Here is a 47,704-nt window from a genome sequence, read left to right as displayed (position 1 = left end):
TCCGCCGGTCACGCAGCCGGCGCCAGGAGGCCCTTGGCAGCCTTGTGCTGGTCCAAGTCTAAACGCCTAAAAGAACCGTGCGCGAGGAGCAGTTCGGCTCTTCCATTCACATCAGTAGCGAGCCGGATTGCCCGTCGCGCCACCCTCGATCAACCCTGAAGGCTCGCAGCACCCGCTGCGGGCCCGAAGGGGCTGGCTCTTTGACACGAACGGATCACCCCCACACCACTGTCATGGCCGGGCCTGTCCCGGCCATCCCGATCAGTGAGGCTCGGCGTTTCAAGCAATCGGGATCACCGGCACGAGGCCGGTGATGACGTCAAGGGCGTCATCCCGGGGCCGCGTCAGCGGAACCCGGGACCCATATCCACTGACGCAGCCGAACGAGGTACGACGCGGCTCGCTTCTTCCTGAACTCTCCGCTGTTCTGGGTTCCCGCCTGCGCGGGAATGACGGCGTTGCGGTGCCGGTGCCCATCCTGAACCGGATCCCGGATCGGCTCAGCCTGCGCGGAGATGACCGTGGACGGGCTGGACGAATGGCGGTCCGGCCCCTGGAGAGTCTTTCGCGGAGCGCTATGGTTCAAGCACCCTCAAACACGATTCGACCATGCCCCCACGCAGCACATCCTCCGAGACACCTGTCGACCACCTGACGCCCGATGAAGCGCGGATCGAGCATGAGAGACTCGGCGCCGAGATCAAGGAACACGACAGGCGCTATTACGAGGACGATGCGCCGAGTGTCTCGGATGCCGAGTACGACGCCCTGCGCAAGCGCTACGAGGCGCTGGAGGATCAGTTCCCCGAGCTAAAGACGCCCGAGAGCCTGACCCAGAAGGTCGGCTCCAAGGTGTCGGAGAAATTCGGCAAGATCCGGCATCGGGTGCCGATGCTCTCGCTCGCCAACGGCTTCGCCGACGAGGAGGTGGAGGAATTCGTCGAGCGCATCCGCCGCTTCCTGCAATGGAAGGCCGATGCGCCGCTCGCCTTCACGGCGGAGCCGAAGATCGACGGCCTCTCCTTGAGCCTGCGCTACGAGGGCGGCAGGCTCGTATCCGCCGCCACACGCGGCGACGGCGCTGTGGGCGAGGACGTGACCAACAATGCCCGCACGGTCGGCGACATTCCGCACCGGCTCAAAGGCGCGGGCGTTCCCGAGATCTTCGAGGTTCGCGGCGAGGTCTATCTCTCGCACGAGGATTTCGCCGCCATCAACGCGCGCCAGGAGGCCGCCGGAAAGGCGCTCTTCGCCAATCCGCGCAACGCGGCCGCGGGCAGCCTGCGCCAGCTCGATGCGGCGATCACCGCATCGCGCCCCTTGCGCTTTTTCGCCTATGCCTGGGGCGAGGTGAGCGAGATGCCGGCCGATACGCAACACGGCATGATGGAGTGCTTCAGGAACTTCGGTCTCAAGGTCAATCCGCTCACGCGGCGCTGCACGAGCGTCGAGGAGATGCTGGAGCACTACCACGCCATCGAGACCGACCGCGCCAATCTCGGCTACGACATCGACGGCGTCGTCTACAAGGTCGACGACCTGAACCTGCAGCAGCGCCTCGGCTTCGTGTCGCGCTCGCCGCGTTGGGCTCTGGCGCACAAGTTCCCGGCCCAGAAGGCCGTGACGGTGCTGGAAGACATCGAGATCAATGTGGGCCGCACCGGCTCGCTCAATCCCATCGCGCGGCTGAAGCCCGTCACCGTCGGCGGCGTGGTCGTGTCGAACGCGACCCTGCACAACGAGGATTACATCAAGGGCATCGGCGGCAACGGCGAGAAGATCCGAAACGGCGTCGACATCCGCATCGGCGATACGGTCGTCATCAACCGGGCCGGCGACGTGATCCCGAAGGTGCTCGACGTGGTGCTGGAGAAGCGCCCGGCCGACGCGAAGCCGTATGAGTTTCCGACCACATGCCCGGCCTGCGGCAGCCATGCCGTGCGCGAGGTCAATCCGCGCACCGGCAAGGAGGATGCGGTGCGCCGCTGCACCGGCGGCCTCATCTGCCCGGCGCAGGCCCGCGAGCGCCTGAAGCATTTCGTGTCGCGCAACGCCTTCGATATCGAGGGCATGGGCGAGCAGCGCATTGACGAGTTCTATGAGGAGGGACTCGTCCAGCGGCCGCAGGACATCTTCACCCTGCAGGCCCGCAACGCGCGCAGCTTGAAGCGTCTGGAGAACCGGGAGGGATGGGGCGAGACGAGCGCGAAAAATCTCTTCGCCGCCATCGAGGAGCGGCGTTCGATTGCATTGAACCGTTTCATCTTCGCCCTCGGCATCCCGCATATCGGCGAGACGTCGGCGCGGCTGCTGGCGCGCCATTTCGGCACCTTCGAGCATTTGCGCGAGACCGCGAAGGCTGCGGCCGATCCGGCCTCGGACGCCCATGCTGAACTGACCGCCATCGGCGGCATCGGTCCGGTGGTGGCGGAAGCGGTCGTCGAGTTCTTCAAGGAGGGGCACAACGAGGAAATGCTCGATGCGCTCCTCGCCCAGGTCACCGTCGAGCCGATGGAAGCGCCCGCCGCCGCGAACTCGCCCGTCGCGGGCAAGACCGTGGTCTTCACCGGCTCGCTGGAGCAAATGACCCGCGAAGAGGCCAAGGCCATGGCCGAGCGGCTCGGCGCCAAGGTGGCGGGATCGGTGTCGAAGAAGACCGATATCGTGGTGGCCGGTCCCGGAGCGGGCTCGAAGCTCGCCAAGGCGGCCGAACTCGGTCTTCAGGTCATGGACGAGGACGGCTGGTTCGCCTTGGTCGGGCGACGTTGAGACTACTGTCCAAGGAGATTCCCGTCCAAGACTTGGACGCAAGGGTGTGGCATGGTGGCCCCATGACGGTGATCACCCCCGAGGTCTCGCTCGATCCGGAACTGGTCGGAGCGGGCGACGTGACGCATTTCTGGCGAGTGCCGCGCTACCGCGGCCTCGACTGCCTGCGCGCGACCTTCCGGCGTCACGCTTACGCCCGGCACAGCCACGATACCTATGCCATCGCGGCGGTTCTGGCGGGCTGCGAGACTTTCTTTCATCGCGGCGAGCAGCATTATGCGCCGGCGGGCTCCGTCGCCGTCGTCTGCCCGGACGAGATCCATGACGGCGAGCCCTATGGCGGCGGGTTCGAATACCGGACGTTCTATCCTTCGCCTGAGTTGATGCTGGAAATCGCCGAGGACATGGCAGGGCGTCCGCTCTCCCGCCCGCCCTGGTTCCCGCGTTCCGTGATCAACGATCCCGAACTGTTTCAGGCCCAGGTCAGGCTCCATGCCTGCCTGTCCCGGGACGGACGATGGACTTCCGAGATGGAGCAGGATACCCGGCTGATCGATTTCCTGAGCCGGCTGATCGCCCGCTGGGCCGATCTCGATGCCCTGCCGACCCTGCGCTACGGCTCGAAGGGCATCCTGCGGGTGCGGGATTATCTCGACGCCCATATGAGCGAGGAGGCGGACCTTGCCCATCTCGCCACCATGGCGGGGCTCTCCCGCAGCCATTTCATCCGCGCCTTCGCCAAGGAAACGGGACTGACGCCCCATGCCTATCTGCTCGACCGGCGCTTCCGCGCGGCCACGAAGCTGCTGAGCCAGGGGCAGGCCCCGGGCGACGTGGCGGCGGCCTGCGGGTTCTTCGACCAGAGCCATCTCAACCGCGTCTTCAAGGCCCGCATGGGCGTGACGCCGGGGGCTTATCGGGCAGCCTGAGACAGCACTTTCATCCAAGACGGCTTCGGACCGAACGCCCATAAGGTGCGCGGAAGCGAGCATGCCATGGATCAATCGAACCCCTTCACCATCAACTATCGCCGCGAAATCCGGGCGGGCCTGCGCGACATCGCGCCCATCGTGGTGGCAGCCATCCCCATCAGCCTGCTCTTCGGGGCAGTCGCCGCCGCCAAGGGGCTGTCGCCGCTGGAGGTCACGGTCATGTCGGCCCTGGTGTTCGCCGGCGGGGCGCAGTTTGCCGCCATCGAGACCTGGATCCATCCCGCTCCGATCCTGACGCTGGCCTTCGCGACGCTGCTGATCAATGCACGCCATGTGCTGATGGGAGCATCCCTGTCGCCGAAGGTCCACATGTCGCGGATCCAGAAGTTCCTGTCCTTTTTCTTCCTGACCGATGAGGCCTGGGCCCTGTCCGAGCGGCGGGCCCTGGACCGGCCGGTGACGGGCGCCTATTGGGCCGCCATGGGGATCGTCCTGTGGGCGAACTGGACAATCTTTTCGAGTGTCGGAGCGGTCCTCGGCTCGTTCCTCGGCGACCCGGCGCGCATCGGTGCCGACTTCGCCTTCACGGCCTTGTTCATCGGCCTCGTAGCAGGCTTCGGGCGCAGCCGGGTGACCCTGGTCACGGTTGCCGTCAGCGCCGCCGTGGCGGCCCTTGTCCATCACTTCATCGGCGCGCCCTGGCATGTGGCCTCGGGCGCCCTGGCGGGCATCGCCGCCGCCTATCTGGCGGCTCCCGGGGAGGCGCGCTGATGAATCTGGATGCGACGACCCTGCTTGCCATCCTGGCCATGGCGGTCGTGACCTATGTCACCCGCATCGCGGGCCTGTTCGTGGCCGACCGCCTCGTGCTCACGGGCCGCGCCAAGGCCGCCTTCGACGCCATTCCGCCGGCAGTGCTGGTTGCCGTCATCGCGCCGACGGCGCTCACCACGGGCTGGGCGGAAGCGCTCGCGGCCGCCATCACGGCAGTGGCGGCCTTCAGGCTGCCGCTGCTCGGGACGGTCGCGGTCGGCGTGGTATCGGTCGTGGTGCTGCGGAGCGTGTTTTAGCCGATTGCCTGCGTGGCGTTCTCCAGCCACGTCCGCGTCTCGGCGTCGAGCTTCGGGCCGATCTTTTCACGCACCTCGGCGTGATAGGCGTTGAGCCATGCGATCTCGTCGGCCGTCATGATCGCGGGTTCGACGAGGCGCAGGTCGATAGGCGTGAAGGTCAGCGTCTCGAAGCCCAGCATCTCGCGGTCGCCGCCGGTGATCTTGCGCGGCTCCACGAGGATCAGGTTCTCGATGCGGATGCCGTAATCGCCCGGCTTGTAGAAGCCCGGCTCGTTGGACAGCATCATGCCCGCTTCCAGAGGCGTATGCCCGGTCTTGGCGATGCGCTGCGGGCCTTCATGCACCGAGAGATAGCTGCCGATGCCATGGCCCGTGCCGTGATCGAAATCGAGGCCGGCATCCCACAGGGGCTTGCGCGCGAAGGCATCGATCTGCGCGCCCGTCGTGCCTTTCGGGAACACGGCCTGCGCGATGGCGATATGGCCCTTGAGGACGCGGGTGAAGCGGTCCTTCATCTCGGCCGTCGGCTCGCCCACGATGATGGTGCGGGTGATATCGGTCGTGCCGTCCTCGTACTGCGCACCGGAATCGATCAGGAAGATCCGGTTGGGCTCAAGGGTGCGATTGTTCGAGGTCGTGACGCGGTAATGGGGCAGGGCGGCATTGGGGCCGGCCCCGGAGATGCTCGGGAAGGAGATGTTCTGCAAGGCGCCCGTCTCGACCCGGAAGGCCTCCAGAGCCTCGACCACATCGATCTCCGTCAGCTTGCCCGACGGGGCCTCGCGGTCGAGCCAGGCGAGGAAGCGGGCGACGGCGACGCCGTCGCGCAGATGCGCCGCGTGGGAGCCTGCGATCTCGGCCTCGTTCTTGACGGCCTTCATCAGGGCGATCGGATCGGATCCGACATCCACCGTGCCACCCGCCGCCTCGATCCGCCGGATCAGGGCGACCGCGCCGGTCGCGGCATCGATGCGGATCTTGCCACCGGTCTGGCCCAGGGTGTCGAGGGCTCCCTGGAAGGTTGCTATGGGAGCGAAGTCGGCGAGGTCGCCCACCGCCGCACCGGCCTCGTTCGTCACCTTCGCCGGATCGAAGAACAGACTGGCGCGGCCTTCCTTCGGAAGGATGGCATAGCCGAGGGGCAGGGGCGTGTGTCCCACGTCGCCGCCGCGCAGGTTGAAGGCCCAGGCGAGATTGTGCGGATCGGAGATGACCAGAGCGTCGAGCTTCGCCTCCACCATCTTCTTCCGGATGCGCTCCAGCTTGGTGGTCGCAGCCTCGCCGGCATATTCGAGCGGATGCGGCTTGACGGGAGCCTGCGGCGGCGCCGGCCGGTCGATCCAGATCACGTCGACCAGATTGATGTCGACGGGGCAGAGCCTTCCGCCGGCACGGCCCACGGCCTGCTCGAGCTTCTTCAGGCCGTCGCTCGTATGGAGCCATGGGTCATAGGCCATGATGCCGCCCGGCGGCAGGTGATCGGCAATCCAATCCTCGGGAGTGGAATTAGCCAGTTGGACCGGAGTGATGACTGAAGTGTCCACCTGCTCGGCGGCTTGGACCGTATAGCGCCCGTCGACCACCAGAGCCGCCTCGGACTGGAGGATCACGGCTGTGCCGGCCGAGCCGGTGAAGCCGGTGAGCCATGACAGACGCTCCGCGCTCTTCGGCACGTACTCGCCCTGATGCTCGTCGGCGCGAGGAACGATGAAGCCGTCGAAGCCGCGTCGGGCCATCTCGGTTCGCAGCTTGGCGATGTGCTTCGGTCCTTGAGCAGGGGAGGTCGTATCGTCGAAGAACTGGAACTGAGCCATGGGAAACGGTCACCGAAAATCGAGCATGAAAACGGCGCCACGCTAGAGCATCGGACTAGATGGGGAAACCACTTTTCGGCACGAAAAGTCTCGAATGGCAGCTGCCGATATATCGGGCGAATGCTGCTGCACGCCGCAGCAACTTGCAAAAGCAATATGCGCCAGGCGCCTGGAAATTAACGGTTTGTGACAACGACCTGCAATGAGTGCATGACGTGCATGTGATTCTGTGACTTCAACTAAAGTCGGATCGAGCATATCTTCCTGTCAACGATAACGGAGGAACGCTGAAGGGTCTCAGCACCAATCTGTTGGAGATGAGCCCATGATCACAGCCGTTTTATCTTCCGCCCTCATTGGCCGCGAAAAAACTTCATCCAGGCTCTCGCAGCTGGCAACCCGTTTCACGAGCGCGCTCGTCGAGAGCCGCGCCAGAAACGCCGCTCGGGAACTGCGCCGCCACGAGGCTTTCGTCATCGACCTGAGCCGCAGGCAGGACCATTCGGCAGAGTTCCTCGATCAAGCCGACCTGCTGCCCGCCAGGATCTGACCAACACCTTTTCAAAGCGAGACGATACCATGAGCATCATCACTGCCATGAAAACAATCCGGGACATCTGGGCCGAAAGCATCGAGCTGCGTCGCGAACTCGCCAAGCGCTATCCGGGCCTTCTGGCCGAGTAAGATCGACTACCGGCGGGGCTGCGGACGTGCGCTGCCCCGTTTTAGGACCAGCGCGGCCCATCCATCGAGATCGTAGCGGCGCTGCAGGTACCAGCCCTGATGGGCATAAGTCGACAATACGCCAGGGACGTCCCGGGCCAGCAGCCCTGACAGGATGATCGTTCCGTCAAGGCTTGCGACGCGCGCCAGCGAAGGCGCCAGCATCCGGAGAGGCTTCGCCAGAATGTTGGCGAACACCAGGTCGAAATGACCTGTACGGTCCGCTTCCGCATGGCGGATACCGGGCCCAACATAGAGCTTCATGAAGGCCCCGATCCCGTTCAGCCGCGCATTCTCACGCGCCACACGCACGGCTTCAGGGTCGATATCGCCCGCCACAATGGGACGTTTCAGGATCTTTGCGGCCGCGAAGGCCAGAATGCCCGTGCCGGTGCCGACATCGAGCACATGGCGAGGGGTGCGCGTCTTCAATTCATCCACGAATGCGAGCAGGCAGCCCTTCGTCGTGCCGTGATGGCCCGTGCCGAAGGCCAAGCCCGCCTCAATCTCGATGGCGACGTCGCTCGGGCGGCGCTCGTGACGATCGTGCGAGCCATGGACGAAGATCCGGCCTGCGCGAACGGGCTTGAGACCTTCCAGCGAAGCTTTCACCCAATCCTTCTGCTCGAGCGGCAGGAAGACTCCCTTGTCCGCTTCCGCGCCGACGATGGGGCGCAGCAGGTTGCGGATCGCAGCCTCGTCGGGCTGGTGCGCGAAATACGCCTCCAGCATCCAGGGCCCGCCATCCTCCGTCTCGAAGGAGGCGACCGCCGTCTCGGCCGGATCGAAGATCTCGCCGATCATGTCGGTCATGGCGCGCGCGGAGCGCTCGTCCGTGGTGATGCGGAACACGTGAGTGGGACGGTTGGGGTGCAGACCTTCAAGCATGCCGTCGCCTTAGCACCCCTTGTGCCGCAGGTCACCTGTCCGTGAGATCGAGCTTCGCCCGGAACCGTCAGGGATGCGTCCCGTTGTGCCCTCACCTGATGTCGGCCGCGGTCCTGACCGGCGGCTGCGATTGCTCTTCCAGGAGATTCCCATGTCCGGACGTCTTTTCGACAAGGTTGCCATCGTGACGGGTGCCGGCACCGGTATCGGCGAAGCCATTGCGCTCAAGTTTGCCCAGGAGGGCGCGCGCCTTCTCCTCGTCGGCCTGCCGGATGATCCCGTTGAGGACGTGGCCCGCACGATCAACGGGGCCGGCGGTTTCGCGGAATTCTATCTCGGGGATATCGCCGAGGAGCGCCATGCCCAGGCGGCCATCGAGGCCTGCGTGAGCGCCTATGGGCGCATCGACGTCCTCGTCAACAACGCGGGCGTCTTTCTCGCCGTCGCGGAGACGCAGGATTATCCCATCGACAAGTTCGACGAGACATTCCGCTCGAACGTGCGCTCGGTCTTCCTGATGACGAAATTCGCCTTGCCACACCTCCAGGAGACGCACGGCAACATCATCGCGACGGGGTCCGAGGCCGGCGCGCTTGGGCATCCGAAGAATACGCCCTATGGCGGCACGAAGGCCTTCATTCATTCCTTCATCCGCGGCGTCGCGGCCGAGCAGGTGCCTTACGGCGTGCGGGCCAATTGCGTGTGCCCGGGGCCCATCGACACCGCCTGGACGCATAAATCCATGGGGCCGATGGATGCGGAGCTCGCCACGATGATCACGCAGGCCACGCCCATGGGCCGGCGCGGCACGCCCGAGGAGGTCGCAAACGTATTCTGCTTCCTGGCCTCGGACGAGGCAAGCTTCGTCACGGGTGCGCTTTACATGGTCGATGGCGGCATCACGATCTCGAAGGGGCCGGTAGGCACGAAAGCCGCATCGAATTTCAGGAAGCAGCCGCAGGGCAAGCTGCCGACGCGCCATTCCCATGACGGCCTGAAGAACAAGGACTACGAGACCCTGACCTGATCGCCCGCTCCGGGAAGCGATGATGACGATGCATGTCGAGGAGGACCTGCGCGACACCCGCATCATGCAGGTCGTCCAGAAGGGAAAACCCGTTTCACTGGATACGACAGGCTCTCCGGCTTGGTGACAACGTCAGCGGGATATCATTGTCAGCCGTCCTGCAGAACCTTCCCCGTGGGAGCGAGTACGTGCAGTTTCTCGGTTTCCTTGGCCTTGTAAGCGCGTTGGGTATCCGTGATGTAATCGCGCACGATGGGCGCGGCGTCGCGCTTGCGGGCCAGCTGCATATGGAAGACCAACTGGCTTCCGGTGGTGAACATGGTCTCGGCACTAACGAGGTAGAACTCGAACATCCGGCAGAAGCGTTCATCGTACATCGCGGCGATCTTCTCCCGGTTGGCCTCGAACCGTCGATGCCAATGATTGAGCGTTTTGGCGTAGTGCAGACGCAGGAACTCCAGATCCGTCACCCACAACTGGTTCTGTTCAACCACGGGGAACACCTCCGACAGGGCAGGGGAATAGGCGCCAGGGAAGATGTACTTGCGCAGCCATGGGCTTGCGGTGCCGGGCGGGCTCATCTTGCCGATGGAGTGCAGCACCATCAACCCGTCATCGTCGAGAAGCGCGTTGATCTTCTTGAAGAACTCGGCGTAATGATGCACGCCCACATGTTCGAACATACCGACTGAAACGATGCGATCGAATTTCTTCTCCACCTTGCGGTAATCGAGCAGCTCGAAGCGGACTCGGTGCGACAGGCCGGCGCGCCGTGCCTTCTCGTTGGAGAGTTCGTACTGCTCCTTCGACAGCGTGACGCCGGTCACGTCCACGTCCTCCATCGCGGCGAGATAGAGGGCGAGATCGCCCCAGCCGCTGCCGATGTCGAGAATCTTCAAGCCCGGCTTGAGCTGCAGCTTCGATGCGATGAGACGAAGCTTGTTCTGCTGCGCCTCCTCCAGCGTATCGTCGTCATTAATGAAGTAGGCGCAGGAATACTGCATGCCCTTGTCGAGAAAGAGTCTGTAGAAATCGTTCCCGAGATCGTAATGATGCGCCACGTTCTGCTGGGCCTTGCCGACCGGGTTCGCCTGCTGGAACCGCTTCACGGTCCGCGAGACGCGCTTCAGCACGTTCTGGAGCGGGTAGTTCGCCAGGGTCGAACGGTTCATCGAAAAGAGATTGAGGAAGTCCCGCAAGGTCGAGCCGTCCTCGAAGCTCATGCGCCCGTCCATATAGGCTTCGCCCGCATGCAGTTCCGGGTTGAGGAACAGCTTGTGATAAAGCGAGCGGTCCGTCAGACGCATGGTGACGCTCGGCCCCGGCTTCACGCCGCCGAAGACATGCACGCCGCCCTCCGCATCGACCACCTTCAGGGTGCCGGTGCGAATGAAGGATTTCAGCATATGGGACAACGGAAACATCGGCACCTCTGGTGATCGTTCATCGGAGCGGATGGTTCCACAGTTGCGCCCGGGTGGCTAGAGGCCAAAAGGCCAAATCAGAATGAGTCCAAAGTGCAGGAATGACGGCCAAATTCGGGAACAACCGGGAATCGCTCTTGTTGGAAGCCTGACGCCCGCGGGGTGGAGCGTCGCCACTCGATCCATCGAACAGGAGCAGCCGATGTTCTTCCGTCAGAAGCAGATGGCTTATCATGCCAAGCCTGACAGACCAGACCCGCTTTTTGCCAAGATGCTTCAGGAGCCCCTCGGCGGCCAATGGGGCGAGATGAGCGTGATGATGACCTACCTGTTTCAGGGTTGGAACTGCCGCGGTCCCCAGAAGTACAAAGACATGATCATGGATATCGGCACGGAGGAAATCGGCCATGTCGAAATGCTCGCCACCATGATCGCACGCCTGCTCGAAACCTCGCCGATCGAGCAGCAGGAGGAGATGGCCAAGAACTCCGTGGTCGGCGCCGTCATGGGCGGAGCCCGCGTCGAGGATGCCATCGTGGCTGGCATGAACCCTCAGCAGTACATTGTTGCCGGCCTCGGCTCCCGCCCGTCGGACAGCGTCGGCAATCCCTGGAACGCGGCTTATACGATTGCAAGCGGCAACCTGCTCGCCGATTTCCGCTTCAACGTTACGGCCGAAAGCCAGGGTCGTCTGCAGGTCGCCCGTCTCTACAACATGACCAACGACACGGGCGTGCGCGACATGCTCTCGTTCATGCTCGCCCGTGACACCATGCACCAGAACCAGTGGCTCGCGGCGATCAAGGAACTGGAAGAGGACGGCCTTGAAACGACTCCCGTACCGTCGAACTTTCCGCAGGATCTGGAGAAGACCGAGGTCGCCTATCAGTTCCTCAATCACTCCGAGGGTGTCGAGAGCCAGCAGGGCCGTTGGGCGCAGGGTCCCGCACCTGACGGGAAGAGCACCTTCACCTATGTCGACCGCCCGCCGGCCTACACGGAAGACGAAGGGCAGCTCAACCCGATCGATCCACGCGCCTACGGCACGCCGCCCGCACCGGTGCCGCCGGCTGCTGCAGAGTAATCGTTGAAAGCACCAACGCGCTCTCACGTCATGGCCGGGCTCGTCCCGGCCATCTCGATACGGTGAAGCGCTGTGCTCTTCGGATCGAGATCACCGGCACAAGGCCGGTGATGACGGAAGCGGAAGTGTCTTACCCCAAGGCCTCGACAAAACTGTCCAGCACCATTTTCCGCCCGGCCTTGTCGAACTCGACCGTGAGCTTGTTGCCGTCGACGGCTTCGATAGTGCCCGGCCCGAATTTGGTGTGCAGGACCCGTCCGCCCACGGCAAAGCCCGAGCCCCCGGTGGATTTGGCCACCAGTTCGCCCTCGATCAGCATCGGCCCACGTCTGTCGCCCGAGCGGCGGGCGGAATAGCCGCCATCGTCGGTCGAGGCGCGGTGCGCCTGCGCGCGCTGCCAGCCGGGCGTCTGATAGGAGGAGCCGCTGAAGGGCTGCATGCGGTCGAAGCGGGAGCCGCCACCGTAGCCGCCATAGGAGAAGTTCGCGGGAGCTTCGACGATCTCCACGTTTGTCTCCGGCAAGTCGTCGACGAAGCGGCTCGGAACGGTCGAGTTCCACAGGCCGTGGATGCGACGGTTGGAGGCGAAGTAGATCTTGGCCCGGCGCCGCGCACGGGTGAGGCCCACATGGGCGAGGCGACGCTCTTCCTCGAGGCCGGCGCGGCCGCTCTCATCGAGCGCACGCTGGTTCGGGAACAGTCCTTCCTCCCAGCCGGGCAGGAAGACCGTGTCGAACTCCAATCCTTTCGCCGCGTGAAGCGTCATGAGGCTCACGCGCTCGGCCGTGTCACTCTCGTTGGCCTCCATGACCAGGGATACGTGCTCAAGGAAGCTTTGCAGGTCGGGGAACTCCTCCATGGAGCGCACAAGCTCCTTGAGGTTCTCCAGGCGTCCCGCGGCATCGGCCGATTTGTCCTTCTGCCACATGTCGGTGTAGCCGGATTCCTCCAGCACGGTTTGCGCCACCTCCGACTGCGTCATGGTCTCGGAGAGCTTCGACCAGCGGCCGAAGGAGATCAGGAGATCGCGCAGCGTCGCGCGCGGTTTCGGCTTTAGCTCATCGGTCTCGACGATGAAACGCGCGGCCTCCATGAGCGGTACGCGGGCCGCGCGGGCATGGTTGTGCAGCACCTGGATGGTGGCATCGCCCAGGCCACGCTTGGGCGTGTTCACGATGCGCTCGAAGGCGAGGTCGTCCGCCGGCTGGTTGACGACGCGAAGATAAGCGAGCGCGTCGCGGATTTCCGCGCGCTCGTAGAAGCGCGGACCGCCGATGACGCGATAGGGGACGCCAAGCGTCACCAACCGGTCTTCGATTTCGCGCATCTGGGCGGAGATGCGCACCAGGATCGCGATCTCGGAGAGCGGGTGTTTCTTGGCGTGGAAGGCCTCGATCTCCTCGCCGATCAGGCGGGCTTCGTCTTCGGAATCCCACGCGCCGGTGATCGTCACCTTCTCGCCCGGCTCGTCCTCCGTGCGCAGGGTCTTGCCGAGACGGCCCTGGTTCTTGGCGATAAGGCCGGAGGCTGCGGAGAGAATGTGGCCGGTGGAGCGATAATTGCGCTCCAGGCGGATCACGGTCGCACCGGGGAAGTCGTGCTCGAAGCGCAGGATGTTGTCGACCTCGGCGCCGCGCCAGCCATAGATCGACTGATCGTCGTCGCCGACGCAGCACAGGTTCTTGCGCGCCTGGGCGAGCAGCCTCAGCCAGAGATACTGGGCGACGTTGGTGTCCTGGTACTCGTCCACCAGCATGTAGCGGAAGCGGTTCTGGTACTGCTCCAGAATGTCAGGGTGCTCGCGCCACAGGCGCAGGCATTCGAGCAGGAGGTCGCCGAAATCGACGGCGTTGAGGACCTTCAGACGCTCCTGATAGGCGCGGTAGAGCCGTCCGCCCTTGCCGTTGGCGAAGGCGCCGGCTTCACCGGCAGGAACCTGATCGGGCCCGAGGCCTCGGTTCTTCCAGCCGTCGATATGGGCGGCGAGCTGGCGTGCGGGCCAGCGCTTCTCGTCGATCCCCTCGGCTTCGATCACCTGCTTCATCAGGCGCAGCTGATCGTCCGTGCCGAGGATGGTGAAATCGGAACGCAGGCCGACGAGCTCCGCATGGCGGCGCAGGATCTTGGTGCCGATGGAGTGGAAGGTACCGAGCCATTGCATGCCCTCGGCCACCGGACCGATCACGGCGGTGATGCGCTCGCGCATCTCCCGCGCCGCCTTGTTGGTGAAGGTCACGGCGAGAATCTGGGACGGATAGGCTTTGCCGGTGGCGATGAGATGCGCGATCCGGGTGGTCAGCACACGCGTCTTGCCGGTGCCGGCGCCTGCGAGAACCAGAACCGGCCCTTCCGTAGCCTCGACGGCGGCCCGCTGCTCCGGGTTCAGGCCGTTCAGGTAGGGCGATTGCGGCGCGACCGCTGCACGGGCGCGGGCGCTCAAGGAGCCGGACGCCGGCTCATGGGCGAGGCTGTCCTGCGGGTCGGGGCGGTTATCGGAGTGATTCATCGACGGGACCATGGATCAAAAGGCGAACGGCGTCGAGCCTGAAGTCCTGTCGATCCTGCCGCAGGGGCGAACTTCCGGACCTCGACCTCATTGTCGAAAAGGGCGCTCATCGCCATATGGGGGTCATAGGCCTGAAGAGGAATGTTCCATGCGTTTCATGGTGGCCCTTGCCGTCGTCTCGAGCCTTTCTCTGCCTTTGGCCATCCCGGCCGGCGCGCAGACGCGGTTGCCGCGCACGAGCCCTGCGGAGCAGAGTACGGACCAGATCAACCGGCGGCTTCAGCAAGATCAGCGGATCCTGGGTGTCGAGCAGGACGTTCAGAGCAAAAGCAACCAGATAAGACAGAATGTGGACCGGGATCGTCTTTTCGCTCCCCGGTATGTCCCTCCGATGCCGCGCTCCGGCTGCGGGCCCGGCAGAGTTTGCTAATGACGTGTGCCAGAAGCCGATAGGGCGTCTTGAAACTCGGGCTTGTGCGGGATGCCGATGATGCGGCCCAGGGATTGAGGCCGCGATAGCCGGGCGTGCGTGGTCTTCATGACGGCGAGATTGGCCGTGATATCGTCCGGGAAGGGACAAACTTTCCGTGTTGCCATGTCCACATGGAGCGAAAGGCCTTCCATCGAAGCGGCAACCCAGCCCTCGTTGGCGTGACGGATTTCCAGATAGTAGTGGATCCGCTTCTCGTCGAAATCGACAAGCTGGAGTGTGACGCGCACCCGGTCGTGCAGCTTCAATTCACGCTTGTAGACGGTGTGAACCTCGGCCGCGAAGAAGGATGCCTTGTACTTCTCCAGATAATCGTGGCCCAGGCCGACAAGGCTGAAGCCTTCCTCCACGGCGCGGTCAAAGAGCACATGGTAATAGGCCATGTTCATGTGGCCGTTGTAGTCGATCCAAGCGGGCTCGACCCGCATCGTGGAGGACACGAAGGGTGCGAAGAAAAAGACGGGCGTCCGCTTCTCCATGGTCAGGCTTGTCCCTCGATGTCGCTCAGATGACTGTCCCTTCCTCGGAAAGGAATGAATGTTAGCACGTTCGCGTGACTTGTGCAGCAGGGATGCGGCATCTTTCTCATCCGGAGTGTTGCCTTTGCAACGGTTCTGATAGCTATGGGTGGAACGAGCATCACAACCGGATCTGAAGCCTCCATGAATGCCCCCCAAGCGAATGCCCGCCTGAAAACGACGGATGCCTCCATTGCCGCCCTGACGAGCGAACTCTCGCAGCGGTTCGGCGACCGGGTCGCGACCTCGGCTGCCGTGCGTGAGCAGCATGGGCATACCCTGACCTGGGTGAAGAACCAGCCGCCGGATATCGTGGTCTATCCGCGCACGACGGAAGAGGTGTCGGAGATCGTCAAACTCTGCGCCGCGCATGGGGTTCCGGTCATTCCCTACGGCACCGGCACATCGCTGGAAGGGCATATCAATGCACCCTATGGCGGAGTTTCCATCGACCTCAGCCTGATGAAGCGCATCATCGCCGTCCATGACGAGGATCTGGACTGCGTGGTCGAGGCGGGCGTGACCCGCAAGGAGCTGAACGAGTATCTGCGCGACAAGGGCCTGTTCTTTCCCATTGATCCGGGAGCGGACGCCTCCATCGGCGGCATGGTCGCCACGCGGGCGTCCGGCACCAATGCGGTTCGCTACGGCACCATGAAGGACGTGGTGCTGGCGCTCACCGTCGTGTTGCCGAACGGCGAGATCGTGAAGACGGCGAGTCGGGCCAAGAAGAGCTCGGCCGGCTATGACCTGACCCGCCTCATCATCGGCTCGGAGGGAACGCTCGGCATTGTCACCGAGATCACCCTGAAGCTTCACGGGATCCCGGAGGCGATTTCGGCCGGCATCTGCCCGTTCCCCTCCGTGAAGGCCGCCTGCGACGCGGTGATCATGACGATCCAGACCGGCATTCCGGTGGCGCGCATCGAGCTGCTCGACGAGGTTCAGGTGAGGGCGGTCAACCTTCACTCCAAGTTGACCCTGCCGGAGAGCCCGCTGTTGCTGCTGGAATTCCATGGTTCCGCCGCCGGCGTGCAGGAGCAGGCGGAGCGCTTCGGCGAGATCGCGACCGAGTTCAGCGGCGGGCCGTTCGAGTGGGCCACGAAGCCCGAGGAACGCTCGCGCCTCTGGCAGGCCCGGCACGATGCCTATTGGGCGGCCAAGGGTCTGCGGCCCGGCGCCCAGTCGGTGGCGACCGACGTCTGCGTGCCGATCTCCCGCTTGGCCGAATGCGTCGACGCCACCAAGCAGGACATCTTGGAGAGCGGTCTCGTGGCGCCCATCGTCGGCCATGTGGGCGACGGCAATTTCCATGTGCAGCCTCTGGTGAACGCGGACGATCCAGCGGAGATCGAGGCCTGCGAGGCCTTCGTCGACCGGCTGGTGCGCCGGGCAGTCGCCATGGAGGGGACCTGCACGGGCGAGCACGGTGTGGGCCAGAAGAAGATGAAGTACCTGGAAGTCGAGCATGGGCCGGCCGCGCTCGACCTCATGCGCGTCTTGAAACAGGCCATCGACCCCCTCAACATCATGAATCCGGGCAAGATCGTTGCGCTTTGACAGTGGAACACATGGAACAGCGCTCCCGGTTCCTGGCGTCATGAGATAAGGACGTATCACTGTAACGGAGAGAAGGCGGCCTCTTGCGCGATATCCTGACGATCATCGCCTCCATCGTGATCCTGATCCTGGCGGTCGCCGTGGCGGCGCCTCCCTTCGTCCATTGGGAGGCCTACCGCGACACGATCGACGGGATGATCTCGCGCGCCTCCGGCACCGAGGCCCGCACCGAGGGCGACATTGGCATCCGCCTACTGCCCGCTCCGAGGATCATCCTCGGGCGCCTGAGGCTCGGCGGTAAGACCCCGGATTCACCGGTGCTGACGGCTGACGGCGTCCGCGCCGAGGTGGCTCTGACGCCGCTGCTGAAGGGCGATGTGCGCTTCACGGAGACGCGGGTCGGCCGGGCCGATATCCGCATTCCGGTTGCCGGCGACGGCGAATGGCGCCTGCCGCCGGACCTGGTGTCGGGCAGCGGCCGGGCGCGCGAATGGGCCATCGAGAACCTCAGCGTGGCCCAGCTTCTCGTCACGACCCAAAGCGCGAGCACGGGGCGCACGAACCAGGCTTTCGCCGAGAACGTCACCATCGAAGGCCAGAAGCTGATCGGCCCCTGGCGGGTCGAGGGAACGACCTCGGGCGTGCCTTTCCGGCTGGTGACGGGAGAACTCGCCGAGGACAAGACCGTCCAGGTCAAGCTTTCGGGCGGGGGCGATATCTATCCGCGCTTCGATCTCGACGCCCGGCTCGGGCTTTCCGAGGGGACCGGGGAGGGCACGACGCCTCAGGTCTCGGGCAAGGCCAAGGTCCTGTTCGGTCCCCCCGCGCAGATCGCGGCCGCAGGCATCCCGATCCCCATCGTGGTCGAGACCGAGTTCAAGACGGTGCCGGGCGCGGTCGAGCTCGGCCCGGTGAGCCTGGAGGCCGGGGAGGGCGGGGCGAGCCTGCGCATGACGGGCGAGGGCCGGATCGGGCTGAACGACCCGCGCATTTCCCTCAAGCTGGAGGGCCGCCGGCTCGATGCGGACAGCTTCATCCTGTCCGGCAACGGACAGGACTTTAAGAGCCGGCTGCAGGACTGGTCCCTGCCGCTGATCCGGGTGCCGATCGACCTCGACCTCAAGCTCGACAGCATTGGCCTCGGTCAGGAGGATCTGTCGAATGCCGCCCTGCGCCTGTCGCTCGACCGGGGCCGGGTGATTCTCGACCGGATCGAGTTCAACGCGCCGGGCGAGACGCGGGTCGCCCTCGAAGGGGAACTCGGCCTGACCGCCCAAGGCGGCATCAACGGCAAGGTTGCGCTGGCCTCCAAGACATCCGACCGCCTGGCCCGCTATCTCGACCGCATCGGCATCAAGTCGCCTCTGCTGAGGGCGCTCGATGGGCGTCCGATCGAGGCCTCGTCGGAGATCGCCTTCTCGAACCCGGTCCTCTCCTTCAACCGCCTGCGGCTGAAGATGGGCGCGTCGATCCTGACCGGGAATGCCCGCTACACCGCCCCCGAGGCCAAAGAGCGCGGCAAGCTCGAGGCCCAGGTTGCGATCCAGAGCCTCAACCTCGATGACCTGCCGCAAGTGTCCAGCGTCTTCCAGGCCACCGAGAACCTCGATGTCGGCTTCATCCTCGATGCGCGCGGGGTCAGCGCCGGGAAGAGCCCTCCCACGGGGCGGATCTCGGCCCGGATTCTGTCGGATGGACCCGCACTCCTCGTCGAGACGCTCGATATCGTCGATCTCGCGGGCGCCAACGCCCGGGTGAGGGGACGCATCGCACCGGACGGTTCGGGACAGATCACCGGCAAGGTCACCGCTCCGCGCGCCAGCCCCCTGGTCGACCTGATGGGAAGCGTGTGGATCGGCGGAATCTCCAAGCTCGTGCCCACCTTCGTGCGCGAGGGCGCGCTCGATCTCGACGTCACGTCGGAGCGGGTCGTGCCGCCTGCAGGCTCCACCGAATTGAGGCTTCGCACGACCGCCAAAGGCCGCGTGGCCGGCGGCCCGTTCGAGGGGCAGGTCGAGTCCGTCGACGGGCGGACCCAGAGCCTCACCATCGCGCTCTCTGCCGATAACACGGGGCGCTGGGTCAACCGGGCGACCATGGCGGGTCTGAATCGTCCGTCCCGGGTCGATCTGCGCGGGGTCCGCGTCGGGTCCGGATTATTCAACGTCACGCTCGCGGGCGATATTGCCGGCGCCAAGGTGGCGACGACCCGCCCCTTTGCCTTGAGCGAAGCGGACGATGTGGTGGACAGCGGCGAGGTCGAGGTTTCAACGCCGGATTTCACCCCCTTCCTTCTCCTCCTGGGCGACGGCGCGGGCGTTGCCCCGCCAGTGCCTGTTACCGCGCGCGTATCCCTCGGCCGGGAGCGCGGCGCGACCCTCCTCGACGTCAACGGCAAGGTCTCGAACGACAACGTGCAGGCGCGCCTCGTGATGGCGTCCCGGGCGGACATCAGCGGCGACGTGTCCCTGGGGCGGCTGTCCCTGCCATGGCTCGTGGCGGCCCTGTCGCTGAACGTGCCGGGCGATGCCACCGCCACGGCCATCTGGTCCACGGCCCGCTTCGGCCAGAGCGGGCGTCTCGTGACGGGCGGGCAGGTCAACTTCCGGGTCGGAGCGCTCGACCTTGGGCGCGGTCTCCAGGCCAGCCGCGCGTCTTTCGTGGTCGGTGCGCAAGCGGATGGCATCTCCATCCGCAACCTCGATGCAACCATCGGTTCCGGGCGGATCACGGGCTCGACCACCATCACCCGGCAGGAGGGAACGGCGACCATCGTCGGCGAGGGCGCCATCGAAAAGGTGCCCCTGTGGGCGCTCACCGGCGCCTCGCCGTTCGAGGCGGTCCTGTCCGGCCCGCTCCGGTTCGGGGCTGCGGGCTCGAGCCTGTCCGAACTCGTGGCCAATCTCGGTGGCGCCGGTGATTGGCAGGTCACGAATCTCCGCCTTCCCGCGGCCGATCCATCCGTGTTCGAGAGGGCGCTCAAGCGGGCTCTCTCCGAGAACGATCCCCTGGCCGAGGGAAAGACGGAGGCGATCTTCGGAATCGAGCTTGGACGCGGGCCGTTCAACGCCGCGCCCGTTCGGACATCGGCGGCGCTCGTCGGCGGCCTGCTGCGCCTGTCACCCTTTGTGGCTGAGAGCGGGGCGGCCAGTTGGCAGGGCGCGGTCACCTACGATCTGAAGAACCTCCAGCTCGACGCGCGCGGAGCCCTCGTGGCCAAGTCCTCGCCGCCCGAATGGGTCGGCGCGCCACCCTCGGTCGGGCTCAACTGGCAGGGTTCCCTTTCGGCTCCCGTTCGCCAGATCGATGCCGGTCCCTTCCGCAATGGGCTCGCCGCCATCGTGCTCAAGCGCGAGCTGGAAAAGATCGAAGCGTTCGAGCGGGCTGCCGCCGAGCGCCAGCGCCAGATCGATGCGCAGCGGCAGGCCGAACAGCAGAGAGCCAAGGCTGCCGAAGAGGAAGCGCTTCGTCAGGCGCGAGCCAGAGCCGAGGCCGAACGGGCGCGCCGGGATGCGGAGCGCCTGCAATCCGAGCAGCAGAACCAGCCGGAGGAACCCACCCCGTCGCCGACCTCCGCGCCGCCCCTGAACCCGCCGGCCCGGATCGGCCCGCCGCCCTCGGTCTATGAGGCTCCACCGACCCGTTAGGGGGTAGTTCTCCTTCTCCCGCGCGGGATGTCATCCCTTCTTACGTCATCACCGGCCTCGTGCCGGTGATCTCGATCGGGAGGGTGCGGCGCTTCAATCAAGCGGGATGGCCGGCACAAGGCCGGCCATGACGTGGAGGGTATCGTTCCAGTGAAGTCTGTACAGGCGACCGTCCCTTAAACCGGTGCAGTGTCATCCGGCGAGCGCGTGCCCAGCCGTTGGCGCAGATCGGCCAGGATGAAAACCCTGATCGCGGAGGAGAGGTTCTGGTCGCCCCGTTCCGCATCGATGCGCCCGATCAGCGCCTGGATGGATATCCGGTCCCGCTCGGCGATTTCCCGCAGCGATGCCCAGAAGGGCTCTTCGAGGGAGATGCTCGTTCGATGGCCGGCGATGGAGACGGAGCGCTTGACGACGGCAAAGCCCATTCACGGCTTCTCGTCGTCATCGCGCTTGTGCTGGTCGAGGCGGCTTTTCGCCAGGTCCTGCTCGGCTTGTCTCAGGTTCTTCTCGGCCTTGGTCCGGCCGAAGGCGATGCGGTTTTCGTTGGCGCGGACCTCTTTCTCGGCCCGCGCCTTCTGCTTGCGCGCCTGGCGCAGATTGATGATCTCTCCCATGGCGCGAGTTTAGCTTATTCGCCCGGCTGAAGCATCGTCTCGGGACGCACGACGGCGTGGAAGTGGTCCTCCGCAACGCCAGCCTTGAGGGCCTCTTCCTTCAGGGTCGTGCCGTTCTTGTGCGCCGACTTGGCGATGGCGGCCGCCTTGTCGTAGCCGATGGACGGGGCGAGCGCCGTCACGAGCATCAGCGAGCGCTGCACCAGTTCGTTGAGGCGCTCCCGGTTCGGCTCGATGCCGACGACGCAGTTGTCCGTGAAGCTGATCGCGCCGTCGGCCAGCAGACGAATCGACTGCAGGACCGCATTGACGATCACCGGCTTGAACACGTTGAGCTCGAAATGGCCCTGGCTGCCCGCGAAGGTCACGGTGGTCTGGTTGCCGGCCACCTGGCAGCACAGCATCGTCATGGCCTCTGCCTGGGTCGGGTTGACCTTGCCGGGCATGATCGACGAGCCGGGCTCGTTTTCGGGCAGCGAAATCTCGCCGATGCCCGAGCGCGGGCCGGAGCCCATCAGACGGATGTCGTTGGCGATCTTGAACAGGCCGGCAGCCAAGCTCGCCAGCGCGCCGTGCGTGTAGACGAGTGCGTCGTTGGACGCGAGGGCCTCGAACTTGTTGTTTGCCGAGGTGAAGGGCAGGGCCGTCAGCTCCACCACCTTCGAGGCGAAGCGATCGGCGAATTCCGGATGGGCGTTGAGGCCCGTGCCAACGGCCGTGCCGCCCTGGGCAAGGGCATAGATGCCGGGTAGCGTCTGCTCGATGCGGGCGATGCCGAGCTGTACCTGGGCGGCATAGCCGGAGAATTCCTGACCGAGGGTGACGGGGGTCGCGTCCTGCAGGTGCGTGCGGCCGATCTTCACGATGTCCTTGAAGGCCTCGGCCTTCTCGTTCAGCGCCTTGTGCAGGTGCTTGAGGGCGGGGACCAGCCGGTCGTGGACCTCGCGGGCGACCGCGATGTGCATGGCAGTGGGGAACGAGTCGTTCGACGACTGGCCCATGTTCACGTGATCGTTGGGGTGAACCGGCTTCTTGCTGCCGCGCTCGCCGCCGAGACGCTCGATGGCGAGGTTCGAGAGGACCTCGTTCATGTTCATGTTGGACTGGGTGCCCGAGCCCGTCTGATAGACCACGAGCGGGAATTCGTCGTCATACTTGCCCTGCACCACGTCGGCGGCGGCGCTCGCAATCGCATCGGCGAGGCGCGGCTCCAGCTTGCCCAGATCCTTGTTCACCAGGGCGGCCGCCTGCTTCACGATGGCCAGCGCATGAACGAGCGGAAGCGGCATCCGATCCGTCCCGATGCGGAAATTCTGGAGCGAACGCTGCGTCTGGGCGCCCCAGAGCCTGTCGGCGGGAACGTCGATGGGGCCGAAGGTATCTGTTTCGATGCGGGTTGAGGGCGACATCCTGACCTCTTTCGATGGAGTTGCGTGTTCTTATCTCAAATGGTGGCGCTCGCAACTGCGAACGCGCATGGAGGCCTTGTAAAATCGCATGAGCGACACCCTGGAAGCCCCCTCGTTCCACCCGCCTCACCCGAAGCCACGCACCGAGCCGCTCGGCACTCTGGCGTTCCTGCGGGCCGTGCGCGAGAACCCCCTGAACACCTGGATGGAGGCGCATTTCGAGGAGCCGATCATCACCGGAGATGGAGCCCTCGGGCGCATGACCGTGGTGAGCGATCCTGCCGCCATCCGCCATATCCTCGTGGATAACGCCGCCAACTACCGGAAGGACGATCTCCAGCTTCGAATTCTGGCTCCCGGCCTGGGGCGGGGTCTCGTCACCGCTGAGGGTGACGAATGGCGGCTTCAGCGCCGCACCATCGCGCCGCTCTTCACTCCGCGCCATGTGGCGAGCTTCTTCCCGGCCATGGTCGAGGCGGCGGAGCGTCTCGTGAGGCGCTGGCAGCGCCGCCCAGGGGGACGGGTGGTCGATGCCTCGCTGGAAATGACCCGGGTGACCCTCGACGTGCTGGAGCGGACGATCTTCACGCAAGGAGTGCCGAAGGACCCCGATGCTCTCGGACGCGCCATCACCCGCTACTTCAACAGCATCGGCAGAGTTGATCCGCTCGACATCTTCGGGTTTCCCGATTGGGTACCCAGGATCGGGCGCCTGCGCGCAAGGCCGGCGATCCGGTTCTTCGAGGAGACGGTCAACGAACTGATCGCTGCCCGGAAAGAACTGCTCGATCGCGGCCAACCGGCACCCCGCGACCTGCTGACCCTGCTTCTGGAGGCGGCCGACCCCGAGACCGGCAAGGGCCTGAGCGAGATCGATGTGAGGACCAACATCGTCACGTTCATTGGAGCGGGACATGAGACGACCGCCAATGCTCTCTCCTGGTCGCTTTATCTTTTATCCCAGGACGAGCAGGCACGCGCCCATGTGGAGCGGGAGGTGGACGAAGTCTTAGGCGATGGGCCGCTCGAGCCGCATCATCTGGAAAAACTCGTCTATACCCGCGCCGTCATCGACGAGGCCATCCGGCTCTATCCGCCGGCCCCCTATATGAGCCGGGCGGCCATCGACGACGACCGGATCGGCGATCTGGAGATCCCTGCGGGCTCGATGGTGGCGATCGTGCCTTATCTGCTCCACCGCCACCGCCGGCTGTGGGACGAGCCGGACGCCTTCCGGCCGGAGCGGTTCCTGCCTGAAAACCGAAGCCGGATCGACCGCTTCGCCTATCTGCCGTTCGGGGCCGGGCCGCGGGTCTGCATCGGGGCGAGCTTCTCCCTGCAGGAGGCCGTGATCGTGCTCGCGACCATCGCCCGCTCCATGCGGCTCGATCTCGTGGAAGGACACGCAGTCGCGCCCGTGCAGCGGATTACTCTGCGGCCGCAGGGTGGCCTGCCCATGCGCCTGATGCGACGCACTAAGGAGGAGAATGCGCGAGGGGCTTAGTTCTTCTTACGGAAAGAATCGAGGCTGACGACTTCGGCGGTGCCCGCACCGCCCTCGGCCGCATCGGCCTTGTCGTCTTCCATCGGCGCCTCGGTCTCGGCCTTGGCCGCCGGAGCCTTCTCGGGTGCAGGCTGGGGCTTGCGGGGCTGCTTCAACTCCACCGGTTCTGAGGCAGCGCCGCGGATCGGCTGGGGCGAGGGAGGCGCTTCCTCGGCCTCGTCCTCTTCATCCTCGTCCTGGCTGTCGAACTTGAGGCCGAACTGGACGGAGGGATCGAAGAAGCCGGTCAACGCGTCGAAGGGAATGAGCAGCCGCTCGGGAATCCCTGAGAAGGACAGCCCGACCTCGAAGGTGTGTTCAGTGACGTTGAGGTCCCAGAACTGGTGCTGGAGGACGATGGTCATCTCCTGAGGGTACTTTTCGCGCAGGCGGTTCGAGAGGCGAACGCCGGGAAAATCCGTCTGGAAGGAGATGTAGAAATGGTGCTCGCCCGGCAGCCCGTCCTTGGAATCGATCAGCACCTTGCGCACGACGCCCTTGAGCGCGTCCTGCACCAGAAGATCGTAACGGATCAGGTCTTTACCACCGGCCATAAGCGAGCCCTTGCAGAAACAAAAGTGGAGGCTTCTGTTGCCAGGTGCCTCCGGACCCCGCCTTACGGTGCTACCCGCAAGGGCTTTGATTCGGCTTTAGGGACCGCTTACGCAGCCACTGCAACCGGAGCATAGTTGTCGTTGGCAACTATAGATTCGGCCCGATAACGGCGGAACCATGCCGAGCGAAAGTCCACCCTTTACGCCCTCGTCGATCCTATTTCGCCCCCGCCGAAACCCAAGCGTAGCCTGGGTTTTGGTGGAGGCGCCGGGTACCGCCCCCGGGTCCGATGGGTTTATTCCGATAGCCGTTTATCGCCATAGTCGGTCTCGCGACCGACATGGCCAATATAGGTGGCACGGGCGGATTTTGGAAGGGCGGCGATCGCCCAGATTACCATGAAATGTGAGTCGCATGCCGGCGTCATTGGCATGTTTCTTTATCACTCACAGGAGGTTAACCGATTCACAGAAATGGACACATCCCGACTCGGCGTAACGGAGCGGCTGTCCTATGATGAGTGCAGGAGCACCGCATGCAAGCTTATCTCGATCTGATCCGCCGCATCATGGATGAGGGCGTCCGCAAGGACGACCGGACGGGAACTGGAACGATTTCCGTCTTCGGCCATCAGATGCGCTTCGATCTCAGCCAGGGCTTTCCGCTCGTTACCACGAAGAAGCTGCACCTGCGCTCCATCGTCCACGAACTTTTGTGGTTCCTCAAGGGCGACACGAACATCCGCTATCTCAAGGAGAACGGCGTTTCGATCTGGGACGAGTGGGCCGACGAGAACGGCGACCTCGGCCCCGTCTACGGCAAGCAGTGGCGGTCCTGGGCGAAGCCCGACGGCGGCGCCGTCGACCAGATCCGCTGGGTGCTCGACGAGATCCGCCGCAACCCCGACAGCCGCCGCCTGATCGTGTCGGCCTGGAACCCGGCGGATCTCGACAGGATGGCGCTCGCGCCCTGCCATTGCCTGTTCCAGTTCTACGTGGCCGAAGGGCGGCTCTCCTGCCAGCTCTATCAGCGCTCGGCGGACGTGTTCCTCGGCGTTCCGTTCAACATTGCGTCCTATGCGCTGCTCACGCACATGATGGCGCAGGCGACAGGGCTGCAGCCGGGCGATTTCGTCCATTCCTTCGGAGATGCGCACCTCTACCTCAACCACCTGGAGCAAGCGCGCCTACAGCTGTCGCGCGAGCCGCGTCCGCTGCCGAAGCTGCGGCTCAATCCGGCCGTGCGCTCGCTCTTCGATTTCACCTACGACGACATCGCCATCGAAGACTACGATCCGCATCCGGCCATCAAGGCGCCCGTCGCAGTCTGACGTGAGATGAACAGGCGAGAAGTCATCGAAAGTGCTGTCCGCATTCTCGCCCCGCGCATTCCGCGGCATGAATTCGAGTCTGTGACCGATCATGCGCTCGGCAGCCGGGGCCTGCACACCGCTTCGCCCGAGACGGCCGCGTGGCTGTCCCTCACGGCTTATATCCGGCACAGGCTGACGGATTATGACGATCTGCTCAATGACGGCTACGACATGGAGAGCGCCCGTTTCTTCGTCCTCGACGACATGAACGGGATTCTCGAGGAATGGGGCTCGCCTCGTCGCGTCCAGGCCGATGACGAGCCGGAATAGGCTCGACAGCCGTGCTCACATCCGACACAACAGCCGCATGAGCCTTGTTATTCGCAAAGCCGAAGAACGCGACGCTTCGGTGATCTTCAGTTTCATTCGCGAACTTGCCGAGTACGAGCGGCTGGCCCACGAGGTCGATGCCACGCAGGACGATATCGCGAAGGCGCTTTTCAGTGAGAGCCCACGCGTCTTCGCCGATATTGCCGAATGGGACGGAGAACCCGTCGGCTTCGCGCTCTGGTTCTACAATTTCTCGACCTTTCGTGGGCGCCACGGGATCTACCTGGAAGACCTTTTCGTCAGGCCTGCCTTCCGGTCCAAGGGGACCGGAAAGGCCCTGCTGAGACATCTCGCCCGCCGCTGCCTCGACGAGGGCCTGACCCGTCTCGAATGGTGGGTGCTCGACTGGAACGAGCCGGCCGTGCGGGTCTACCGCTCCATCGGCGCCGTTCCGATGGATGAGTGGACGGTGCAGCGGATGACCGGGGAAGCTCTGAGGCGATTGGCTGAAGGCTAGATTGTTGCACGAGAGTTATTATATTTGTTATAATCGCTTTTGCGCATGAGGTTCAATCATGACAGTTGAAGTCAAGGTAACCCAGGTTGGCTCATCTCTCGGTGTCGTTCTTCCCCGATCGATTCTCGATCGTTTGAAGGTGAGTAAGGGTGATCATCTGCACGTGGTCGAAACGGCGACGGGGATTATCCTGACGCCCCTTGATCCGGAAGTGCAGGAGCAGTTGAAGGCGATGGACGAGGTGATTGTCGAGTACCGTGAAACCCTCGACGCTTTGTCCAAATGAGCGAGCCACGCTGGATCAGCCGGCAGGCGTTGCTGCTCAAGCACGCGGAATCCTTGCGTCTTTTCGGGGGAGCGGAAGGGTTGCGCGATGAAGGAATGCTGGATTCCGCTTTGGCGAGACCGGTCAATGCTTGGTTTTATCGTGGCGAGATGCGCACCGAATATCTCGCCGCAGCCTACGCCTTCGGTTTGAGCAAGAACCATCCCTTCATCGACGGGAACAAGCGAGCAGCCTTTATCGCCTATGTGGGTTTTCTCAAGCTCAATGGCTTCAATCTCGTGGCTTCCCAGCCTGATGCCTATCGCACGATGATCGACCTTGCCGCGGGCGCCATGAGCGAGGAAGATTTTGCGGAATGGATTCATATGAACATCGCACCCCGGCGGATCGCATGACCACCCCTCTCATCCTCGTCGTCGCGGTCGCCGAGAACGGCGTCATCGGGCGTGACAACCGGCTGCTCTGGCGTCTCAAGACGGATCTCGGGCGCTTCCGCAGGCTAACCATGGGCAAGCCGATGATCATGGGCCGCAAGACCTTCCAGTCTATCGGCGAGCCCCTGCCGGGGCGAGAGACGATCGTGCTGACCCGCGATGCCGGCTTTGCGGCCGAGGGTGTGCACGTGGTCCATACCTGGGACGAGGCGGTCGCCAAGGGGGCGGAGCTTGCAGCGCGGATGGGGACCGATTCCGTCGCCGTTGCAGGCGGGGCGGAAATCTACGCCTTGGCCCTGCCTCATGTGCGAAGCATCTTCCTGACGAAGGTTCAGGTTGCGCCCGAGGGCGATGCGGTATTTCCTGATTTCGACCGGTCACAGTTTCGTGAGACGAAGCGGGAGGAACACCCCAAAGGGCCCGATGACGAGCATCCATTTACCTTTATTGATCTCGAAAGGCGCCGTTGACCCTGTCCAAGGTTGACGAAGGCTCGCACAATCCCCAAGTCGCAGGCTTGACAGGCGGAAGAGGCAGCACCCACAACCGTCTTGAGCTCTCAACGGCCGTTCAGGCCAAACATTACAATGCGAGGAACGGCGTCTAATGCCTTGGAGTAACCAAAGCGGCGGCGGTGGCCCCTGGGGTCAGCGTGGCGGATCGGGAGGCGGCAAGAGCCCATGGGGCTCCGGCGGCCCGCAGGGGAACGGAAATCCTCCCGACCTTGAAGATATCCTGCGCCGCAGCCAGGATCGCCTGAAGGATTTCATTCCGGGCGGCTCTATGGGAGGCAGAGGGCTCGTCATCCTCGTCCTGGGTGTCATCGCGGTCTGGCTTCTGACCGGATTCTACACGGTGCGGCCCAACGAGGTTGGCATCAACATGATCTTCGGCAAGTATACGGGAACCGCCGGCGAGGGCCTGCGCTACAACCTGCCTTACCCGATCGGCCGCGTGATGAAGCCCAACGTCACGGCCCAGCAACGGGTCGAGGTCGGCTATCGTTCCACGCCGACAGGGCAGGGGCGCGCCCGTGATGTGCTCGAGGAAAGCCTGATGCTGACCGCCGACGAGAATATCGTCGACATCGACTTCGATGCGGTCTGGCAGATCAATCCCGCTCGTCCGCAGGATTATGTCTTCAATCTCCAGAACCCCGAGGGCACCATCAAGTCCGTGGCCGAAAGCGCCATGCGCGAGGTGATCGGCCGGCGCAACATCCAGGCTATCCTGACGACCGAACAGGCCAGCATCGCCCAGGAAGTGCGCCAGATCATGCAGGAGGCCCTGGATGCCTATGGCGCCGGCGTCCTGATCAATGTGGTCCAGCTCCAGGCGGTCCAGCCTCCCGCCGATGTCCGCCAGGCCTTCTTCGACGTGAACGCCGCCCAGCAGGATGCGGTCCGCGTCCAGAACGAGGCCGGCGCTTTCGCGAGCCGTGTCGTTCCCGAAGCCCGAGGCGAGGCGTCCCGCACGGTGCAGCAGGCCGAGGCCTATCGGGAGCAGTCGGTCGCCGACGCGACCGGTCAGGCGGCCCGTTTCCGCCAGGTCTACGAGGAGTACCGCAAGGCTCCGGCCATCAGCCGCGAGCGCATCTTCCTCGAGACCATGGAGCGCGTCTACGGCGGCGTCGACAAGATCATCGTCGACCAGAACGGCCAGGGTGTCGTGCCCTTCCTGCCTCTCACCCAGCAGCCCCAGCGTCCGCAGCCGCAGTCGCAGGGCAATGCCGCGAACCCGCAGGGAGCTACGCGATGAACGGTTCGACTCTTCGCACGGGGCTCCTGGTCCTCGTGGCCCTGGCCGCCATCGTGCTCTACAGCTCGGTCTTCATCGTCCAGCAGACCCAGTATGCCCTGGTGCTGCGCTTCGGCGCCGTTCAATCCGCCATCTCGGAACCGGGCCTGAAGTTCAAGATGCCGCTGGTCGATGCCGTGACCTACTTCGAGAAGCGTGTGCTCGACCTCGACCTGCCGGTTCAGACCCTTCTGTCGGCGGACCGGCAGAACCTGGAGGTCGATGCCTTTACCCGCTATCGGATCATCGATCCGCTGCGCTTCTATCAGGCCGTCGGCAACATCGCGCTGGCCAATCAGCGCCTGCAGAGCTTCACGAACTCGGTCATGCGTAACACGCTGGCGAGCGCGTCCCGCGATGCCATCGTCCGCACCGAGCGCGCGGATCTGATGAACCGCATCCAGGCCGAAGTGAACCGGCAGGCCGCCAGCCTGGGCATCGAGATGATCGACGTGCGCCTCACCCGCGTCGACCTGCCCGCGGCGAACAGCCAGGCGGTCTACCAGCGTATGCGCACCGAGCGTGAGCGTGAGGCGGCGGATCTTCGCGCCAACGGCCAGCAGCAGGCCCAGACCATCCGGGCCCGGGCCGAGCGCGAGGCCACGATCATCCGGGCCGAGGCCAATCAGCGGGCCGAGGAACTGCGCGGTCAGGGCGATGCGGACCGGAACCGCATTCTGGCCGAGGCCTTCGGGCAGGATCCGGAGTTCTTCGCCTTCTATCGCTCGATGCAGGCTTACGAAGCCGGTCTCAAGGGTGGTGACACCCGCCTCGTTCTGAGCCCGGATTCCGATTTCTTCCGCTATTTCAACGATCCGGCAGGTCGAGGGAATACCAGAGGCACCACCCCCCAACCAGCTCCAGCGCCGGCTCAACCGGCCCCAGCCCAATAAGCCCTGATGTTGGATTTGATTGCAGCCCTCGGCCTCGCTCTCGCGGTCGAGGGCATTTTGTTTGCCGCCTTCCCTGACGGCATGCGCCGGGCCATGTACGAGGCGGCCCACAGCCCGAGTGACCAGATGCGGATCGTCGGGATCATTTCCGCGCTGATCGGAGTTGGCGTGATCTGGTTGGTAAGGCATTTCAGCTGAAAGCGCACCAACGAAGCGCCAGCCAAGACTTGGAGCATCGGATCGGATTCCAAAAGTGCAATCCACTTTTGAGCCCGATGCTCTCGGCCAGGCTTCTGCCGCAATATCCGCTTGAATGGCGCGGCCAGATACCAATCTATATGCGTATTCTCCGAGAGAGGTTTTCGATGAACACAGCCACGAATGCGCTGGAGCCTTCCAAGACGGCGCTGCCCCAGCGTCCCCTGCGCCGCCGGCTGGCCGCGTCCTGCTTCGCGGTCTTCACAATCGTCGCAACGGCCGCCTTGCCGCTGCCGGTCCTTGCCCGTTCCACGCCTGAATCCTTCGCCGATCTGGCGGCGGATGTCACGCCGGCCGTGGTCAACATCTCGGCCTCGACCACCGTCGAAGCCCGTAACCGAACCCTGCCCCAATTGCCGCCGGGCACTCCGTTCGAGGATCTCTTCGAGGAGTTCTTCAACCGCCGCGGACAAGGCGGTGGCGGCGGCGACAGCGCGCCATCGCGGCCGCGCAGCTCGAACTCTCTCGGGTCCGGTTTCGTGATAGACCCCTCGGGCATCGTGGTGACGAACAACCACGTGATCGGCGACGCCAACGATATCAGCGTGATCTTCCCTGACGGTACGCGCCTGAAGGCCGAGATCGTCGGTAAGGATTCCAAGGTTGATCTGGCCGTCCTGAAGGTGAAGTCCGACAAGCCGCTCAAAGCCGTGAAGTTCGGTGATTCCGACTCCATCCGGCCGGGCGACTGGGTGATGGCCATCGGCAATCCCTTCGGCCTCGGCGGCTCGGTGACGGCCGGTATCGTGTCGGCCCGCGGCCGAAACATCGAATCCGGTCCCTACGACAACTACATCCAGACCGACGCTTCCATCAACAAGGGCAATTCCGGCGGCCCGCTGTTCAACATGAACGGCGAGGTCATCGGCATCAACACGGCCATTCTTTCCCCCACGGGCGGTTCGGTCGGCATCGGCTTCGCGGTTCCCGCGTCCACGGCCGTCCCGGTCATCGATCAGCTGCGCCAGTTCGGCGAGACCCGTCGCGGATGGCTCGGCGTGCGCATCCAGAACGTGGATGACGCAACGGCGGAGGCCCTGAGCCTCGGCACGGCGCGCGGCGCCCTGATCGCCGGTATCGACGACAAGGGACCTGCCAAGCCGGCCGGCCTCGAGGTCGGCGACGTGATCGTTCGCTTCGATGGTAAGGAGGTCAAGGATTCCCGCGACCTGCCGCGCATCGTCGCATCGACCCCGGTCGGAAAAGCCGTCGACGTGGCCATCGTCCGCAAGGGCCAGGAGATGACCAAGCAGGTGACCCTGGGCCGGCTCGAGGACACCGAGAAGCAGGCCAGCCTGCAGCAGCCCTCGACCGAACCGCCGACGACCACCCGTCAGGCGCTCGGCCTCAACATGTCCGGCATGACGGACGAGCTGCGCCGCCGCTTCAGCCTGAAGGACGACCTGAAGGGCGTGGTGATCACCCGGGTCGATCCGAATTCGAACGCTTCCGACAAGCGGATCCAGGCCGGTGAGGTGATCGTCGAGGTCAATCAGGAGCCGGTGACGAGCCCGTCCGACGTGACGAAGAAGATCGACGATCTCAAGGCTCAGGGACGCAAGTCCGCCCTGCTCCTGGTGTCGAACGCTCAAGGCGAGGTGCGCTTCGTCGCTCTTTCGATCGAATAAGCCTCCTTGCACATGGTCTTAGAGGGCGGTCCTACGGGCCGCCCTTTTCGTTTATCGATTGTGTTCTTTATTAAGAACAATATGGTTGACATAAAGGCCTGATCTGGAGGATTGAAGACTTGCATCCTCCACGAACCGAGGCTCGGGCAGGGCCTCCTGTGCAAGATCAGAGCATCATGACCCAGCACGTCTTTCCCGTTCCGGCGGCCCTGACATCGACAGCTCATGTGGATCGGCAGGCCTATCTGGATCTCTACCAGCGCTCTCTCGACGATCCGGAGGGCTTCTGGAGCGAGCAGGCCCAGATCCTCGACTGGGTGACGCCCTTCACGACGGTGAAGAACACCCGTTACGCGCCCGATGACGTGACCATCGAGTGGTTCGCGGACGGAACCCTGAACGCGTCGTTCAACTGCCTCGACCGGCATGCCCGAGATAGGGGCGACGATGCGGCCATCCTGTGGGAAGGCGACACGCCGGGCGACGCGCGCAGGGTTACCTGGACAGACCTTCAGCAGCAGGTCTCCCGCCTCGCCAATGCCCTCAAAAAGCTCGGGGTCAAGAAGGGGGATTTCGTCAGTGTCTATCTTCCCGTGGTGCCGGAGGCCATCGCGGCCATGCTGGCCTGCGCCCGGATCGGCGCGGTTCATTCGGTGGTCTTCAGCGGCTTCTCGGCCGAGGCTCTGGCCGGCCGGATCGAGGATTGTCGCTCGCGGGTGCTGATCACGGCAGACGAAGGCCTACGGTCAGGCAAGCACGTGCCGCTCAAGAAGAACGCGGATGCGGCCCTGGAGAACATGCCCTTCGTCGAGCACGTGCTCGTCGTGCGTCGCACGGGCCGGGACGTTCCCATGACGGCAGGCCGCGACCGCTGGTATGATGAGGCCTTGGCCGAAGTTTCGGACGAGTGCGCGCCTGTCGAGGTCAACGCCGAGGACCCGCTCTTCGTGCTCTACACCTCGGGCTCGACCGGCAAGCCCAAGGGGATGCTTCACACAACCGGCGGCTATCTTGTCCATGCCGCCACGAGCTTCCGGGCGATGTTCGACTACCACCCTGGCGACATCCATTTCTGCACAGCGGATGTGGGCTGGGTGACGGCGCACACTTACCTGATTTACGGCCCTCTCGCGAACGGCGCTACCGTCGTGCTGTTCGAGGGCGTCCCCACTTGGCCGGACTCGTCGCGCTGGTGGCAGATCATCGAGACCTACAAAGTCAACATCTTCTACACCGCGCCGACTGCCATCCGCTCGCTGATGCGCGACGGAGAGGGGCCGGTGCGCAAGCACGATCTGTCATCCCTGCGCGTTCTGGGGTCCGTGGGCGAGCCGATCAATCCGGAAGCCTGGCTCTGGTACCATGCGGTCGTCGGAGGAGGGCGCTGCCCGATCGTCGACACCTATTGGCAGACGGAGACCGGGGCCGTTCTCCTGTGTCCGCTGCCCGGCGCCATGGACCTGAAGCCGGGCTCGGCCGCGAAGCCGTTCTTCGGCGTGCGGCCCGCTCTGCTGGGCAGCGACGGGGCCATTGTCGAAGGCGAGGGCGCGGGTAATCTGTGCTTCGCCGATTCCTGGCCGGGACAGGCCCGCACCATCCTCGGCGACCGGGACCGCTTCCTGAAAACCTATTTCAGCACCTTCCCGGGCTACTACTTCACCGGCGACGGCGCGCGGCGGGATGAGGACGGGTATTACTGGATCACCGGGCGCCTGGACGACGTGATCAACGTGTCCGGCCACCGGCTCGGCACTGTGGAAGTCGAATCCGCCCTGGCGTCGCACCCATCGGTGGCGGAGGCTGCCGTGGTGGGCATGCCGCACGAGATCAAAGGGCAGGGCATCTTCGCCTTTGTCACGCTGAAGGAAGGCATCGCGGAGAACGACGATCTCCGCCGCGATCTCATCCAGGTCGTGCGCACCCGTATCGGCCCGATCGCCACGCCGGACCGGATCGAATGGGCGCCGCAATTGCCCAAGAATCGATCAGGCAAGATCCTGCGCCGCATCCTCACGCGCATCGCCGCTGGCGACTACGAAAACCACGGCGATACCTCGACGGTCGCCGATCCGACGGTGGTGGCCGAGATCGTCAGGCGGGTTCAGGCGGCATAAAAGCTGATCGGCGCATCATATGGACTCGGAGGGCCGCATCAGCGAAAAGCGGGGCCTGCCGAAGCAAGCCATGAGCAAGATCAGGGCAAATAACGGCACTAAAATCTTCAGGGACTGAAGCATCGAACACAAGAATGGGAACCCGTTTTGCGTAGAAAGATGCGCAAAACCAAGTCTCAAGAGCATCGGGGCAGCCCATCCTGTTCCCGCACGGATAACCGCTGAACGCTGATGCCTGGGACATCCGCGATGTTCTGGGACTTGCTCGGAGATGATAACCGGCACGATACTCAGGGACGCACTCCTCTAGCGCATCGGACGGAAAAGCGGACTCGGTATTCGCTGACGCGGCCCTGCGGGTCCGCTCCATTCGATGCGCCAGCCAAGAGAAAAAGCATCGGATGGATCCCAAAAGTGCAAATCCACTTTTGGGCCCGATGCTGTAGCACCCCTGGAGCGCCTCAGGCGAGGAGAGGGATCCTCTCACATGCGTAAGGTGATGGGTCGTCTCTCGCATCGCTGACGCTGCGGATCAGCCGAAACAAAAACAAGAGCGAGAGCCCACAGGCTCTCGCTCTTGTCTGTATGGAGCATCCCCGATCAGACGATAAGGAAGTCCCGATTGGTCAGGTTCAGGTTGGCTCCGATGGTTGCGATGTGCAGCGCTTCCTTCGCACCAGTCCCGTCGGCATCGTAGAAGATCTTGCCGTTCTGCTTGTTGTAGATGATGCGATCTTCCGCATCTTGAGCTTGGGTAGCAACGACGAACGCATCTGCTTTCAGGGTGCCGAGCTTGCCCGCTTTTTTGAAGATCGCCTTCGATAGGTGGATCGTGTCGTCGCGCACCGAGAAGTCCGTGATGCGGTCGACATGGGCGTTGCCGATTGCCGTCGAGAAGACGAAGGCATCCTTGCCGGCGCCGCCCGTGAGCGTGTCCTTGCCCGCACCGCCGATCAGAACGTCGTTCCCCGAGCCGCCGAATAGGCGATCATTGCCGGTGCCGCCATCGAGCGTGTCGTGGCCGGCCCCTCCCGCGATCTGGTCGTTCCCGCCGAAGCCGGACAGGACATCATCCCCTGCGCTGCCCGTCAGGGTGTCGTTCCCATCCGAACCGGGCAGGGTCTCATCCACCTCGTCTTCGATGGCAATCGTGACAGTCTGATCCACGAAAGCACCGTCCGCATCCGTCGCGCGGATCACGAGAGTATGGAATGCAGCGCTTTCGTAGTCGAGCGCACCGGCATCCGCGACGATCAACTCATCGCCACGGATCGCGAACGCCTCGCTCGGTGTCACAAGGCTATAGCTGAGAGCATCACCGTCCGGATCGTGGCCGCGCAGGAGCGACACCACGGTTCCGGCTTCGGTGTTCTCCGGAACGCTGTAATCCGTCAGCTCGATATGCGTCGGCGCATGATTCGCTGGCGGTGGCGGATTCTCGGATTCATCCACATCCGTCACATGAATCTCGAACGTCCGGTCGGTGACGCCGCCGTGAGCATCCTTGGCACGGATGGTGATCGTCTGGACCGGGCTCGTCTCGAAATCGAGCAGCGCCGCATTGTCGACTACGAGGTCGTCGACAACGAGGCGGAAAGCCCCGCTATGCGGCCCGACGATTTCGTAGGTCAACTGATCGCCGTCAGGATCGACGGCGCTGATCCGCGCAAAATGGCTTCCGGAAACCGTGTTCTCCGCGATGCTCATATTCGAGAGCGTGATGTCGTGCGGGGGGCGGTTGCTTGGTGGTGGATTCTCCGGAGGTTGCTCAGTGTCCTGCAGATCCAGCACTTGGATGGTGAAGGTTTGGTCGATGTAGGCGTCGTACTGGTCTTTCACACGGACTATGATGTCGTGGGTCTGGTTCGTTTCAAAGTCGAGAAGCGAACCATTCGCAACGCCGAGCGAGATGCTTGTGCCGGAGCCGTTTGCAAGCTTGAAGCGCCCACCGGCATTGTCGATCAATTCATAAGTGAGAGGCCCGCCTTCCGGATCGATTGCGGAAAAATATCCGACAGGCGTGCCCGTTGACGCGTTCTCGAATACCCCGCCACCGTGAAGCTCGAAATTATAAGGTGCTTTGTTCGTAGCTCGCAGAACATCCTCATAACCCCAAACGGTGCCGTCCGAGAAAATGAGCTGTTCGACACGGCCGGTTTCATTGCTGCCCTGAAAGTAATTGCTGATGTCGAGAAGGGCTCTCGTCTCTAGCGGCCCCTTGGAGATCCGAAGCTCTCCAAAATAATCTCGCTGGAAGGTAAAATCGCTGGCTGTACCATTGATCTTCAGGATATCGATGCCGCCTTCATCGAGGATCCAATCGTAGGTTCCAAGCTCGGCGCCCCAGACATAGGTGTCATTGCCGGAGCCACCCCAAAGGACATCGCTACCAGAGCCTCCTTCCAGCGTATCGTTCCCGCTTCCGCTTTCCAGATAATCGTCACCGGCGCCACCATCGAGCGAGTTGTTGCCGTTGTAGGCGACGATGTGATCAACATCCCCGAGGCCATAAACTTTCACGCTGGCTTGTGCCACGATGAGTTCATCGCTGCCTTCGGTGCCATAGATGACGTTCGTCGGAGCTGGAATTTCTTCGGCATCGACGTCCGTCACCAGGATCGAGAAGTCCTTGATGACCGATAGACCGGTGGAATCCGTGGTCTGCACACGAATCCAGTGATGTCCGGCGGTTTCGTAGTCGATGAGCGAGCCGTTCGCGACGACAATCCGGTCGCCCTGGATGGCGAAGCGGCCGTCCGCGTCGTCGATCAGTTTATAGGTGAAGCTGCCGCTCCCTTGCGGGTCGAGTGTGCTGAGGGTGCCGACGAGGGTTCCCGCCGTCGGATCGTCCTCCACGCCGTTGTGGCTGAGCACGATCTCCGTGGGGCGGGCCGTGCTTGGCGGCATGGGCGTCAGTCGCGCGACGACATCATTCAGCGAGAGAGCGCCGTCCACGAAGGCCAAATGCTCGATATGCCCATGGATCTGACCGCCGAGGCTCGACGTGTTGAAGTATTGTCCGATATCGAGAATGGCGCCCGTGGTGCGATGAACGATGCGCAGATCGCCGCTGCTCTGGCTGCCGTGAAAATCGAAATCTGCGAGCTGGCCGCCGATATGAACCGCGTCGGCTGAGCCGCCGTCATCGCCGATATAGTCGTAATCGCCGGCGAGGGGCTGCCACACATACATATCGTCAGACGTTCCGCCGATTGCGGCGTCGTTGCCTGCTCCGCCGTCGAACAGGTCGGTTCCGCCTTTGCCGAGGAGAATGTCGTCACCGCCGAGGCCCTGGAAAGATTCGCTTGCGGCGGTTCCACGGATGATATCGGCACCTTGTGTGCCCGTATGGCTGCCGGGAGGTGGCGGGGGAGGCGGTGTCGGCACCGGTGCGGGATCGTCCGACACGTCGTTGATGACGAAGATCGTCATGTCCGCCTCCCTATGACCGCCGCGCCCGTCCGAGGCGAGAACCCGGATGGTATGGCTCTGCCATTGCTCGAAATCGATCTGCGCGCCAGCTGTGACGCGAACGACGTTTCCGTCGAGATAGAAGCGACCGCCTGCATCATTGACGAGCGTGAAGGTGACAACGTCGCCATCCGGATCAATGCCGCGCAGTGTACCGGCGACGTCGCCCTCATGGGCATTTTCCTGGATGCGCGGGTTGTCGAGGATGATCGTCGAAGGGTCCTGGTTTGGCGCAGGCGGTGGAGGAGCCGGCGGTGTGGGCTCGGTCACGCGGTCGAGCACCTCGAGAGTGAACGTTTCCTCGGCCGTGGCGCCTGAGGAATCCGTTACGAGGACGCGGATATCGTGGAAGCGCTGGTCTTCATGATCGATGAGGCTCCAATCGTCGACGCGGACCGCGTAACCGTCCAGGCGGAACCGCCCGCCCGCATCGTCGAGGAGCGTATAGGTCAGGGCATCGCCGTTCTCGTCATGGGCGCGGATCCAGCCGACAACAGGATCGACACTCCCGCTCCCCTCCAGGACGCGGTTTCCGTCCAGGCGCAGGATTTCGGGAGCCATGTTCGCGGCGGGGATGAGCGGAGAGGTCAGAGCGGCCCGAACCTGCTCGCGCGTCCATGTGGTGCCGTCGGCAAAGACGATGCTCTCGATCTGCCCGCTGGCGAACTCGGCGCTGTTGAAATACTGGCTGATGTCGAGATGGGCCGTATGCCCGAACTGAATCCGGAGGTCGCGCCCGTTATTCATCGACGAGAACGTCAGTTCAGAAACAAGCGCATTGACCTGGAGGGTGTCGTTCCCTTCGGGATCGGCGATCTCATCGCGGCCGCTGGTCAGTGGGTCCCAACGATAGGTGTCGTTGCCGGTGCCGCCGTTGAGACGATCGGACCCGGCCCCGCCGTCGAGAGTGTCGTTCCCGTCATACCCGGAGATGACATCACTGCCGGTTGTCCCGACGAGACTGTCATTTCCAATAGTGCCGTAGATCCCGGTTGTGGTCGACATGGCGCAGGCTCCAAGAGGAATTTGCGCCTATGGTAAGATTATTTCATATCAAAAGACAATGCCTCGCTGAGAGTCTTTTCAAAGAAAATTTAGTTCTCATAAGAACTTACCGAAGGATAGCCTTCTCAATATCCGCTTCGCCATAGCCTTGCATATAAAGAAGAGCGCTCAAATCCGCGTGGTCGATGCGGGCATGGGCGGCCGCGGCGACGGCGGGCTTGGCGTGGAAAGCGACGCCGAGGCCGGCTTCCTCCAGCATGGCAAGATCGTTGGCGCCGTCGCCGACCGCCATCGTCTCGTGCGCCTCCAGACGGAAGCGGGTCCGCAGCTCGATTAAGGTCGCAAGCTTCGCCTCGCGGCCGAGGATCGGCTCCTCGACTTGGCCCGCGAGCTTCTCGCCGTCCAGGATCAGGTGGTTCGAGCGGTGTTCGTTGAAGCCGATTTTGGCCGCAACGGGGCCGGTGAAGAGAGTAAAGCCGCCCGAGACGAGACAGGTGTAGGCGCCGTTGGCGCGCATGGTTCGGACCAGGGCTTGGCCGCCGGGCGTCAGGGTGATGCGCTTCTCGATGATCTCGTCGACCACGTTGACCGGCAGGTTCCGGAGCAGCGCCACGCGCTCTCGCAGAGCGGGCTCGAAGGCGATTTCGCCGCGCATGGCCCTCTCGGTGATCTCGGATACTTCCCGTTTCAAGCCAACGTAATCGGCCAACTCGTCGATGCATTCCTGACCGATCATGGTGGAATCCATGTCCGCCAGGAACAGGCGCTTGCGGCGAGTGCCTAAAGGCTGCACCACGATGTCGATGGGCTGGCCGGCCAGAGCCTGGCGCAGGGTGGCCTCGACGGCCTTGGGGTGAGCCTGCCCCGTGACGATCAGATCCGCGGCGATTCCCCTTGCCAGAACGGAGCGTTCCGTCTCTTGTCCGAGCGACGTTGCGGCCAGGGCCACGATCTCGTCCGTGAGAACCGGCTGGGATGGGCTGGCGATGAGGGTCGCAACGAGGGAATTCTGGGAAGACGCCATTGGGAGACCTGGCTTTGAAGGGGTTTGGGATCGGCGCGGTTCTCATCGCAGGGCCGACCGCATCAGGCAAGTCCGCATTGGGCATCAAGCTGGCTCGGGAACTCGACGGCGTAGTGATCAATGCCGATTCCATGCAGGTCTACCGGGACCTTCGGGTCATCACGGCCCGCCCCACGTCCGAGGAGGAGGCCGAGGCTCCCCATCGGCTCTACGGCCATGTGGATGCCGCCGTGAACTTCTCCGTAGGGCGCTATGTGGCCGACGCGGTCGAGGTCCTACGGGAGATTCAGGGCAGGAAGCTGCCGATCTTCGTGGGCGGGACCGGGCTCTACTTCAAGGCCTTGACGGAGGGCCTGTCCGACATGCCTTCTGTTCCGGACGAAGTGCGTGAGCGGGTGCGCCGGGACAGCGAAGGGCTGGAAACGCCCGAGCTCCACCGCCTCCTGTCGGAGCGTGATCCCGAAACGGCCCCGACCTTGCGTCCCACCGACCGCCTGCGGATCCAGCGGGCCATCGAAATCTTCGCCGCGACGGGCCGGCCGCTCGTTTCCTTCCATGGTGTCCGCCAGCCGGGGCCGTTTACCGACGTTCCTGTCATCAAGTTGTTTCTTGCCCCCGACAGGGATGAACTGCGCCGGCGAATCGACGCGCGGTTCCTCGCCATGATGGACCAGGGAGCCCTCGACGAGGTGAGGGCGCTGGGCGAGCGCAACCTCGATCCCATGCTCCCGGCCATGCGGGCTCATGGTGTTCCCGGCCTTTTGGCCCACCTGCGCGGCGAGATTTCCCTCGATGAGGCTATTGCCAAAGGGCAGGGCGACACGCGGCGCTATGCCAAGCGCCAGTTCACGTGGTTCCGGCATCAGTTGCCTGACTGGCAATGGGTCGAGCCGGAGCGGGGCTTCGAGACGGCGATGGCTCGGCTCAATGCCCAGGAGCCCCTGTCCACATCTGATAGAAGGTAATGAAGATCTCAAACACGATCAGCAGGACGATGATCAGTTCGAGCCGCAGGGATCGCTCGGTATCGATGATGTCGGTCAAAGCCTGGGCCGTGTCGCCCAGCACCTCGAGCTTGCGATGGAGCGCCGTGGCGCGCTCCCTCAGCTCGTATTCGTCCTCCAGGCGGGCATAGAGACGCTCAAGGTCCGGGCGATCCCAGAGGACGTCAGGCTTCTCCTCCACGGCCACGCCACCCGACATGCGCTGCCGGACTAGCAGTGCTTGACCGACCTGCTTGAGAATCCTGCGGCGGTCCCGAGGTCGCCGGCCCTGTGCCGCAAGGTGCTGGACCGACGGTTCCACCAGCTCGAAGGCCGCGGTGGCCTCCCGCTCGTCGCGGGCCAGGGTCGCGCTCTTGGACAGGGCATCCGCGATGACGATCAGGCGCTCGGTGGACAATTGCTTGATGAAGATCGGGCCTCCCGGCGGGATCTGGTCGTCCCGGTCCGGCGAGATTTCGATGATCGCGGTCTCCTCCTCGTGCCGGGCGAACTCGCCCCGGATGCGCTGGCGCAGGCCGCGGATGACCTCGTCCTCCTCCAGCGGGGTGAGCCCAACGAGGACGGCGACGCCGTAACGGAAGAGGGCGACGAAGCCGTCCTGGCCGGCCCGGAAGGCAAGGGGCGTCGTGGACAGCACGTCGCTGCGTTCCAGCCCCGCCACGTCGAGGCGGTCGCCAAGAAGCAGGGCTCGGGCGGTGAGGCGCATGTTCTGCATGGGAGCGCCGGTCGAGGAGATGGTATCGGTCATGGTCATACGACTAAAATAGCAGCTTAAAATAGAAGCTAGGCAGATTTCCGCCAAGTTGATCCTGCTTGACCGAATGAAATGGATCGTCTAGCGTCGGCGCAACTTTTGAACCGAGAGCTGCCCCCATGCGCAAGCTTATTCTCGTAGTACGAGCGCCATCGACGGAGCGGGATTGATCCCCGCAGGTCCGGCGATGGCGCATAGGCCCCCACAGGGGCCTTTTTTATTGCCCAAATTCCAAGACAGTGATGCGAAAGATCCCGAGGAGCAGTTGATATGAGCGAGACGATGACCGGAGCCGAAATGGTGATCCGAGCCCTCCAGGACCAGGGAGTTGAGCATATCTTCGGTTATCCGGGCGGCGCGGTGCTTCCCATCTACGATGCGCTTTTCCACCAGGATAAGGTTCGTCACGTCCTCGTCCGCCACGAGCAGGGGGCAGTGCACGCGGCCGAAGGTTATGCCCGCTCGTCCGGCAAGCCGGGCGTGGTGCTGGTGACCTCCGGTCCCGGCGCGACCAACGCGATCACCGGACTTGCCGACGCGATGATGGACTCGATCCCGCTGGTCTGCATCACCGGCCAGGTTCCGACCCATCTCATCGGGTCCGACGCCTTCCAGGAATGCGACACGGTCGGCATCACCCGCCACTGCACGAAGCACAATTATCTGGTCAAATCCATCGAGGACCTGCCGCGCGTCCTGCACGAGGCGTTCTACGTGGCACAGAACGGCCGGCCGGGTCCGGTCGTGGTCGATCTGCCGAAGGACATCCAGTTCAAGTCCGGCTCCTATGCCCGTCCGCTCAGCAACCAGCACAAGACCTATCGTCCGACCGTCAAGGGCGACATGGACCACATTCGTGCGGCCGTGGAGCTGATGGCCAACGCCAAGCGTCCGGTGTTCTATACGGGAGGCGGCGTCGTCAATTCGGGACCCCATGCCTCGACGCTGCTGCGCGAGCTCGTGCAGCTCACGGGCTTTCCCATCACCTCGACCCTGATGGGCCTCGGTGCCTATCCGGCCTCGGACCGGCAGTGGCTCGGCATGCTCGGCATGCACGGCACCTACGAGGCCAATCTCGCAATGCATGAATGCGACGTGATGATCAATCTCGGGGCGCGCTTCGACGACCGCATCACGGGCCGGCTCGATGCCTTCTCGCCCTTCTCCAAGCGCATCCATGTGGACATCGATCCGTCCTCCATCAACAAGACCGTGAAGGTGGACATCCCGATCGTCGGCGATTGCGCGCACGTGCTGGAGGACATGCTGCGCCTGTGGCGCCAGAGCGCTCATCAGCCCGACAAGGCGGCGCTCAAGGATTGGTGGAACAAGATCGAAGGCTGGCGTGCCCGCAACTGCCTCGCCTTCCGCAACTCCACCGAGACCATCAAGCCGCAACATGCGATCCAGCGTCTCTATGAGCTTACCAAGGACCGCGAGACCTACGTCACCACCGAGGTGGGGCAGCACCAGATGTGGGCGGCCCAGTACTTCAAGTTCGAGGAGCCGAACCGCTGGATGACCTCGGGCGGCCATGGCACCATGGGCTACGGGTTGCCCGCCGCCGTCGGTGCGCAGCTGGCGCATCCCGACGCGCTGGTGATCGACATTGCCGGCGAAGCCTCGATCCAGATGATGCTGCAGGAAATGTCGACGGCCCTGCAGTACAACCTGCCGATCAAGGTGTTCATCCTCAACAACGAATATATGGGCATGGTGCGCCAGTGGCAGGAGTTGCTGCACGGTGGGCGCTACTCGCAGAGCTATTCGGAATCGCTGCCCGATTTCGTCAAGCTCGCCGAGGCTTATGGCGGCGTCGGCATCCGCTGCGACAAGCCTGGCGATCTCGATGCGAAGATCCTCGAGATGATCAATGTGAACCGCCCGGTCATCTTCGACTGCATCGTCGACAAGACCGAGAACTGCTTCCCGATGATCCCTTCGGGCAAGGCACATAACGAGATGCTGCTCAACGATTATCTCGGCGAGACCGGAGCCGATATCGGGTCCGTGATCGACGAGAAGGGCAAGATGCTTGTTTGATGCAGAAAGCCTGAACCATGCCAACCCTCGTCATCGCCAATAAGTGCTACTCGTCCTGGTCGTTGCGTCCCTGGCTGCTGATGAAGCAGCTTGGGGTCGCTTTCGACGAGATCATTATTCCGCTCGACCTGCCGGATACGAAGGCGAAGGTGCTCAGGCACTCGCCGGCCGGCAAGGTGCCCATCCTGATCGACGGCGATATCACCGTTTGGGAAACCATCGCCATCATGGAATATGTCGGCGAGACCTATGGGGCGCCCGTATGGCCGACGGAACGGAAGGCACGGGCCATGGCGCGCTCGGTCGCTGCGGAGATGCATTCGGGCTTCTCGGGCCTGCGCTCCGCATGCCCGATGAATCTCGGCAAGAAATATGCGCAGAAGGATAGGGGCGAGGCCGTTGCCCGCGATGTCGCCCGCTTCAGCGAGATCGTCCACCAGGCACGCGGGCGTTTCGGCTCAGGCGGCCCGTTTCTTTTCGGGGCATTCACGGCGGCCGATGCCATGTATGCACCGCTCGCGACACGTCTCGATACCTATTCCATCGCACTCGATGACACTACCCGCGCCTATGTTGATGCGATCCTCTCGCTGCCTGCCTTCCAGGAATGGCGCGCGGCGGCGCTGAAGGAGGAGTGGATCGTCGATGCCGACGAGGTCGACGAAGAGCCGATCGAGAATTACCGCAAAGCAGCCTGAAGCCAGAACATCAAGCCGGACAACGAACCATGCTCCAGATGAAAACCCATTATCCCGACGCGACCCGCGTCGAGCCGTCGAACCGGCATACGCTTGCCGTCGTCGTCGACAACGAGCCGGGCGTCCTTGCCCGCATCGCGGGCCTGTTCTCAGGCCGCGGCTACAACATCGAGAGCCTGACCGTCACCGAGACGGAGCACGAGGCCCATGTCTCGCGCATCACCATCGTGACCACGGGTACCGACAGCATCATCCAGCAGATCAAGAGCCAGCTGGAACGCCTCGTCCCCGTGCACCGCGTCGTGGATCTCACGCTCACCGGCGAGGCCGTCGAGCGCGAGCTCTGCTTGGTGAAGGTCGTCGGCAAGGGCGATCACCGCGTGGAGGCCATGCGCCTCGCCTCGGCCTTCGGCGCTCGCACGATGGATGCGACGCTGACCTCGTTCGTCTACGAGCTGACGGGCACGACCGACGAGGTCGAGCGCTTCATCAAGCTGATGACGGCGGTTGGGCTGGTCGAGGTGTCCCGCACGGGCGTCGCCGCCATGGCGCGGGGTGCGGAAGGAATCTTGTAAGGATCAGCCCCTGAAGTCGTTCTCCTTCAGGAACGCTTCCTCCTCCGGCGTCGACTCGCGGCCGAGGAGGGCGTTGCGGTGGGGGAAGCGGCCGAAGCGGGCGACGATGTCGTGATGGTGACGAGCCCACCTGATGGAATCTTCACCCAAGGCTTCGTTCAGGGTCACGGAGCGCTCCTGATGCCGCAAGGATTCGGAGTGCATGAAGGGCAGGTAGAAGAACCGGCGGAATTCGGGGTCAACCTTGGTGTCGAAACCGCGCTCGATGGCGCGGTCCGCAGCCATGAGGGCGACCGGGTCGGTTCTGTAGGTTTCGCGTCGGCCCCGGAACATGTTCCGGGGGAACTGGTCGAGGAGGAGAATGACGGCGAGCGCACCTTCAGGGATAAGCTCCCACTCGTTGAGATCGCCCCGGGCGGCGGCTTCATAGGTGAGCAGGAAGCGGTCACGGCAGATCTGGTCGAAGGCGTCGTCCTTCGAAAACCATTTCTCCGGTCCGGCTTCGCGCCAGAAATCGAGCACTTCCTCGGGAGTGGCAAGGCGCTGCATGGGGTGTCGTCCTTCTCGGCACAAAAGTGTAAGGCCAATCTAGAGCATGGGGGACGCGTTTGAACTCTCCAGGCTCGGATCGTTTGTTGACAAAAAGCGAGGCTTTGCGCTGAGCGCAGGCAGGGTCCGCAGTTTTGCTACAGACAAGAACTTGTCAGCGCAGTTTTATTCGCTAAAAGCGGCGCCTGATAAAACAATTGTTGCGCAGGCCCTTCTGGGCGGTGCAGCGAGACGAGGACGGGGGAAAGCCCCCTTTGAGATAAGGGACTTGAGGACCATGCGTGTCTATTACGATCGCGACGCAGACATCAATCTGATCAAGGGCAAGAAGGTTGCCATCGTCGGCTACGGCAGCCAGGGCCACGCCCACACCCTGAACCTGCGCGATTCCGGCGTGAAGGACATCGTCGTGGCCCTCCGCAAGGGCTCGCCCTCGGCGGCCAAGGCCGAGAAGGCCGGCCTCAAGGTCATGGAGGTGGCCGAGGCCGCCAAGTGGGCCGACGTGGTCATGATGCTGACCCCCGACGAGCTGCAGGCCGATATTTACCGCAACGACCTGCACGACAACATGAAGCAGGGCGCGGCGCTGCTCTTCGCCCACGGCCTCAACGTCCATTTCAACCTCATCGAGCCCCGCAAGGACCTCGACGTGCTCATGGTCGCCCCGAAGGGCCCCGGCCACACGGTGCGCTCCGAGTACCAGCGCGGCGGCGGCGTGCCGACCCTCATCGCAATCCACCAGGACGCCACGGGCAACGCCCATGACATCGCGCTCTCCTATGCGTCCGCCAATGGCGGCGGCCGCGCCGGCATCATCGAGACCACCTTCAAGGAAGAGTGCGAGACCGACCTCTTCGGCGAGCAGGTGGTGCTCTGCGGCGGTCTCGTCGAGCTCATCAAGGCGGGCTTCGAGACCCTGACCGAGGCCGGTTATGCCCCTGAGATGGCATATTTTGAGTGCCTCCACGAAGTGAAGCTGATCGTCGACCTCATCTACGAGGGCGGCATCGCCAACATGAACTACTCGATCTCCAACACGGCCGAGTACGGCGAATACGTCACCGGCCCGCGCATCATCACGGCCGAAACGAAGGCTGAAATGAAGCGCGTTCTTGAGGATATCCAGAGCGGCAAGTTCACCCGCGACTGGATGCTGGAGAACAAGGTCAACCAGACCTCCTTCAAGGCGACCCGCGCCCGCAATGCCGCCCATCCCATCGAGGATGTCGGCGCCCGCCTGCGCGATATGATGCCATGGATCAAGGAAAAGGCTCTGGTCGACAAGAGCCGGAACTAAGGCCATTCCAGACGGTACGTCTGGTCCGTGCGAGAGCCTCGAAGGGATCCCTTCGAGGCTTTTTAGTTTCCACGAACACCGTGTGCAAGCACACGGTCCTGCATCACGGCCTTGTCCGGCTCACATGCGGTGCAGCATCATGGCCGCCGCAGCCAAGAGGGCGCCGAGGACGATGCCGATCGTCTCAGAACGCTCCTTCCAGAACCGGTAGATGCCGTAGGAGCAGAGAAAGGTCGCCAGAAGGCCGGCGAGACCTTGCGTCAGATAATTGACCTTCGTCGCACCCACCAGAGGCTTGGCTTCCTCCCAGCTCTCCAGCAGCCAGAAGATCGAGAAAACGGAAGACGTCGCGCCGCCGACCGAGGGCCACCAGACAGCCGGTAAGCCGGTTCCTAAAATGCTCTCTGCCCTGTCGGTGGAAGCAACGAGGTGGAACTCTTCATCAGAGTCGGAAGAGGAAAGGGGCACGATCGAAAATCCGCAATGTTGTTGCCATCGCACTAACATTGCGGCAGGTCGCTGCCACCTCTGGAAACGAAGGGGAAAGGCGGCTCACCGTTGGGTGAACTGCCGAAATCTTACTGCTGATTGCTCTTGGTATTCGCGGCCTTGTTGTTGTCCTGCTTGCCGAGATCTTGGCGGTTCTTCATCGTTCCGCCTGAGCCGCGGATATGGGTGCCGGAGTGTTTCTTGCTCTCGGCGGAGTTGTCGCCGTTCATCTTGCCTTTGCCCATGGGGAAACTCCTTGGTGATCCGAGGTTAATGACCCCTTGGACACCGGGTTCCCAGGCTGCGCCCACCTACCACAGCAGGTAGTGGGCGAGCCCCGCGCCCGGCGCAAGGATCACGAAGGCCCAGACGGAGGCTGATGCCAGGTTCGCGGCCTGAAACAGGATCTGCGGCATCAGGAAGATGCCTGCGATCAAGGCGATGACGGCGCGGATCGGGCCGAAGAACCGGCCCAGGAACACCGCCCAGGGGCCGAAGCGCTGGAAGAAGGTCTCGCCTCTCACGATCAGCTTCGGGTGGCGTGACAGGGGCCAGACTTCATAGGCGGTCTTCTTGAAACGCTGGCCGATAGCATAGGACAGCCAGTTGCCCAGGAACGCGCCGCAGACGGCACCGGTCCAGGCCAC

Annotated in this window: 42 protein-coding genes and 1 other RNA gene (1 of these 43 cut by a window edge); 26 read left to right on the top strand and 17 right to left on the bottom strand. The window is 63.7% G+C overall.

Features of this window, described 5'->3' with window-relative positions:
* Nucleotides 1-609: 609 nt before the first annotated feature.
* The 4 genes from ligA to AB4097_RS05965 all read left to right on the top strand — a co-directional run bounded on the left by ligA (nt 610) and on the right by AB4097_RS05965 (nt 4,771).
* On the top strand, nt 610-2,769 hold the full coding sequence (gene ligA / locus AB4097_RS05980) for an NAD-dependent DNA ligase LigA (protein WP_442037694.1): 2,160 nt from the start codon (nt 610-612) through the stop codon (nt 2,767-2,769).
* A gap of 62 nt (nt 2,770-2,831) precedes the next feature.
* On the top strand, nt 2,832-3,698 hold the full coding sequence (locus AB4097_RS05975; RefSeq protein WP_442037693.1) for an AraC family ligand binding domain-containing protein: 867 nt from the start codon (nt 2,832-2,834) through the stop codon (nt 3,696-3,698).
* 66 nt (nt 3,699-3,764) lie between these two features.
* Complete coding sequence (locus AB4097_RS05970) at nt 3,765-4,472, top strand: AzlC family ABC transporter permease (RefSeq protein WP_442037692.1); 708 nt, start codon at nt 3,765-3,767, stop codon at nt 4,470-4,472.
* A complete protein-coding gene (locus AB4097_RS05965) occupies nt 4,472-4,771 on the top strand; it encodes an AzlD family protein (protein ID WP_442037691.1) in 300 nt (99 codons plus the stop codon). The genes AB4097_RS05970 and AB4097_RS05965 overlap by 1 nt, the downstream gene beginning before the upstream one ends.
* On the opposite strand, the gene AB4097_RS05960 is transcribed toward AB4097_RS05965, so the two are convergent.
* On the bottom strand, nt 4,768-6,588 hold the full coding sequence (locus AB4097_RS05960; protein WP_442037690.1) for an aminopeptidase P family protein: 1,821 nt from the start codon (nt 6,586-6,588) through the stop codon (nt 4,768-4,770). The two genes, AB4097_RS05965 and AB4097_RS05960, sit on opposite strands and share 4 nt — an antisense overlap.
* Before the next feature lie 325 nt (nt 6,589-6,913).
* Between AB4097_RS05960 and AB4097_RS05955 the strand changes: the two genes are divergently transcribed.
* Nucleotides 6,914-7,138 (top strand): hypothetical protein, encoded by a 225-nt coding sequence (locus tag AB4097_RS05955; RefSeq protein WP_442037689.1) that lies wholly within the window; start codon nt 6,914-6,916, stop codon nt 7,136-7,138.
* A 140-nt stretch (nt 7,139-7,278) separates the two neighbouring features.
* Here the strand turns inward: AB4097_RS05955 and AB4097_RS05950 are convergent, their stop codons facing one another.
* A complete protein-coding gene (locus AB4097_RS05950) occupies nt 7,279-8,199 on the bottom strand; it encodes a 50S ribosomal protein L11 methyltransferase (RefSeq protein ID WP_442037688.1) in 921 nt (306 codons plus the stop codon).
* A gap of 151 nt (nt 8,200-8,350) precedes the next feature.
* Between AB4097_RS05950 and AB4097_RS05945 the strand changes: the two genes are divergently transcribed.
* Nucleotides 8,351-9,226: an SDR family NAD(P)-dependent oxidoreductase gene (locus AB4097_RS05945; protein WP_442037687.1), complete on the top strand. Its 876-nt coding sequence runs from the start codon at nt 8,351-8,353 to the stop codon at nt 9,224-9,226.
* Between the two features lie 149 nt (nt 9,227-9,375).
* Here the strand turns inward: AB4097_RS05945 and AB4097_RS05940 are convergent, their stop codons facing one another.
* The gene (locus AB4097_RS05940) at nt 9,376-10,650 is read right to left on the bottom strand and encodes a class I SAM-dependent methyltransferase (protein WP_442037686.1); all 1,275 of its coding nucleotides are present in this window, start codon (nt 10,648-10,650) and stop codon (nt 9,376-9,378) included.
* Between the two features lie 202 nt (nt 10,651-10,852).
* On the opposite strand from AB4097_RS05940, the gene AB4097_RS05935 reads away from it, so the two are divergent.
* Nucleotides 10,853-11,734 carry a manganese catalase family protein gene (locus tag AB4097_RS05935; protein ID WP_442037685.1) on the top strand — a complete coding sequence of 294 codons (882 nt, stop codon included), beginning with the start codon at nt 10,853-10,855 and terminating at the stop codon, nt 11,732-11,734.
* A gap of 130 nt (nt 11,735-11,864) precedes the next feature.
* Here AB4097_RS05935 and AB4097_RS05930 read toward each other — a convergent pair whose 3' ends face one another.
* Both AB4097_RS05930 and AB4097_RS05925 read right to left on the bottom strand, forming a co-directional pair.
* The gene (locus AB4097_RS05930; RefSeq protein ID WP_442037684.1) at nt 11,865-14,240 is read right to left on the bottom strand and encodes an ATP-dependent helicase; all 2,376 of its coding nucleotides are present in this window, start codon (nt 14,238-14,240) and stop codon (nt 11,865-11,867) included.
* 426 nt (nt 14,241-14,666) lie between these two features.
* On the bottom strand, nt 14,667-15,209 hold the full coding sequence (locus AB4097_RS05925) for a thioesterase family protein (protein ID WP_442037683.1): 543 nt from the start codon (nt 15,207-15,209) through the stop codon (nt 14,667-14,669).
* Nucleotides 15,210-15,392: 183 nt separating this feature from the next.
* Between AB4097_RS05925 and AB4097_RS05920 the strand changes: the two genes are divergently transcribed.
* A complete protein-coding gene (locus AB4097_RS05920) occupies nt 15,393-16,808 on the top strand; it encodes an FAD-binding oxidoreductase (RefSeq protein ID WP_442037682.1) in 1,416 nt (471 codons plus the stop codon).
* Nucleotides 16,809-16,891: 83 nt separating this feature from the next.
* Nucleotides 16,892-20,455 carry an AsmA family protein gene (locus tag AB4097_RS05915; protein WP_442037681.1) on the top strand — a complete coding sequence of 1,188 codons (3,564 nt, stop codon included), beginning with the start codon at nt 16,892-16,894 and terminating at the stop codon, nt 20,453-20,455.
* Nucleotides 20,456-20,631: 176 nt separating this feature from the next.
* Here AB4097_RS05915 and AB4097_RS05910 read toward each other — a convergent pair whose 3' ends face one another.
* The 3 genes from AB4097_RS05910 to fumC are packed head-to-tail and all read right to left on the bottom strand — an operon-like array spanning nt 20,632 to nt 22,481.
* Nucleotides 20,632-20,883, bottom strand: coding sequence for a ribbon-helix-helix domain-containing protein (locus tag AB4097_RS05910; RefSeq protein WP_442037680.1), 252 nt, complete (start codon nt 20,881-20,883; stop codon nt 20,632-20,634).
* Nucleotides 20,884-21,072: a DUF4169 family protein gene (locus AB4097_RS05905; protein WP_442037679.1), complete on the bottom strand. Its 189-nt coding sequence runs from the start codon at nt 21,070-21,072 to the stop codon at nt 20,884-20,886.
* A 14-nt stretch (nt 21,073-21,086) separates the two neighbouring features.
* Nucleotides 21,087-22,481 carry a class II fumarate hydratase gene (gene fumC, locus AB4097_RS05900; protein ID WP_442037678.1) on the bottom strand — a complete coding sequence of 465 codons (1,395 nt, stop codon included), beginning with the start codon at nt 22,479-22,481 and terminating at the stop codon, nt 21,087-21,089.
* Between the two features lie 88 nt (nt 22,482-22,569).
* On the opposite strand from fumC, the gene AB4097_RS05895 reads away from it, so the two are divergent.
* Nucleotides 22,570-23,985 (top strand): cytochrome P450, encoded by a 1,416-nt coding sequence (locus AB4097_RS05895; protein WP_442037677.1) that lies wholly within the window; start codon nt 22,570-22,572, stop codon nt 23,983-23,985.
* Here the strand turns inward: AB4097_RS05895 and AB4097_RS05890 are convergent.
* Both AB4097_RS05890 and ssrA read right to left on the bottom strand, forming a co-directional pair.
* The gene (locus tag AB4097_RS05890; protein WP_442037676.1) at nt 23,982-24,578 is read right to left on the bottom strand and encodes an SspB family protein; all 597 of its coding nucleotides are present in this window, start codon (nt 24,576-24,578) and stop codon (nt 23,982-23,984) included. The genes AB4097_RS05895 and AB4097_RS05890 overlap by 4 nt on opposite strands.
* A 23-nt stretch (nt 24,579-24,601) precedes the next feature.
* Nucleotides 24,602-24,958, bottom strand: a transfer-messenger RNA (tmRNA) gene (gene ssrA, locus AB4097_RS05885).
* A gap of 156 nt (nt 24,959-25,114) precedes the next feature.
* Here ssrA and AB4097_RS05880 point away from each other — a divergent pair.
* The 11 genes from AB4097_RS05880 (at nt 25,115) to acs (ending at nt 34,148) form a co-directional block, all read left to right on the top strand.
* A complete protein-coding gene (locus AB4097_RS05880) occupies nt 25,115-25,909 on the top strand; it encodes a thymidylate synthase (RefSeq protein ID WP_442037675.1) in 795 nt (264 codons plus the stop codon).
* A 6-nt stretch (nt 25,910-25,915) separates the two neighbouring features.
* On the top strand, nt 25,916-26,221 hold the full coding sequence (locus tag AB4097_RS05875; protein ID WP_442037674.1) for a DUF2293 domain-containing protein: 306 nt from the start codon (nt 25,916-25,918) through the stop codon (nt 26,219-26,221).
* 37 nt (nt 26,222-26,258) lie between these two features.
* Nucleotides 26,259-26,738, top strand: a complete 480-nt coding sequence (locus AB4097_RS05870; protein ID WP_442037673.1) for a GNAT family N-acetyltransferase — start codon at nt 26,259-26,261, stop codon at nt 26,736-26,738.
* Nucleotides 26,739-26,796: 58 nt separating this feature from the next.
* Complete coding sequence (locus tag AB4097_RS05865; protein ID WP_442037672.1) at nt 26,797-27,024, top strand: AbrB/MazE/SpoVT family DNA-binding domain-containing protein; 228 nt, start codon at nt 26,797-26,799, stop codon at nt 27,022-27,024.
* Entirely contained in the window at nt 27,021-27,419 is a 399-nt protein-coding gene (locus tag AB4097_RS05860) for a type II toxin-antitoxin system death-on-curing family toxin (RefSeq protein WP_442037671.1), read from the top strand. Before AB4097_RS05865 ends, AB4097_RS05860 begins: the two co-directional genes overlap by 4 nt.
* Nucleotides 27,416-27,928 carry a dihydrofolate reductase gene (locus AB4097_RS05855; protein ID WP_442037670.1) on the top strand — a complete coding sequence of 171 codons (513 nt, stop codon included), beginning with the start codon at nt 27,416-27,418 and terminating at the stop codon, nt 27,926-27,928. The genes AB4097_RS05860 and AB4097_RS05855 overlap by 4 nt, the downstream gene beginning before the upstream one ends.
* Before the next feature lie 136 nt (nt 27,929-28,064).
* Nucleotides 28,065-29,216, top strand: a complete 1,152-nt coding sequence (gene hflK, locus AB4097_RS05850) for an FtsH protease activity modulator HflK (RefSeq protein ID WP_442037669.1) — start codon at nt 28,065-28,067, stop codon at nt 29,214-29,216.
* Nucleotides 29,213-30,148: a protease modulator HflC gene (gene hflC, locus AB4097_RS05845; RefSeq protein WP_442037668.1), complete on the top strand. Its 936-nt coding sequence runs from the start codon at nt 29,213-29,215 to the stop codon at nt 30,146-30,148. The genes hflK and hflC overlap by 4 nt, the downstream gene beginning before the upstream one ends.
* Nucleotides 30,149-30,154: 6 nt before the next feature.
* Nucleotides 30,155-30,346 (top strand): DUF2065 domain-containing protein, encoded by a 192-nt coding sequence (locus tag AB4097_RS05840; RefSeq protein ID WP_009764092.1) that lies wholly within the window; start codon nt 30,155-30,157, stop codon nt 30,344-30,346.
* Between the two features lie 167 nt (nt 30,347-30,513).
* Complete coding sequence (locus AB4097_RS05835; protein WP_442037667.1) at nt 30,514-32,034, top strand: DegQ family serine endoprotease; 1,521 nt, start codon at nt 30,514-30,516, stop codon at nt 32,032-32,034.
* Nucleotides 32,035-32,210: 176 nt separating this feature from the next.
* Complete coding sequence (acs, locus tag AB4097_RS05830) at nt 32,211-34,148, top strand: acetate--CoA ligase (protein ID WP_442037666.1); 1,938 nt, start codon at nt 32,211-32,213, stop codon at nt 34,146-34,148.
* 600 nt (nt 34,149-34,748) lie between these two features.
* Here acs and AB4097_RS05825 read toward each other — a convergent pair.
* A complete protein-coding gene (locus AB4097_RS05825) occupies nt 34,749-38,624 on the bottom strand; it encodes a calcium-binding protein (RefSeq protein ID WP_442037665.1) in 3,876 nt (1,291 codons plus the stop codon).
* Between the two features lie 106 nt (nt 38,625-38,730).
* Nucleotides 38,731-39,648 (bottom strand): phosphoserine phosphatase SerB, encoded by a 918-nt coding sequence (gene serB / locus AB4097_RS05820; RefSeq protein WP_442037664.1) that lies wholly within the window; start codon nt 39,646-39,648, stop codon nt 38,731-38,733.
* A 14-nt stretch (nt 39,649-39,662) separates the two neighbouring features.
* On the opposite strand from serB, the gene miaA reads away from it, so the two are divergent.
* Nucleotides 39,663-40,613 (top strand): tRNA (adenosine(37)-N6)-dimethylallyltransferase MiaA, encoded by a 951-nt coding sequence (miaA, locus tag AB4097_RS05815; RefSeq protein WP_442037663.1) that lies wholly within the window; start codon nt 39,663-39,665, stop codon nt 40,611-40,613.
* Here the strand turns inward: miaA and AB4097_RS05810 are convergent.
* A complete protein-coding gene (locus AB4097_RS05810) occupies nt 40,573-41,400 on the bottom strand; it encodes an RMD1 family protein (RefSeq protein WP_442037662.1) in 828 nt (275 codons plus the stop codon). The two genes, miaA and AB4097_RS05810, sit on opposite strands and share 41 nt — an antisense overlap.
* Before the next feature lie 276 nt (nt 41,401-41,676).
* Between AB4097_RS05810 and AB4097_RS05805 the strand changes: the two genes are divergently transcribed.
* The 3 genes from AB4097_RS05805 to ilvN are packed head-to-tail and all read left to right on the top strand — an operon-like array spanning nt 41,677 to nt 44,722.
* Nucleotides 41,677-43,449 carry an acetolactate synthase 3 large subunit gene (locus AB4097_RS05805; RefSeq protein ID WP_442037661.1) on the top strand — a complete coding sequence of 591 codons (1,773 nt, stop codon included), beginning with the start codon at nt 41,677-41,679 and terminating at the stop codon, nt 43,447-43,449.
* A gap of 17 nt (nt 43,450-43,466) precedes the next feature.
* Nucleotides 43,467-44,147 (top strand): glutathione S-transferase family protein, encoded by a 681-nt coding sequence (locus AB4097_RS05800; RefSeq protein ID WP_442037660.1) that lies wholly within the window; start codon nt 43,467-43,469, stop codon nt 44,145-44,147.
* Nucleotides 44,148-44,176: 29 nt separating this feature from the next.
* Nucleotides 44,177-44,722 (top strand): acetolactate synthase small subunit, encoded by a 546-nt coding sequence (gene ilvN / locus AB4097_RS05795; protein ID WP_442037659.1) that lies wholly within the window; start codon nt 44,177-44,179, stop codon nt 44,720-44,722.
* Nucleotides 44,723-44,725: 3 nt separating this feature from the next.
* Here the strand turns inward: ilvN and AB4097_RS05790 are convergent, their stop codons facing one another.
* On the bottom strand, nt 44,726-45,271 hold the full coding sequence (locus AB4097_RS05790) for a DUF924 family protein (RefSeq protein WP_442037658.1): 546 nt from the start codon (nt 45,269-45,271) through the stop codon (nt 44,726-44,728).
* Between the two features lie 277 nt (nt 45,272-45,548).
* Here AB4097_RS05790 and ilvC point away from each other — a divergent pair, with 277 nt between their 5' ends.
* Nucleotides 45,549-46,568, top strand: coding sequence for a ketol-acid reductoisomerase (ilvC, locus tag AB4097_RS05785; RefSeq protein ID WP_442037657.1), 1,020 nt, complete (start codon nt 45,549-45,551; stop codon nt 46,566-46,568).
* 120 nt (nt 46,569-46,688) lie between these two features.
* Here the strand turns inward: ilvC and AB4097_RS05780 are convergent, their stop codons facing one another.
* The 3 genes from AB4097_RS05780 to AB4097_RS05770 all read right to left on the bottom strand — a co-directional run.
* A complete protein-coding gene (locus tag AB4097_RS05780; RefSeq protein WP_442037656.1) occupies nt 46,689-47,036 on the bottom strand; it encodes a hypothetical protein in 348 nt (115 codons plus the stop codon).
* A 110-nt stretch (nt 47,037-47,146) separates the two neighbouring features.
* The gene (locus AB4097_RS05775; protein ID WP_442037655.1) at nt 47,147-47,302 is read right to left on the bottom strand and encodes a hypothetical protein; all 156 of its coding nucleotides are present in this window, start codon (nt 47,300-47,302) and stop codon (nt 47,147-47,149) included.
* 66 nt (nt 47,303-47,368) lie between these two features.
* Nucleotides 47,369-47,704 carry the 3' portion of a DedA family protein gene (locus AB4097_RS05770; RefSeq protein WP_442037654.1) on the bottom strand. The gene runs 186 nt beyond the window's last position, so only the last 336 of its 522 coding nucleotides appear in the window; its start codon lies beyond the right edge, outside the window; it ends in the stop codon at nt 47,369-47,371.

The sequence above is a fragment of the Microvirga sp. 2MCAF35 genome (assembly GCF_052115545.1).
Lineage (GTDB): Bacteria > Pseudomonadota > Alphaproteobacteria > Rhizobiales > Beijerinckiaceae > Microvirga.
This window is presented reverse-complemented; position numbering and strand designations above follow the sequence as displayed.

What these genes read in the sequence shown, in the direction of transcription:
- ilvN (WP_442037659.1), top strand. Translation starts at nt 44,177, where the DNA reads ATGCTCCAGATGAAAACCCATTATCCCGACGCGACCCGCGTCGAGCCG.
- AB4097_RS05965 (WP_442037691.1), top strand. Translation starts at nt 4,472, where the DNA reads ATGAATCTGGATGCGACGACCCTGCTTGCCATCCTGGCCATGGCGGTC.
- AB4097_RS05810 (WP_442037662.1), bottom strand. Translation starts at nt 41,400, where the DNA reads ATGACCGATACCATCTCCTCGACCGGCGCTCCCATGCAGAACATGCGC.
- AB4097_RS05925 (WP_442037683.1), bottom strand. Translation starts at nt 15,209, where the DNA reads ATGGAGAAGCGGACGCCCGTCTTTTTCTTCGCACCCTTCGTGTCCTCC.
- AB4097_RS05910 (WP_442037680.1), bottom strand. Translation starts at nt 20,883, where the DNA reads ATGGGCTTTGCCGTCGTCAAGCGCTCCGTCTCCATCGCCGGCCATCGA.
- AB4097_RS05790 (WP_442037658.1), bottom strand. Translation starts at nt 45,271, where the DNA reads ATGCAGCGCCTTGCCACTCCCGAGGAAGTGCTCGATTTCTGGCGCGAA.
- acs (WP_442037666.1), top strand. Translation starts at nt 32,211, where the DNA reads ATGACCCAGCACGTCTTTCCCGTTCCGGCGGCCCTGACATCGACAGCT.
- AB4097_RS05860 (WP_442037671.1), top strand. Translation starts at nt 27,021, where the DNA reads ATGAGCGAGCCACGCTGGATCAGCCGGCAGGCGTTGCTGCTCAAGCAC.
- AB4097_RS05920 (WP_442037682.1), top strand. Translation starts at nt 15,393, where the DNA reads ATGAATGCCCCCCAAGCGAATGCCCGCCTGAAAACGACGGATGCCTCC.
- AB4097_RS05905 (WP_442037679.1), bottom strand. Translation starts at nt 21,072, where the DNA reads ATGGGAGAGATCATCAATCTGCGCCAGGCGCGCAAGCAGAAGGCGCGG.
- AB4097_RS05865 (WP_442037672.1), top strand. Translation starts at nt 26,797, where the DNA reads ATGACAGTTGAAGTCAAGGTAACCCAGGTTGGCTCATCTCTCGGTGTC.
- AB4097_RS05950 (WP_442037688.1), bottom strand. Translation starts at nt 8,199, where the DNA reads ATGCTTGAAGGTCTGCACCCCAACCGTCCCACTCACGTGTTCCGCATC.
- AB4097_RS05945 (WP_442037687.1), top strand. Translation starts at nt 8,351, where the DNA reads ATGTCCGGACGTCTTTTCGACAAGGTTGCCATCGTGACGGGTGCCGGC.
- AB4097_RS05875 (WP_442037674.1), top strand. Translation starts at nt 25,916, where the DNA reads ATGAACAGGCGAGAAGTCATCGAAAGTGCTGTCCGCATTCTCGCCCCG.
- AB4097_RS05880 (WP_442037675.1), top strand. Translation starts at nt 25,115, where the DNA reads ATGCAAGCTTATCTCGATCTGATCCGCCGCATCATGGATGAGGGCGTC.
- AB4097_RS05825 (WP_442037665.1), bottom strand. Translation starts at nt 38,624, where the DNA reads ATGTCGACCACAACCGGGATCTACGGCACTATTGGAAATGACAGTCTC.
- AB4097_RS05895 (WP_442037677.1), top strand. Translation starts at nt 22,570, where the DNA reads ATGAGCGACACCCTGGAAGCCCCCTCGTTCCACCCGCCTCACCCGAAG.
- ligA (WP_442037694.1), top strand. Translation starts at nt 610, where the DNA reads ATGCCCCCACGCAGCACATCCTCCGAGACACCTGTCGACCACCTGACG.
- AB4097_RS05955 (WP_442037689.1), top strand. Translation starts at nt 6,914, where the DNA reads ATGATCACAGCCGTTTTATCTTCCGCCCTCATTGGCCGCGAAAAAACT.
- AB4097_RS05870 (WP_442037673.1), top strand. Translation starts at nt 26,259, where the DNA reads ATGAGCCTTGTTATTCGCAAAGCCGAAGAACGCGACGCTTCGGTGATC.
- AB4097_RS05835 (WP_442037667.1), top strand. Translation starts at nt 30,514, where the DNA reads ATGAACACAGCCACGAATGCGCTGGAGCCTTCCAAGACGGCGCTGCCC.
- hflK (WP_442037669.1), top strand. Translation starts at nt 28,065, where the DNA reads ATGCCTTGGAGTAACCAAAGCGGCGGCGGTGGCCCCTGGGGTCAGCGT.
- AB4097_RS05855 (WP_442037670.1), top strand. Translation starts at nt 27,416, where the DNA reads ATGACCACCCCTCTCATCCTCGTCGTCGCGGTCGCCGAGAACGGCGTC.
- fumC (WP_442037678.1), bottom strand. Translation starts at nt 22,481, where the DNA reads ATGTCGCCCTCAACCCGCATCGAAACAGATACCTTCGGCCCCATCGAC.
- ilvC (WP_442037657.1), top strand. Translation starts at nt 45,549, where the DNA reads ATGCGTGTCTATTACGATCGCGACGCAGACATCAATCTGATCAAGGGC.
- AB4097_RS05940 (WP_442037686.1), bottom strand. Translation starts at nt 10,650, where the DNA reads ATGTTTCCGTTGTCCCATATGCTGAAATCCTTCATTCGCACCGGCACC.
- AB4097_RS05960 (WP_442037690.1), bottom strand. Translation starts at nt 6,588, where the DNA reads ATGGCTCAGTTCCAGTTCTTCGACGATACGACCTCCCCTGCTCAAGGA.
- AB4097_RS05840 (WP_009764092.1), top strand. Translation starts at nt 30,155, where the DNA reads ATGTTGGATTTGATTGCAGCCCTCGGCCTCGCTCTCGCGGTCGAGGGC.
- AB4097_RS05975 (WP_442037693.1), top strand. Translation starts at nt 2,832, where the DNA reads ATGACGGTGATCACCCCCGAGGTCTCGCTCGATCCGGAACTGGTCGGA.
- AB4097_RS05775 (WP_442037655.1), bottom strand. Translation starts at nt 47,302, where the DNA reads ATGGGCAAAGGCAAGATGAACGGCGACAACTCCGCCGAGAGCAAGAAA.
- hflC (WP_442037668.1), top strand. Translation starts at nt 29,213, where the DNA reads ATGAACGGTTCGACTCTTCGCACGGGGCTCCTGGTCCTCGTGGCCCTG.
- AB4097_RS05800 (WP_442037660.1), top strand. Translation starts at nt 43,467, where the DNA reads ATGCCAACCCTCGTCATCGCCAATAAGTGCTACTCGTCCTGGTCGTTG.
- AB4097_RS05805 (WP_442037661.1), top strand. Translation starts at nt 41,677, where the DNA reads ATGAGCGAGACGATGACCGGAGCCGAAATGGTGATCCGAGCCCTCCAG.
- AB4097_RS05930 (WP_442037684.1), bottom strand. Translation starts at nt 14,240, where the DNA reads ATGAATCACTCCGATAACCGCCCCGACCCGCAGGACAGCCTCGCCCAT.
- AB4097_RS05970 (WP_442037692.1), top strand. Translation starts at nt 3,765, where the DNA reads ATGGATCAATCGAACCCCTTCACCATCAACTATCGCCGCGAAATCCGG.
- AB4097_RS05890 (WP_442037676.1), bottom strand. Translation starts at nt 24,578, where the DNA reads ATGGCCGGTGGTAAAGACCTGATCCGTTACGATCTTCTGGTGCAGGAC.
- serB (WP_442037664.1), bottom strand. Translation starts at nt 39,648, where the DNA reads ATGGCGTCTTCCCAGAATTCCCTCGTTGCGACCCTCATCGCCAGCCCA.
- AB4097_RS05935 (WP_442037685.1), top strand. Translation starts at nt 10,853, where the DNA reads ATGTTCTTCCGTCAGAAGCAGATGGCTTATCATGCCAAGCCTGACAGA.